General features: G+C 73.7%; 53 protein-coding genes and 1 pseudogene (1 of these 54 running past the window's edge). 25 read left to right on the forward strand and 29 right to left on the reverse strand.

Features of this window, described 5'->3' with window-relative positions; translation table 11 throughout:
- Positions 1-916: 916 nt before the first annotated feature.
- A complete protein-coding gene (locus JN535_RS04950; RefSeq protein ID WP_205203186.1) occupies positions 917-2248 on the forward strand; it encodes a hypothetical protein in 1332 nt (443 codons plus the stop codon).
- Between the two features lie 46 nt (positions 2249-2294).
- Here JN535_RS04950 and JN535_RS04955 read toward each other — a convergent pair whose 3' ends face one another.
- The 3 genes from JN535_RS04955 to lpdA all read right to left on the reverse strand — a co-directional run bounded on the left by JN535_RS04955 (position 2295) and on the right by lpdA (position 6550).
- The gene (locus tag JN535_RS04955) at positions 2295-3188 is read right to left on the reverse strand and encodes a TIGR01777 family oxidoreductase (protein ID WP_205203188.1); all 894 of its coding nucleotides are present in this window, start codon (positions 3186-3188) and stop codon (positions 2295-2297) included.
- A 149-nt stretch (positions 3189-3337) separates the two neighbouring features.
- Positions 3338-5137, reverse strand: coding sequence for a 2-oxoglutarate dehydrogenase, E2 component, dihydrolipoamide succinyltransferase (sucB, locus tag JN535_RS04960; RefSeq protein ID WP_205203190.1), 1800 nt, complete (start codon positions 5135-5137; stop codon positions 3338-3340).
- Between the two features lie 30 nt (positions 5138-5167).
- On the reverse strand, positions 5168-6550 hold the full coding sequence (gene lpdA, locus JN535_RS04965) for a dihydrolipoyl dehydrogenase (RefSeq protein WP_307868247.1): 1383 nt from the start codon (positions 6548-6550) through the stop codon (positions 5168-5170).
- A 224-nt stretch (positions 6551-6774) separates the two neighbouring features.
- Between lpdA and JN535_RS04970 the strand changes: the two genes are divergently transcribed.
- Positions 6775-7128, forward strand: a complete 354-nt coding sequence (locus JN535_RS04970) for an oxidoreductase (protein ID WP_240200685.1) — start codon at positions 6775-6777, stop codon at positions 7126-7128.
- 93 nt (positions 7129-7221) lie between these two features.
- Here JN535_RS04970 and JN535_RS04975 read toward each other — a convergent pair whose 3' ends face one another.
- The gene (locus JN535_RS04975; RefSeq protein WP_205203194.1) at positions 7222-8727 is read right to left on the reverse strand and encodes a leucyl aminopeptidase; all 1506 of its coding nucleotides are present in this window, start codon (positions 8725-8727) and stop codon (positions 7222-7224) included.
- A 103-nt stretch (positions 8728-8830) separates the two neighbouring features.
- Between JN535_RS04975 and JN535_RS04980 the strand changes: the two genes are divergently transcribed.
- The 4 genes from JN535_RS04980 to JN535_RS04995 are packed head-to-tail and all read left to right on the forward strand — an operon-like array spanning position 8831 to position 11004.
- On the forward strand, positions 8831-9187 hold the full coding sequence (locus JN535_RS04980; protein WP_205203196.1) for a hypothetical protein: 357 nt from the start codon (positions 8831-8833) through the stop codon (positions 9185-9187).
- A 16-nt stretch (positions 9188-9203) separates the two neighbouring features.
- Positions 9204-9698, forward strand: coding sequence for a hypothetical protein (locus JN535_RS04985; protein ID WP_205203198.1), 495 nt, complete (start codon positions 9204-9206; stop codon positions 9696-9698).
- Positions 9695-10798, forward strand: coding sequence for a quinone-dependent dihydroorotate dehydrogenase (locus JN535_RS04990; RefSeq protein ID WP_205203200.1), 1104 nt, complete (start codon positions 9695-9697; stop codon positions 10796-10798). The genes JN535_RS04985 and JN535_RS04990 overlap by 4 nt, the downstream gene beginning before the upstream one ends.
- Positions 10795-11004 carry a hypothetical protein gene (locus tag JN535_RS04995; protein WP_205203202.1) on the forward strand — a complete coding sequence of 70 codons (210 nt, stop codon included), beginning with the start codon at positions 10795-10797 and terminating at the stop codon, positions 11002-11004. Before JN535_RS04990 ends, JN535_RS04995 begins: the two co-directional genes overlap by 4 nt.
- Before the next feature lie 33 nt (positions 11005-11037).
- Here JN535_RS04995 and yczR read toward each other — a convergent pair whose 3' ends face one another.
- A complete protein-coding gene (gene yczR, locus JN535_RS05000; RefSeq protein ID WP_205203204.1) occupies positions 11038-12549 on the reverse strand; it encodes a MocR-like transcription factor YczR in 1512 nt (503 codons plus the stop codon).
- A 128-nt stretch (positions 12550-12677) separates the two neighbouring features.
- Between yczR and JN535_RS21735 the strand changes: the two are divergent.
- Positions 12678-13121 (forward strand): annotated as a pseudogene (locus JN535_RS21735) (YczE/YyaS/YitT family protein); the annotation flags it as partial.
- Positions 13122-13386: 265 nt separating this feature from the next.
- Here the strand turns inward: JN535_RS21735 and JN535_RS05010 are convergent.
- The 3 genes from JN535_RS05010 to JN535_RS05020 all read right to left on the reverse strand — a co-directional run bounded on the left by JN535_RS05010 (position 13387) and on the right by JN535_RS05020 (position 17683).
- Positions 13387-14397 carry an aldo/keto reductase family protein gene (locus JN535_RS05010; protein ID WP_205203208.1) on the reverse strand — a complete coding sequence of 337 codons (1011 nt, stop codon included), beginning with the start codon at positions 14395-14397 and terminating at the stop codon, positions 13387-13389.
- Positions 14398-14465: 68 nt separating this feature from the next.
- Complete coding sequence (locus JN535_RS05015; protein WP_205203210.1) at positions 14466-15872, reverse strand: DNA polymerase IV; 1407 nt, start codon at positions 15870-15872, stop codon at positions 14466-14468.
- Between the two features lie 44 nt (positions 15873-15916).
- On the reverse strand, positions 15917-17683 hold the full coding sequence (locus JN535_RS05020; protein WP_205203211.1) for a SpoIIE family protein phosphatase: 1767 nt from the start codon (positions 17681-17683) through the stop codon (positions 15917-15919).
- A 196-nt stretch (positions 17684-17879) separates the two neighbouring features.
- Here JN535_RS05020 and JN535_RS05025 point away from each other — a divergent pair, with 196 nt between their 5' ends.
- On the forward strand, positions 17880-18062 hold the full coding sequence (locus JN535_RS05025; protein ID WP_205203213.1) for an antitoxin: 183 nt from the start codon (positions 17880-17882) through the stop codon (positions 18060-18062).
- A gap of 127 nt (positions 18063-18189) precedes the next feature.
- Here the strand turns inward: JN535_RS05025 and JN535_RS05030 are convergent, their stop codons facing one another.
- From JN535_RS05030 to JN535_RS05040, 3 genes are all read right to left on the reverse strand, one after another.
- Positions 18190-18819 (reverse strand): PAS and ANTAR domain-containing protein, encoded by a 630-nt coding sequence (locus JN535_RS05030; protein WP_205203215.1) that lies wholly within the window; start codon positions 18817-18819, stop codon positions 18190-18192.
- A gap of 195 nt (positions 18820-19014) precedes the next feature.
- A complete protein-coding gene (locus JN535_RS05035; RefSeq protein ID WP_205203217.1) occupies positions 19015-20187 on the reverse strand; it encodes an epoxide hydrolase family protein in 1173 nt (390 codons plus the stop codon).
- A 39-nt stretch (positions 20188-20226) separates the two neighbouring features.
- Positions 20227-20820, reverse strand: a complete 594-nt coding sequence (locus JN535_RS05040; RefSeq protein ID WP_205203219.1) for a DUF3043 domain-containing protein — start codon at positions 20818-20820, stop codon at positions 20227-20229.
- Between the two features lie 119 nt (positions 20821-20939).
- On the opposite strand from JN535_RS05040, the gene JN535_RS05045 reads away from it, so the two are divergent.
- From JN535_RS05045 to JN535_RS05055, 3 genes are all read left to right on the forward strand, one after another.
- Positions 20940-22394: an MFS transporter gene (locus JN535_RS05045; RefSeq protein WP_205203221.1), complete on the forward strand. Its 1455-nt coding sequence runs from the start codon at positions 20940-20942 to the stop codon at positions 22392-22394.
- Positions 22395-22418: 24 nt separating this feature from the next.
- Positions 22419-23102: a TetR/AcrR family transcriptional regulator gene (locus JN535_RS05050; protein WP_205203223.1), complete on the forward strand. Its 684-nt coding sequence runs from the start codon at positions 22419-22421 to the stop codon at positions 23100-23102.
- Positions 23103-23175: 73 nt separating this feature from the next.
- The gene (locus JN535_RS05055) at positions 23176-24594 is read left to right on the forward strand and encodes a dipeptidase (RefSeq protein ID WP_205203225.1); all 1419 of its coding nucleotides are present in this window, start codon (positions 23176-23178) and stop codon (positions 24592-24594) included.
- 26 nt (positions 24595-24620) lie between these two features.
- Here the strand turns inward: JN535_RS05055 and JN535_RS05060 are convergent, their stop codons facing one another.
- A complete protein-coding gene (locus tag JN535_RS05060; protein WP_240200661.1) occupies positions 24621-25433 on the reverse strand; it encodes a hypothetical protein in 813 nt (270 codons plus the stop codon).
- A 48-nt stretch (positions 25434-25481) separates the two neighbouring features.
- Positions 25482-26012, reverse strand: a complete 531-nt coding sequence (locus tag JN535_RS05065; RefSeq protein WP_205203233.1) for an acyl-CoA thioesterase — start codon at positions 26010-26012, stop codon at positions 25482-25484.
- A gap of 95 nt (positions 26013-26107) precedes the next feature.
- On the opposite strand from JN535_RS05065, the gene JN535_RS21175 reads away from it, so the two are divergent.
- Positions 26108-26497 (forward strand): DUF3817 domain-containing protein, encoded by a 390-nt coding sequence (locus tag JN535_RS21175; protein ID WP_307868250.1) that lies wholly within the window; start codon positions 26108-26110, stop codon positions 26495-26497.
- Positions 26498-26525: 28 nt separating this feature from the next.
- On the opposite strand, the gene JN535_RS05075 is transcribed toward JN535_RS21175, so the two are convergent.
- Positions 26526-27125 (reverse strand): DJ-1/PfpI family protein, encoded by a 600-nt coding sequence (locus JN535_RS05075; protein ID WP_205203237.1) that lies wholly within the window; start codon positions 27123-27125, stop codon positions 26526-26528.
- A 57-nt stretch (positions 27126-27182) separates the two neighbouring features.
- Complete coding sequence (gene nadA / locus JN535_RS05080; RefSeq protein ID WP_205204573.1) at positions 27183-28391, reverse strand: quinolinate synthase NadA; 1209 nt, start codon at positions 28389-28391, stop codon at positions 27183-27185.
- Between the two features lie 114 nt (positions 28392-28505).
- Here nadA and JN535_RS05085 point away from each other — a divergent pair, with 114 nt between their 5' ends.
- Entirely contained in the window at positions 28506-29726 is a 1221-nt protein-coding gene (locus tag JN535_RS05085; RefSeq protein ID WP_205203239.1) for a glycerate kinase, read from the forward strand.
- A 13-nt stretch (positions 29727-29739) separates the two neighbouring features.
- On the opposite strand, the gene JN535_RS05090 is transcribed toward JN535_RS05085, so the two are convergent.
- Positions 29740-30168: a VOC family protein gene (locus JN535_RS05090; protein WP_205203248.1), complete on the reverse strand. Its 429-nt coding sequence runs from the start codon at positions 30166-30168 to the stop codon at positions 29740-29742.
- Between the two features lie 191 nt (positions 30169-30359).
- Between JN535_RS05090 and erpA the strand changes: the two genes are divergently transcribed.
- On the forward strand, positions 30360-30710 hold the full coding sequence (erpA, locus tag JN535_RS05095) for an iron-sulfur cluster insertion protein ErpA (protein WP_043658948.1): 351 nt from the start codon (positions 30360-30362) through the stop codon (positions 30708-30710).
- Positions 30711-30811: 101 nt separating this feature from the next.
- Here the strand turns inward: erpA and JN535_RS05100 are convergent, their stop codons facing one another.
- On the reverse strand, positions 30812-31063 hold the full coding sequence (locus JN535_RS05100; protein WP_205203257.1) for a sulfurtransferase TusA family protein: 252 nt from the start codon (positions 31061-31063) through the stop codon (positions 30812-30814).
- Positions 31060-32205: a cysteine desulfurase family protein gene (locus JN535_RS05105; RefSeq protein ID WP_205203260.1), complete on the reverse strand. Its 1146-nt coding sequence runs from the start codon at positions 32203-32205 to the stop codon at positions 31060-31062. Before JN535_RS05105 ends, JN535_RS05100 begins: the two co-directional genes overlap by 4 nt.
- 400 nt (positions 32206-32605) lie before the next feature.
- On the opposite strand from JN535_RS05105, the gene ctaC reads away from it, so the two are divergent.
- Genes ctaC through JN535_RS05120 form a run of 3 tightly spaced genes read left to right on the forward strand, consistent with a single transcriptional unit; the run spans position 32606 to position 35744 of the window.
- Positions 32606-33526, forward strand: a complete 921-nt coding sequence (gene ctaC / locus JN535_RS05110; protein ID WP_205203262.1) for an aa3-type cytochrome oxidase subunit II — start codon at positions 32606-32608, stop codon at positions 33524-33526.
- Positions 33526-35349 (forward strand): aa3-type cytochrome oxidase subunit I, encoded by a 1824-nt coding sequence (ctaD, locus tag JN535_RS05115; RefSeq protein WP_205203264.1) that lies wholly within the window; start codon positions 33526-33528, stop codon positions 35347-35349. The genes ctaC and ctaD overlap by 1 nt, the downstream gene beginning before the upstream one ends.
- Positions 35346-35744 carry a cytochrome c oxidase subunit 4 gene (locus JN535_RS05120; RefSeq protein ID WP_205203266.1) on the forward strand — a complete coding sequence of 133 codons (399 nt, stop codon included), beginning with the start codon at positions 35346-35348 and terminating at the stop codon, positions 35742-35744. The genes ctaD and JN535_RS05120 overlap by 4 nt, the downstream gene beginning before the upstream one ends.
- A 246-nt stretch (positions 35745-35990) precedes the next feature.
- On the opposite strand, the gene JN535_RS05125 is transcribed toward JN535_RS05120, so the two are convergent.
- The 5 genes from JN535_RS05125 to ctaE form a co-directional block, all read right to left on the reverse strand.
- Positions 35991-36584: a superoxide dismutase gene (locus JN535_RS05125; protein ID WP_205203268.1), complete on the reverse strand. Its 594-nt coding sequence runs from the start codon at positions 36582-36584 to the stop codon at positions 35991-35993.
- A 20-nt stretch (positions 36585-36604) separates the two neighbouring features.
- Positions 36605-38368, reverse strand: coding sequence for a cytochrome bc1 complex cytochrome b subunit (qcrB, locus tag JN535_RS05130; protein ID WP_205203270.1), 1764 nt, complete (start codon positions 38366-38368; stop codon positions 36605-36607).
- Positions 38365-39426 (reverse strand): cytochrome bc1 complex Rieske iron-sulfur subunit, encoded by a 1062-nt coding sequence (gene qcrA, locus JN535_RS05135; protein WP_374100479.1) that lies wholly within the window; start codon positions 39424-39426, stop codon positions 38365-38367. Before qcrA ends, qcrB begins: the two co-directional genes overlap by 4 nt.
- Entirely contained in the window at positions 39423-40202 is a 780-nt protein-coding gene (gene qcrC / locus JN535_RS05140; RefSeq protein WP_205203272.1) for a cytochrome bc1 complex diheme cytochrome c subunit, read from the reverse strand. Before qcrC ends, qcrA begins: the two co-directional genes overlap by 4 nt.
- 73 nt (positions 40203-40275) lie before the next feature.
- Positions 40276-40926, reverse strand: coding sequence for an aa3-type cytochrome oxidase subunit III (gene ctaE / locus JN535_RS05145; RefSeq protein ID WP_021481150.1), 651 nt, complete (start codon positions 40924-40926; stop codon positions 40276-40278).
- A gap of 319 nt (positions 40927-41245) precedes the next feature.
- Here ctaE and JN535_RS05150 point away from each other — a divergent pair, with 319 nt between their 5' ends.
- Together JN535_RS05150 and trpD are read left to right on the forward strand one after the other, a co-directional pair.
- Positions 41246-41683 (forward strand): response regulator transcription factor, encoded by a 438-nt coding sequence (locus JN535_RS05150; RefSeq protein WP_205203274.1) that lies wholly within the window; start codon positions 41246-41248, stop codon positions 41681-41683.
- Positions 41684-41716: 33 nt separating this feature from the next.
- Positions 41717-42814, forward strand: a complete 1098-nt coding sequence (gene trpD, locus JN535_RS05155; protein WP_205203276.1) for an anthranilate phosphoribosyltransferase — start codon at positions 41717-41719, stop codon at positions 42812-42814.
- 40 nt (positions 42815-42854) lie between these two features.
- Here the strand turns inward: trpD and JN535_RS05160 are convergent, their stop codons facing one another.
- Complete coding sequence (locus JN535_RS05160; protein WP_024840033.1) at positions 42855-43136, reverse strand: Lrp/AsnC family transcriptional regulator; 282 nt, start codon at positions 43134-43136, stop codon at positions 42855-42857.
- Positions 43130-44974 carry a DEDD exonuclease domain-containing protein gene (locus JN535_RS05165; RefSeq protein ID WP_205203278.1) on the reverse strand — a complete coding sequence of 615 codons (1845 nt, stop codon included), beginning with the start codon at positions 44972-44974 and terminating at the stop codon, positions 43130-43132. Before JN535_RS05165 ends, JN535_RS05160 begins: the two co-directional genes overlap by 7 nt.
- Before the next feature lie 164 nt (positions 44975-45138).
- On the opposite strand from JN535_RS05165, the gene JN535_RS05170 reads away from it, so the two are divergent.
- Complete coding sequence (locus JN535_RS05170) at positions 45139-46542, forward strand: NYN domain-containing protein (RefSeq protein WP_205203281.1); 1404 nt, start codon at positions 45139-45141, stop codon at positions 46540-46542.
- A 67-nt stretch (positions 46543-46609) separates the two neighbouring features.
- On the opposite strand, the gene JN535_RS05175 is transcribed toward JN535_RS05170, so the two are convergent.
- Positions 46610-48427 (reverse strand): AMP-dependent synthetase/ligase, encoded by a 1818-nt coding sequence (locus tag JN535_RS05175; RefSeq protein WP_205203283.1) that lies wholly within the window; start codon positions 48425-48427, stop codon positions 46610-46612.
- 260 nt (positions 48428-48687) lie between these two features.
- Between JN535_RS05175 and JN535_RS05180 the strand changes: the two genes are divergently transcribed.
- Positions 48688-49635: an ROK family glucokinase gene (locus JN535_RS05180; RefSeq protein WP_047233162.1), complete on the forward strand. Its 948-nt coding sequence runs from the start codon at positions 48688-48690 to the stop codon at positions 49633-49635.
- 54 nt (positions 49636-49689) lie between these two features.
- Here the strand turns inward: JN535_RS05180 and JN535_RS05185 are convergent, their stop codons facing one another.
- Positions 49690-50307, reverse strand: a complete 618-nt coding sequence (locus JN535_RS05185) for a hypothetical protein (RefSeq protein ID WP_205203284.1) — start codon at positions 50305-50307, stop codon at positions 49690-49692.
- A 57-nt stretch (positions 50308-50364) separates the two neighbouring features.
- Between JN535_RS05185 and JN535_RS05190 the strand changes: the two genes are divergently transcribed.
- The 3 genes from JN535_RS05190 to JN535_RS05200 all read left to right on the forward strand — a co-directional run bounded on the left by JN535_RS05190 (position 50365) and on the right by JN535_RS05200 (position 53865).
- On the forward strand, positions 50365-51150 hold the full coding sequence (locus JN535_RS05190; RefSeq protein WP_240200662.1) for a lysophospholipid acyltransferase family protein: 786 nt from the start codon (positions 50365-50367) through the stop codon (positions 51148-51150).
- A gap of 125 nt (positions 51151-51275) precedes the next feature.
- A complete protein-coding gene (locus JN535_RS05195) occupies positions 51276-52502 on the forward strand; it encodes a pyrophosphate--fructose-6-phosphate 1-phosphotransferase (RefSeq protein ID WP_205203286.1) in 1227 nt (408 codons plus the stop codon).
- A gap of 13 nt (positions 52503-52515) precedes the next feature.
- Positions 52516-53865, forward strand: coding sequence for a class II 3-deoxy-7-phosphoheptulonate synthase (locus JN535_RS05200; protein ID WP_205203288.1), 1350 nt, complete (start codon positions 52516-52518; stop codon positions 53863-53865).
- Between the two features lie 24 nt (positions 53866-53889).
- Here the strand turns inward: JN535_RS05200 and pknB are convergent, their stop codons facing one another.
- A complete protein-coding gene (gene pknB / locus JN535_RS05205) occupies positions 53890-55917 on the reverse strand; it encodes a Stk1 family PASTA domain-containing Ser/Thr kinase (protein ID WP_205203295.1) in 2028 nt (675 codons plus the stop codon).
- Between the two features lie 92 nt (positions 55918-56009).
- On the opposite strand from pknB, the gene JN535_RS05210 reads away from it, so the two are divergent.
- Positions 56010-56435: an Rv2175c family DNA-binding protein gene (locus tag JN535_RS05210; protein WP_205203297.1), complete on the forward strand. Its 426-nt coding sequence runs from the start codon at positions 56010-56012 to the stop codon at positions 56433-56435.
- Between the two features lie 42 nt (positions 56436-56477).
- On the opposite strand, the gene JN535_RS05215 is transcribed toward JN535_RS05210, so the two are convergent.
- A protein-coding gene (locus JN535_RS05215; protein WP_205203299.1) for a polyprenyl synthetase family protein crosses the window boundary here: on the reverse strand, positions 56478-56507 show its 3' portion. The gene runs 1149 nt beyond the window's last position; 30 of the gene's 1179 nt are visible here — the last part of the coding sequence; its start codon lies off the right edge, out of view — the gene reads right to left on this strand; it ends in the stop codon at positions 56478-56480.

Here is a 56507-nt window from a genome sequence, read left to right on the forward strand (position 1 = left end):
GTGCCGCGTCTACCATCCGCCGCTCGTTCCTCGCGGCTCCCGCCAGGCCCGCCACGACGCGGCACCACCACCCACCCCGCCCTACGTCGTCTCGCCCTGGTCGTCGCACACCCCGGACGACCGCCCGCGGTGCCGGCCTCGCCGGCAGGCTTCCTCTGCCGCATCCGGTCGCCGCACGGCAGCGCCGCGCCGCCGGACCGCCGCGCCGGCGCCGCTGCGCCGCGGCCGTGGGTCGTGGGTCGTGGGTCGCGTCACCGTCGCGACCCGACCCGGCCGTCCTGGAGGCCACGCCGAGTCGTCGCGACGTCAGCCGAGCGGGTGGTCGGGCTGGGCCTGGGTGTCTGACGAGCCGTGGTCACCTGTTCGGCCCGCCGGGACCGCCTGGTCGGCCTGTCAGGCCATGGTGGGCCGACGGCCGAGCGGTGGGGGTGGGCTCGGAGGCGAAGGGGCGTCAGAGCGGCGCTCCACGAACCCACGGCCGAACGACCGAGGTGACGGCGCCGCAGCCCCGAGCTCCGAGCCCACCCCCGCCGCGGGCCTGACCCGCGGGTTTGAGGGCGAGCGCACGCCGCGGACCTGACCCGCGGGTTTGAGGGCGAGCGCATGCCGCGGGCCTGACCCGCGGGTTTGAGGGCGAGCGCATGCCGCCGACCGACCCGCGGGATCGAGAGCGAGCGGGTGCCGCGCAGCGATGACGCGGGCCGGAGCTCGAGCGCGCGCTCGTGACCCAGCACCGGCCCGCGATCCGGCCTGTGGACAACGGCACGTCGGGGTCCTCCGTGCGGTGAGATGAGGTATGCCGTTGTCGACGTCGCGCCGTCTCCGACCGCCCGTGGAGACCGTCGGGGACCTGGTGCCGGTGCTGGGTGCCGCCGGGTGGTCGGTTCGGCGGGAGCCCGGCGCGGCAGGCGGCGTGGTGGCGCACGACGACTCCGGGGCGGTGTGCGAGGTCGCGCGGCTGGACGTTCCCCAAGGACCGGGGGGCCGTGCCGCGCTCGTCGAGCACCTGCATGCTCTCTCCGAGCCCCATGAGCACCTCGTCGCGGTGCACGGCGTCCTAGAGGCGGGGGAGTCGTCGCTCGTGGTCCTCACCGACCACGTGGAGGGCCTACGACTCGACGAGCTCGCGGCGGCTCGGGAACCGTTCCGGGCCGCGGAGGCGATCACGGTGCTGGTCCCGGTGGCCCAGGGCCTGGCGGCGCTCCATCGCGACGGCCGGGTCCACGGGTGCCTGGACGCGGCGTCGGTCGTGGTCGCGTCGAGCGGTCGTGCGGTGCTGCGCGCGCCCTTGACGCCCTCGAGCGGTGCGCCGGCGGACGACGTGCGCGACCTGGCGCGGCTCGTGCTCGACCTCGTCCCGGCTCCGGCGTCGAGCCACCCGTCCTACCGGACGACCGTCGACCCTGAGGAGGCGCGTGATCTCGCCGCGCTGCACGCCGAGCTCGCGGTCGCCCTGCGCGACGACCCTTCCGCGCGTCCTGCCGCGGGGACGTTCGCCGCCCGGTGCTACGACGCCGTCGAGCCGCGCCCGGTCGTGATGCCGGACGCCGCGCGTCTCGTCGCGGGGGCGTTCGGCGGTCGTCGGCCCGGTCGCCCCGGTGCCGGGACGGCCGGATCCGTGGGGGACGGCGCACGCGTCGGCACGAGAACACGTGCGCGTGGTGCCCGTGCCCGACGGCGGCGGGCCGTCCGGGCGGTCGCGACGAGCGGGGGGATCCTCGCCGGGTGCGCGGTGCTTGTGGTCCTGCTGGTCCTCCTCGGCTCGTCCCGCACGACGACGCCCGACGTCGGGGAGCCGGCGCCGAGCGGGGCCACGACCGCCGTCGAGCCGGTCGCGGACGCCGGCGCGGTGCTGGATCCGGACGACCCCGTCGGCGCGGCGCGCGCGCTCACCGTGCGCCGGCTCGCGCTGCTCACCGCCGGCGTGGGCGACCTGTCGTCCGTGGTGGTCGCGGGCTCGTCGGCGCAGGACCGGGACGCCGGGGTGCTCGCCGCGCTCGACGGCGTGGACGTGCTCGACGCGCAGGCCGAGGTCTTCGACGCGCGGCTCGCCGAGGACCGGTCGCCGGTGCCGGACGGGACGGGAGCGTCGCCCGCCGACGCGGTCGTCGAGGTCGACTACGCCGTCAGCGCGCACCGGCAGCGCACGGACGACGGCGAGCTGCAGGTGCCGGCGACGCCACGCACCACCGTCGTGCTCGTGCTCCGCTGGACCGACGACGGGTGGCGGGTCGCCGAGGTGCGATGACGGGGCGCGGTGCGCGGACGGTCGGTCGCGGCCGAGGCACAGCGCGTCAGCGACGCTCCGCGACCCGGCGCGCGGCGTCCTGGAGGAGCGGGTCGGAGTAGGTGAAGCCGCTCGCCTCGAGGACGGTCGGGAGCGCCCGCTGGGAGCCGAGGATGTCCGACGCCATCTCTCCCAGCACCACGCGCAGCGCGAAGGCGGGGACGGCCAGCGCGGCCGGGCGGTGCAGCTCCTGCGCGAGCGCACGCGTGATCTCCGCGTTCGTCGCCGGGTGCGGGGAGCACAGGTTGACCGGGCCGTGCACGGGCGCCGTGAGCAGGTGCCGCAGCGCGTCGACCTCGTCCCGCAGCGTGATCCAGCTCCAGTACTGGGTTCCCGAGCCGAGCCGTCCACCGACGCCGAGCCGCAGCAGGGGCAGGAGCCTGCCGAGGGCGCCGCCCTCGGACGACAGCACGATGCCCGTCCGCGCGTGCACGACGCGGACGCCCGCCTGCTCGGCCGGGGCCGTCGCGGCCTCCCACTCGCGCACCAGCCGGGCCAGGAACCCGTCGCCCGACGCCGACGTCTCCGTGAGCACCTGCGCGCCCCGGTCGCCGTAGTAGCCGATGGCGGAGCCCTGGACCCAGACGGGCGGCGGCACGTCGAGACCGGCCATGGTCCGGGCCAGGAGGCCCGTGGTCCGGGTCCGTGAGGTGACCAGGGTGCGCTTGTACTCCGTGGTCCAGCGGTGGTCGCCGATCCCGGCGCCGGCGAGGTTCACGACGGCGTCGGCGCCCTCGAGCGCGCGGGGGTCCAGGGTGCCCGCGTCGGGGTCCCACTCGTGCTCGTCGGACGTCTGCGGTGCACGACGGACGAGCCGACGCACGTGGTGGCCGTCCTCGCGCAGCCGCTCGAGCAGCTCGGCACCGATGAATCCGTGCGAGCCCGCCACGACGATGTCCATGGGCTCACGCTACGGGCCCAGGACCGTCCCGCGCACCCGTGGCCGGGAACCTCTCGCCGCTCGACGCCCGCACGGCTCGCGGGAGACGACGAGAGGCCCCGACCGTGCTGGTCAGGGCCTCTCGGAGGAGCGTCAGGGAGCGCGGAGCGTCAGAGGCCGACCTCGGCCTCGAACGCGCCCTCCTCGATGCGGTTCTTGATCGTGGTGAGGAAGCGCGCGGCGTCCGCACCGTCGACCAGACGGTGGTCGTAGGACAGGAAGATGAAGCACGTCGAGCGGATGCCGATCGTGTCGTTCCCGTCCGCGTCCGTCACGACGACCGGGCGCTTGGTGATCGTCCCCGTGCCGAGGATCGCGACCTGGCCGACCGGGACGATCGGCGTGTCGAAGACGGCGCCGCCCGAGCCGGTGTTGGTGATCGTGAACGTCGCGCCCGCGAGCTCGTCCGGCCCGACCTTGTTGGCACGCGTGCGCGCGCCGAGGTCGGCGATCTTGCGCGCGATGCCGGCGAGGTTGAGGTCGCCGGCGTCCTTGATCACCGGGACGACGAGGCCGCGCTCGGTGTCGACCGCGATGCCCACGTTCTCCTGGCCGTGGTAGGTGATCTCGTCCTCGCCGAAGGTCGCGTTGATCTTCGGGTAGGCCTTGAGCGCCTCGACCGCGGCGAGCGTGAAGAACGGCAGGAACGTGAGGTTGGCACCCTCGCGTGCCTTGAAGTCGGCCTTGGCGCGGTTGCGCAGGGCGGCGACGCGCGTGACGTCGACCTCGACGGCCGTCGTGAGCTGGGCCTGCGTGCTCAGCGCCTCGACCATGCGGCTCGCGACGAGCTTGCGCAGGCGGCTCGTCTTCTCGGTCGTGCCGCGCAGCGGCGAGACCGCCGGGACCGACGCCTTCTTCGGGGCGCCACCGGCCGCGGGGGCGGCGGGTGCGGCAGCGGCGGGCGCTGCCTTGGCTTCCTCGGCCTTGCGCGCGGCCTCGAGCACGTCCTCCTTGCGGATGCGGCCGCCGACCCCCGTGCCGGTGAGGGTCGAGAGGTCGACACCCTTGTCCGCGGCGAGCTTGCGCACGAGCGGCGTGAGGTACGTGCCGCCGGTCTTGGCGGCCGGGGCCGGGGTCGCGCCCGGGGCCGACGGTGCGGCCGGCTTCTCGGCGGCGGGAGCGGGGGCGCTCGTCGCCGGGGCGGGCGTCTCCTCCTGCGCGGCCTGAGCGGGGACGTCCGCCTCGCTCGCGGGCGTACGCGCCTCGGTCGGCGCCTCGGCCGGAGCGGACTCCTGCTTCGGGGCCTCCTGAGCGGGCTGCTCGGCCGGGGCCGCGGGGGCCGCGGCCGGGGCGGCGCCCGAGCCGACGATCGCGAGCACGGTGCCGACCTCGACCGTCTCGTCCTCCTGGACGAGGATCTGCTGGACGGTGCCGGCCACGGGGGAGGGGACCTCGGTGTCGACCTTGTCCGTCGAGACCTCGAGCAGCGGCTCGTCGACCTCGACGGTGTCGCCGACCGACTTGAGCCACCGGGTCACGGTGCCCTCGGTGACGGACTCGCCGAGCGCGGGCAGCTTGATCTCCTCGCCGTCCCCGGAGGACTGCGGCGCGGGAGCGGCCTGCTCGGCGGGGGCCTCCTGCGCGGCGGGCTGCGCCGGCTCGGGCTCGGGCGCGGCCTGGGGCGCGGGCTCCTCGGCCGCCGCGGGGGCGGGCGCGGCGTCGCCGCCGCCGGAACCGTCGCCGATCACGGCGAGGTCGGTGCCGACCTCCACGGTCTCGTCCTCCTGGACGAGGATCTGCTCGAGCACGCCCGCGACGGGCGACGGGATCTCGGTGTCGACCTTGTCGGTCGAGACCTCGAGCAGCGGCTCGTCGACGGCGACGGTGTCGCCGATCGACTTGAGCCAACGGGTGACGGTGCCTTCGGTGACGGACTCGCCGAGGGCCGGCATCTGCACGTTCTCAGACATGACCTGCCTGGTCTCCTTCGATCGTTGGGGTCAGTTGTGGGCGTGCAGAGGCTTGCCGGCCAGGGCCAGGTGCGCCTCTCCGAGTGCCTCGTTCTGGGTGGGGTGGGCGTGGACCAGGGCGGCGACGTCCTCGGGGTACGCCTCCCAGCCCACGATGAGCTGGCCCTCGCCGACGAGCTCGCCGACGCGGGCGCCGATCATGTGCACGCCGACGACGGGCCCGTCCTTGCGGCGCACGAGCTTGACGAAGCCGCTGGTCGCGAGGATCTTGCTCTTGCCGTTGCCGGCGAGGTTGTACTCGAGGGACTCGACCTGGTCGGCCCCCCACGTCTCGATCGCCGCGGCCTCCGTGACCCCGACGGACGCGATCTCGGGCTCGCAGTAGGTGACGCGCGGGATCGACGACTCGACGATCGGCGTCGGGTCGAGCCCGGCGATCTGCTCCGCGAGGAAGATGCCCTGCGCGAACCCGCGGTGCGCGAGCTGGAGCCCGGGCACGATGTCGCCCGCGGCCCAGATGTTCCCGACGCCCGTGTGCAGGCGCTCGTCGACGACGACGAACCCGCGGTCGAGCGTGATGCCCTGCGCCTCGAACCCGAGGTCCGCGGTGCGCGGGCCGCGCCCCACGGCGACGAGCAGCAGCTCGGCCTCGAAGGTCTTGCCGGACTCGAGCGTGACGGTGACTCCCGAGTCGGTCTCCTTGACGCCGGCGAACCGGTCGCCGAGCGAGAACTTGATGCCGCGCTTGCGGAACGCGCGCTCGAGCGACTTCGAGAGCGCCACGTCCTCGTTGGGCACGAGGTGCGGGAGCGCCTCGACGATCTGGACGTCGGCGCCGAACGACTTCCACACGCTCGCGAACTCGACGCCGATCACCCCGCCGCCGAGCACGACGACCGACGTCGGGACGCGGTCGAGCCGCAGCGCCTGGTCGGACGTGATGACCCGACCGGCGATCTCCAGGCCCGGGAGCGAGCGCGAGGAGGAGCCCGTCGCGAGCACGACGTGGCGGCCGGTGTAGCGGGTGCCGTCGACCTCGACGGTGTCCTGCGACACGAGCCGGCCGTGGCCCTCGACGAACGTGATGCCGCGCGAGGAGACGAGCCCCTGCAGTCCCTTGTAGAGGCCGGCGACGACGCCGTCCTTGTAGCTGTTGACGCCCCCCATGTCGATGCCGTCGAACGTGCTGCGGACGCCGAACTTCACGCCCTCGCGGGCACCGTCGGCGAGCTCGGCCGCGTGGAGCAGCGCCTTGGTGGGGATGCACCCGTTGTGCAGGCACGTACCCCCGAGCTTGCCCGACTCGACGAGCGCGACGGAGAGGCCGAGCTGGGCGGCGCGCAGCGCGGTGGCGTAGCCGGCGCTGCCTCCGCCCAGGACGACGACGTCGAATGGTGTGCCGGGTTCGGCCACGTGCGACTCCTTCAGCGAGGGGAGAGCGAGGGTGGACGCGCACGGCACGTCGACGGGCCGGACGGAACCGCCGGCCCACGGTGCGTGAACGTTCTCCGGGTGCCATCTTGGCACCTCGGGCACGGGCTCCCCAATCGAAACCATGGCCTCTCGGCTGTGACGCTGGAGACAGCGGTGCCCACCGTATGACCAGGGTCACGCTGTACCCTGCCGCTGTGCCTCGGCTGCCCAAGCTGTCCAGCCTGTTCTCACGCCGCCCCGCGACGACCACGTCCGCGACCGGCGGCTCCGCCGCGCCGTCGGACGCCCGCCGCGCGACGCTCGCCCACCTCCAGGACTTCGTGCGTACGCGCGTCGGGGTCGAGGCGTACGTCGAGCCGCCCACGCCGGACACGGGCGCGACGCTCCTGCTCATCGCGACGACGGGGGAGTGGACGCGGCGCCGCGTCCCGGACGAGAAGACGGCGTTCGACGTCGCCGGCTCGCTGGGCGTGCCGGTCTACAACGTCCGCTTCACCGGCTACCCGCAGCGCATGCGGGACTGGAACTCGCGCCAGCGGCAGCGCCGGAGCTCCTGACCCCGACCAGGCGATCTGCCCGGGTCGAGCAGGGGTCCTGGTCCGCCCGGGCGACCGGACGGACCAGGACCCCCCCTGCTCGGCGAGGCCGGGTCAGCGGCGGGCGCGGCCCTCGACCAGGCCGAGCAGGGTGCGGACGGCGACGCCCGTGCCGCCGACCGGCGTGTACCCGTGCGCGGAGCCCTCGTTGAACGCCGGGCCCGCGATGTCGAGGTGCGCCCACGGGGTCTCGCCGACGAACTCCTGGAGGAACAGACCAGCGACCAGCATCCCGCCGAACCGGTCGCCGATGTTCGCGAGGTCCGCGACCTTCGACTTCAGCGACGCGCCGAGCTCCTCGGGCAGCGGCATGGGCCAGAACTGCTCGCCCGCGGCGTCCGCCGCCGCGACGACCTCGGCGCGCACGTCGTCGGCGCCCATGACGGCGGAGACACGGTTGCCGAGCGCGACCATCTGGGCACCGGTGAGCGTCGCGACGTCGAGCACGACGTCCGGCTTCTCCTCGACCGCGGCGACGAGGCCGTCGGCCATGACGAGGCGGCCCTCGGCATCGGTGTTGAGCACCTCGACGGTCTTGCCGCCGCGGATCGTGATGACGTCGGACGGGCGCTGCGCGGTGCCCGACGGCATGTTCTCCGCGAGGCACAACCAGCCCGTCACGGCCACGGGGAGCCCGAGGCGCGCGGCGGCGACGACCGTCTGGAGCACGGCGGCGGCGCCGGCCATGTCGGACTTCATCGCCTCCATGCCCTTGGCGGGCTTGATCGAGATGCCGCCCGAGTCGAACGTGATGCCCTTGCCGACGAGCGCGACCTTCGCGGCGGGACGCGACGGGGCGTACGCGACCTTGACGAGACGTGGTCCGCGTGCCGAACCCTGCCCCACGCCGACCAGACCGCCGTAGCCGCCCGCGACGAGCGCCTTGTCGTCGAGCACCGTGACCTTGAGGCCCTTGGCGCCGGAGTCCTTGACGGCCTGCTTCGCGACGTCGGCGAACGCGGCCGGGAAGAGGTCGTTGGGTGCCGCGTTGACGAGGTCGCGCGTCGCGTTGACGGCGGCGGCGACGACCTTCGCCCGCTCCACGGCGGCCTTGGCCGCGGAGCTGCGCGCGCTCGCGGCGAGGACCTCGACGGTCGCGGGCGGACGGCTCGCGGACGACGCCGCCGCCTCGCCCGTGCGGTAGCGCGCGAACGTGTAGGCGCCGAGGAGGGCGCCCTCGACGACCGCGCCGAGCTCGGCCTCGTCCTCGACAGGGAGCGCGACGGCGACCGACGACGTGCCGGCGAGCGCGCGCAGCGCGGCACCGGCGGCGCGACGCAGCGCCTCGGCGCTGAACGTGCCGTCGGCGCGGCGGGCACCGAGGCCCACCAGCACGAGCACCTGGGCCTTGAGCTCCGGCCCGGCGGGCACCTTGCGGACCTCGTCGGCCGCGCCCGTGATGCCGAGCGTGGGTGCGAGGTCCTCGAGGGCGGCGACCACCGGGCGGGGCAGGTCGCCCCCGACGATCGCGACGCCGTCGGACGTCGTGTGGGTGCCGACGACGAGCGCGTCGACCTTGGCACCGGCGGGATTCTTGCTGGAGACGGTCAGTTCAGCCACCCCGCGATGCTATCTCCGGGCGCGCCGGCCGTGCCCCCGTGAGAGCGACGGGACCTGTGGACCGATTCCGTGGCCGCGGGCCGCCCCCGGTACGCTCGGCCGCGTGGTCCTTCCCCTCCTGCTGCTCGTGGTCGCGGCATGCGTCGCGCTCGCCGGGTGGGCGCTCGTGTTCGTCGCGCGCGACCGCGCGGTGATCCTGCGCCAGCTCTGGGGAGCGGCGGTGATCGAGGGGCTCATCGTCGTGCAGGCGGTGGTCCTGGGCGTGCTCGGCGCCACCGGGACCGCGCCGAGCGACCCCGTGCTGCTGTGGGGCTACCTCGTGACCGCCCTCTTCATCCTGCCCGTCGCCGCGCTGTGGGCCTTCGCGGAGCGTTCGCGCTGGAGCTCCGTCGTGCTCGCGGTCGCCGCGCTCACGGTCGCGTTCCTCGAGTGGCGCCTGTGGCAGATCTGGAACGCCTGACCTGGAGGTCCTCGCCATGAGCGCACCTGCCGCCCCGGACGGGACGCCGCGCGCCCGTCGCACGAACACCGGCTTCGGCCGGGTCCTCGTCGCCGTGTACGGGATCTTCGCCCTCGCGGCCACGGCGCGTGCGGCCGTCCAGCTCCTGCGCGACTGGCACGAGGCGCCGCTCGCCTACGCGTTGTCGGCGCTCGCGGCGGCGGTGTACGTCGTCGCGACGATCGCGCTCGCGCGGGGAGGGGACGTCGCGCGCCGCGTGGCGTGGGTCGCGGTGGGCGTCGAGCTCGTCGGCGTGCTCGCCGTCGGCGCGTTCTCGCTCGCCGACCCCGAGGCCTTCCCGCGCGCGACCGTCTGGTCCGGCTTCGGTCAGGGCTACGGCTACGTGCCGCTCGTCCTGCCCTTCGTGGGGCTGTGGTGGCTCTGGCGCACCCGTCCGGGGACCCCTTCGCAGCCCGCGCCGAGCACCACCAGCACCCGTACCGCCACCGACGCCCCGGAGGACGCCGCATGACCCGCCGCCGACCGTTCCTGTACGGGCTGCTCTTCGACGCCGTCTTTCGCCGCATGGACCCCGAGCGCGCGCACCACGTCGCGTTCGACCTCATCGGCGCCGCCGGCCGCGTGCCCGTCCTGCGCGACGTCGTGCAGGGGGCGCTCGCCCCGTACCTGGGCCGTGGGGCCGGGGGCCGGGGCAGCGTCGAGGTGCTGGGCAAGGTCTTCCCCGCGCCCTTCGGCCTCGCGGGCGGGTTCGACAAGGACGCGCGCGCCGTGCGCGGGCTGACGATGCTCGGGTTCGCGTTCGTCGAGGTCGGCACGGTCACGGCGCACGCGCAGCCGGGCAACGAGAAGCCGCGCCTGTGGCGCGAGCTCGACGTGCTGGGCGTGCGCAACCGCATGGGCTTCAACAACGAGGGCGCCGCGGCGGCCGCCCGTCGTCTCGCAGCGCTGCGCTCGACACGCGCGGGGCGTGCCGTGCTCGTGGGGGCGAACATCGGCAAGACGAAGGTCACGCCCGCGGAGGGGGCCGCGGCGGACTACGCCACGAGCGCGGGGCTGCTCGCACCGTACGCCGACTACCTCGTGGTCAACGTGTCCTCGCCCAACACCCCGGGTCTGCGCGACCTCCAGGAGGTCGAGTCGCTGCGCCCGATCCTCGTCGCGGTGCGCGAGGCCGCCGACGCGGCCGCGGGGGTCGCCCGGGTGCCGCTGCTCGTCAAGATCGCGCCCGACCTCGCGGACGAGGACGTGGACGCGGTCGCCGACCTCGTCGACGAGCTCGACCTGGACGGCGTCGTCGCCGTGAACACGACGATCGGGCACGATCGCGGGCCCGGCGGGCTGTCCGGCCCGCCCGTCCGCGCCCGCGGCCTGGCCGTCGTCGCGCGGTTGCGCGAGCGCCTCGGCGCGCGCCGAGCGATCATCGGCGTCGGGGGCATCACGACCGCGCACGACGCCCGCGACTACCTGCACGCGGGGGCCGACCTCGTCCAGGGCTACACCGGGTTCCTCTACCAGGGCCCGCTCTGGGCGGCACGCATCAACCGGTCGCTCGTGCGCCACCCGGAGCCGGGCGAGCACGTGCGGGGCGCCGAGGCGAGGGAGGCACGATGATCCGGCCGCAGTGGGTCTGGGAGCTCGACGACGCCGAGGGCCGCGTCCTCGCCGCGCCCGTCAGCCCCGTCTTCACGACGCAGTACGACGCCGAGCAGTGGCTCGGCGAGACGTGGCGAACCCTGGCCGCCGAGGGCGCTGCCGTCGCGCGGCTCCTGCACGACGGCGCGCAGGCGACCGCGCCCGTGGAGCTCCGCTCGCGCTGACGGTCCCCGTCGCCGCGGACGGACCGGGCGGCCTCAGCCCGCCACGCGGGCCCACGCGGCCGCGAGTCGGGGCACCGCCCGCTCCAGCTCCTCGGGCGGGCGCGAGAACGTGAGGCGCAACCGGTCCGCGGCACCGCCGTCGGGGGTGAACGTCGGGCCGGCGTTGACCAGGACCCCCTCCGCGGCGGCCGCGGCGGCGAACGCCTGGGCGACCGGCGCGCCGACGTCGACCCACAGGGACAGCCCGCCCTCCGGGACGTGCACGCGCCAGTCGGGGAGCGCCGCGCCCAGGAGCCCGCACAACAGGTCGCGCTGCGCGCGCAGCGTCCGGCGGCGCTCGGCGAGCACGCTGCCCGCGTCGTCGAGCAGCTCGACCACGGCGAGCTGCTCGAGCACCGCGGTCGCGATGTCGGCGGACTGCCGCGTGCGCGCGAGGCGCGCGACGAGGTCCGGGTGGGCGCGGACCCACCCGACGCGCAGGCCTCCCCAGAAGGACTTGGACGCCGAACCCACGGTGACCACGTACGGCGAGGTCCCGTCGCCGGCGAAGGGCTCGGCGACGGGTCCGACGGCATCCGGGTCGCCGTCGAGGTCGAGGTCCGTCAGGGTCTCGTCGCCGACCACGGTGACGCGTTGGCGCGCCGCGGCGTCGCGCACCCCGGCACGCTCTTCGGCCGTCAGCGTGTAGGCGGTCGGGTTGTGGAAGTCGGGCACGAGGTACACCAGCCGCGGCGAGACCTGGCGCAGCGTCGAGCCGAAGAGGTCGACGTCGAACCCGGGTGCGTCCCGGTCGCGGCCGGGCTGCGCCTCCCGGTCGCCGCGACCCACGGGGAGGGGCACGAGCCGTGCCCCGGCGCGCCGCAGCGCCTCCATCGCGTGGTAGTACGTGGGCGACTGCACCACGGCGCGGTCGCCGCCGCCGAGGAGCGTGCCCGCGAGCGTGGTGATCGCGTGCTGGGCGCCGGTCGTGACGAGGACCTCGTCGGGCGTCGTCGGCGTGCCGCGCCGCGTGTGGTGGTCGGCGATCGCCTCGCGGAGGACGCCGACCCCGTACGGCTCGTACCCGCCTCCCGACAGGTACTCGGGAAGGCGTTCGAGCGCGCGCGAGTACGCGCCGTGCAGCCCGCTCGGGGCGGCGGACGTCGCCTGGGAGAGGTCGGCGAGGTCGATCGGTGCGACGTGCGGGTCCCGTGCGGGCGGGGCGTCGCCCCCGTGCACCCGGGGTGCGGTCCGGGGCCGCGTCGCGCGGGGGAGCACGACGACGGTCCCCGACCCCGTGCGCGAGCGCGCGAAGCCCAGCTCGCGCAGCCGCCCGTAGGCGGCCGCCGTGGTGGTCCGGGAGACGCCGAGCGCGACGGCGAGGTCGCGCTCGGACGGGAGCCGCGTGTGCGGGGCGAGCGTGCCGGCGAGCACGGCGGCTCGCAGCGCGTCGGCCAGCGCGGTGTACGCGGGGCCGCCCGCGTGCCAGCGGCCCAGCAGCCGGGCCGCGGCGGCGGGCGAGAGGTGGCGGTGGACGACGACCGACCCGAGCGGGGCGAGGCTCATGGGTCCACTCTCTCGAAATTGGCTATGGATGTCGATGCCACTTCGCCGTGACGATGGCAGGCATGAGCGCCACCCGTCGCACCGTCCAGCTCCTCCTCGGCCTGCTCGCCTACGCGGTCTCGATGGCGATGCTCATCCACGCCGGGCAGGGCGGGATGCCGTGGGACGTGCTGCACCAGGGGGTCGTGCGCCGCACGGGGCTGCCGTTCGGCGTCGTCGTCGGATCGCTCAGCGTGCTCGCCCTGCTCGCGTGGATCCCGTTGCGGCAGCGCCCCGGGATCGGGACGATCGCGAACGTCGTCGTCATCACGGTGACCATCGACCCGGCGATCGCGCTCGTCACGCGGCTCGTGCCCGATCCGGGCGTGGCCGCGAGCGTCGCGCTCGCCGTCGGCGGGATCGTGCTCAACGGGCTCGCGACGTCGGCATACCTCGGGGTGCGCCTCGGCCCGGGACCGCGCGACGGGCTCATGACCGGCCTGGTCGCGCGCACGGGGTGGTCGGTGCGCCTCGTGCGCACGCTCATCGAGGTCGTCGTGGTGTCGCTGGGCTGGGCGCTCGGCGGCACGCTGGGCTGGGCGACGATCGCCTACGCGCTCGGTGTCGGGCCGATCGTCCAGCTCACCGCGCGCTGGTTCGCCCCGCGAGGGCTCGCGGCCCCGCGTCCCGCCCGGGCCCGGGTGCGCCGTCGGGCGCACGCCGGGAGGCGCCGCGGGATCCGGTCGCCGCGACCACAGGCTCCCGGCCGGGCGAGGGAGGCATGCCCGAGCCCGGCCGGTGAGGAGACGGCGACGGCCTCGGCGGAGCACCGCTGGGGCCGTCGCCGCGTGCGGGGACTCAGGCGACGCGCGTCTGCGGCGCGTTCTCCGCCGTCTTGCCCGGGTCCCGCTCGACGACGTCGCCCAGGACGTCGTCGATGCGCGCCAGGAGCTCGGCGGGGATCGTCACGCCGGACGCCTCGACGTTCTCCGCGACCTGCTCGGGCCGGGAGGCGCCGACGAGCGCCGCCGCGACGTTGTCGTTCTGCAGCACCCACGCGACGGCGAGCTGCGGCATGGTCAGGCCCAGCTCGTCCGCGACGGGCCTGAGGCCCTGCACCCTCGTGAGGACGTCGTCGGTCATGAACTGCGAGATCCCGCCGCGGCCCGCCTTCTCGTCGGCCGCGCGCGAGCCCGCCGGGGCGGCCTGGCCGGGCAGGTACTTGCCCGAGAGCACGCCCTGGGCCATCGGCGACCAGACGATCTGCGACAGGCCCAGCTCGCGCGACGTCGGCACGACCTCCTCCTCGATGACGCGCCACAGCATCGAGTACTGCGGCTGGGAGGAGATGAGCTGGAAGCCCAGGTCCTTCGCGAGCGCGGCGCCGGCGCGGATCTGGTCGGCGGTCCACTCGGAGACGCCGATGTACAGAGCCTTGCCCTGCCGGACGATGTCCGCGAACGCCTGCATCGTCTCCTCGAGCGGCGTCCCCGTGTCGTACCGGTGGGCCTGGTAGAGGTCGACGTAGTCGGTGCCGAGGCGCTTCAGCGAGCCGTTGATCGACTCCATGACGTGCTTGCGCGACAGGCCCGTGTCGTTGGGGCCGCCGGGGCCGGTCGGCCAGTAGACCTTCGTGAAGATCTCGAGCGACTCGCGACGCTGACCCTTCAGCGCGTCGCCGAGGACCTGCTCGGCCTTCGTGTTCGCGTAGACGTCCGCGGTGTCGAACGTCGAGATGCCGGCGTCGAGCGCGGCGTGCACGCACGCCGTCGCGACGTCGTTCTCGACCTGGGAGCCGTGGGTGAGCCAGTTGCCGTAGGTGATCTCGGAGATCTTGAGTCCGGAGTTGCCGAGGTATCGGTAGCGCATGCTCGCGAGCCTACGGCGCACGGCGCCGGGCGCTCGTCGGCAGAGGTGGACGTGAGACGTGCACGAGCTCAGCCCTCGTCGTCGGTGGCCGTGGCGCGGACGGGCTTGCCGTCAGGACCGAGCGGCTCCACGAGCGTGAGGTCCTCGGTCTCCGGGTCGACCCAGCGCTGGTAGCCCGGGCCGGACTGCGCGGTCTCGAACCGCACCGCGACGCGACCGTCGTCGCCGATGCGCACGATCCACCCTCGACCGTCGGCCGGGGTCGCGACGTCCAGGCCCGGCGCGAGGAGAGCGCCCGTCGCCCGCACGGGGACGACCACCGACGGCGCGGGAGTCCGCTCGACGGCGTCCGGTGCGACCGCGCGCTCCTGCGCCTCGGTGCCGAGCGGCAGCATGAGCTGGGCGTGCTCGGACAGGGCATGGAACGCGACGCCGAGCAGGCGGACGGGTTCGGTGACGTCGGCGAGGCGGAGCGCTCGGTGCGCCGCGTCGCGCAGGGCTCCCTCGTCGGCCGTGGGACGCGGCAGCGTGACCGAGCGGGTGAGGGTCGTGAACGAGGCGAGGCGCACCTTGACGACGACCGTGCGCGCCGCGACGGCGTGCCGCTCGAGGCGGGCCAGCGCGGCGTCGACCACGGGGTCCAGCGCCGCGGCGACCGCGCCGCGGCCGTGCAGGTCCGTGTCGAAGGTGTGCTCGGCGCCCGCGGACTTGCGCTCACGCACCGGCGTCACGGGTCGGTCGTCCCAGCCGCGCGCGATCCGGTAGAGGTTGGTGCCGCCCGCCTCTCCGGCCACCATGAGCAGCGTGTCGAGCGGCTGGCGGCGCAGGTCTGCGACCGTGCGCACCCCGAGCTCGTCGAGGCGCGCGGCCGAGACCGGCCCCACGCCCCACAACGCCCGCACGGGCAGGTCGAGAAGGAACGCGTCCTCGTCGGCCGACTCGACGACCCGGACGCCGCCGGGCTTGGCGGACTCCGAGGCGAGCTTCGCGACGAGCTTGGACCGGCCGAGCCCGAGCGAGACCGGGAGCCCGCTCAGCTCGCGCGCCCGCTCCTGGATCCGCCGGGCGAGCAGGTCGAGGTCGGTCCTGGGCTCGACGGCCCCGGCGACGTCCGCGAACGCCTCGTCGATGCTCACCGGCTCCACGAGGTCGGTGACCTCGCGCAGAGCCGTCATGATCCGGACCGAGTAGGCGGAGTACGCGGCGAACCGCGGCACCACGACGACGGTCGAGGGCGGGCACAGCCGCCGCGCCTGCTCCATCGGCATCGCGGAGCGCGCGCCGTACTGCCGCGCCTCGTACGACGCCGTCGCGACGACGCTGCGCGGGCCGACACCGCCGACGAGCACCGGGCGCCCCCGCAGCGACGGCCGCTGGTGCTGCTCGACCGCCGCGAAGAACGCGTCCGCGTCGAGGTGGACGATCGTGGGGCGCCCACGCAGCACCGGAGCGTGCGGCGCGCGGTCAGTGCTCACCGACCTACTCTGCCGTGTCCCGGCCGTTCGTTCCGCGACGTCCCTCAGGAGACGGCGGAGTCGGCGGTCGCCGCGGTCGGCACGGGCACCGTGACCGCTGGCGCCCTGGCAGGGCGTTGCGGGCCGGTGCGCAGCGCGACGAGGGCGACGTCGTCCTCCCCGTCGCCGGGGAGCATCCTGACGAGCGCGGTCCGGATGACGTCGTCGAGCGTCGCCTGGTGCGTGCCACGCAGCGCCTCGGCGAGTGCGGCGATGTCGTCGCGGAGGCTGTGGCCCCGTCGTTCGACGAGCCCGTCGGTGTACAGGACGAGGGTGTCGTCGGCGCAGAGCTCGACGGTGTGGTCCCGGCGGGGAGCGTCGGGACGCAGTCCCAGGGGGAGGTCGTTGCGCACGGTCAGGACCTCGGCGGAGCCGTCGGCCCGGACGAGGATCGGGGGCAGGTGCCCCGCGCTGGACCATCGCACCGTGCGCACGCCACGCGCCCGCTCGTCCTCGCTCTGCTCGATGCGCGCGACGACCGCGGTCGCCGTCGCCTGGTGGCCCAGCGCGAGCCCTTCGATGGCGGCGTCGACCCGCTCGAGCAGTCGAGCCGGGGGGTGGTCGCTGTCGAAGCCGATCGCGCGCACGAGGCCGCGCAGCTGGCCCATGGTCGCGGCCGCGATGAGGTCGTGGCCGACGACGTCGCCCACGACGAGCGTCGTGGCCCCGCCGGGCGTCATGAACGCGTCGTACCAGTCGCCGCCGATGTCGCGGTCGAGGGCGGCAGGCTGGTAGTGCACCGCGACCTCGAGGTCGTCGGGCTGCGGCGGGTCCGTCATGACGGCCTGCTGCAGGACGAGAGCGAGCTCACGGGCCTGCGCGGTCTCCTCCTCGGAGCGCTCGGCGCGCTGGCGCAGGGTGTCCAGGGTGGCGCGGAGCCGTACCGCGTCGCGGAGCGCGGCGCCGGTCGTGGTCGCCAGGCCCGTCAGGTAGCGCGCGTAGTCGTCGTCCCAGGGCCGACCCGTGGCGGCCTTGAGGACCATGACGCCGGCGATGCGCCGGCGGCTGGTGTCTCGCAGGGGCTTGACGACGAGCCCGTCACCGACCTCGCGCTGCCCCGTCGCCGCGCCGCGCCGGACGGCGGCGATCTCCACCGCGTCGGGCGCCGCGCCGGTGTGGACCAGCACCCGAGGATGCGCGGTGCTGACGTCGTAGAACGCCGCCCGCGCCACGTCCGCGCTGCCGGCCAGCACCTCGACGAGGGGTTCGGCGAAGGCGCGCAGGGTGGTGAACGTGGTCGGCAGGGCGGCCTGCAGCTCCCCGATCGTGACCAGGCGCCGCTGGTTGACGACCTCGTGGGTCGTCTCCGTCGCGATGTCGAGCACGCCCGCGATGTGACCCTCGTCGTCCCGCAGCGGGCTGTAGGAGAAGGTGAAGTAGGTCTCCTCGGCGAACCCCGACCGGTTCATCAGCAGGGGCAGGTCCTGGCTCCACGTCGCATTTCCGGTCGTCAGCACCGTGTCGAACAGCGGGCCGATGTCGTCCCAGATCTCGGCCCAGACCTCCCGGACCGGCGCGCCGAGAGCCTTCGGGTGCTTGTCGGTGCCGAGCATGTCTCGATAGCCGTCGTTGTAGATCAGGGTCAGCTCCGGCCCCCAGACGAGCATCACCGGGAAGCGTGTCGAGAAGCACAGGCGCACCGCGTGCCGCAGCGCGTGCGGCCAGCCGCTCGGTGGCCCGAGCGGGGTGTCCTCCCACGCGAGCGAGCGTGCGAGCTGGCCGACGTCGCTGTGCGCCGTCGCCTCGACGAGCCAGTCCGGTTCTGCGTTCACCACCGAATCGTAGAGGTCTGCGGTCGATGTCCCGTTCCCGGTGCGTCCGTGGCTCCGGGACGAGGGCGGATCGGTCGCACCCGGTCGAAGCCACGAACCGGGGCGAGAGGTGCACCCGCCGCCAGATGCGACCGAGCGCGCGCGGTGTTCACGATGGGTGCCTTGGCCCGACCGGGCCACGGGATGGAGGTGCATCGTGGGTATCGACGACCTGAAGGGCAAGGCGTCCGACGCGCTGAGCAGCGACAAGGGCGAGAAGGCGTCCGACGCGGCGCTGGACAAGGGTGGTGACGCCGCGTCGAAGGCGACGGGCGGAAAGCACGACGACCAGATCGACAAGGGTGCGTCGAAGGCGGACGACGCGATCGGCACGGAGTAGTCCTCGTGCTGGACGGGCGAGCCCCCGTGGCCCGCTGCTGACGCGCGGGGGCCACGGGGCTCGGTCGTCGTGACGGCCCGCCGGGGCCACGGGGACGTGGCCCGACCGGGCTCCCGCGCTCGGTCGCTCAGCGCAGGAGCGCGTCGACGCGTTCCGCGCAGTCCGCACCGGAGCGCATCGCCTCGTCGACCACCACGCGCGCGAGGTCCCGGAGGCGGACGTTCTTGTCGTTCGAGGCGCGCTTGAGCAGCCCGAACGCCTCCTCCGGACAGATGCCGTAGGCGGTCACGAGGACGCCCTTGGCCTGCTCGATCGGGCCCCTGCCCGCGGCGGCCGCCGCGATGTCTCGGTGCGCCCTTTCCTCCCCGCCGGCCGCGACCGTGGCGGTGATGTCGACGAAGTAGCCCAGGAGCTCGACGACCTCGCCCGTGTCCGGGTCACGACGACCCTGGCCGACGATGACGAGGTAGCGCTCCTTGCCGTGGGCGTCCATGATGCGGTGCACGCTCGAGAAGGGTTCCCCGGTCGCACGGGCCTCGTCGAGTATCCGGCGCACCCGCTCGCGGTCGTCGGGGTGCTTGTGCGCGAGGACGAGCTCGGTGGTCGGCACCACCTCGCCCGGCTCGAAGCCGTGCACCCGGTACGTCTCGGAGGACCACCACCAGCTGCCGGTGGTGAGGTCCAGACGGTACTGACCGATCTGCTGGCTCGCACCGCGGGCCAGGGCGTGCTCGATGGCGTGGTCGTCCACGGACATGTCGCTCTCCGTCTTCTTCAGAGGATGAGGAGCCAGGTCCAGACTCGACCCTTCGACCGTACTCCGGAACCGTCGAGCGCGACAGGTGGCGTGCACCCGGAACCGGTTCTTATCGTGAGGTGCGGCCGAGGTGCCGCAGGGGGCACCGGTCAGTGAAGAAGCCCGCGACCGGTGCGCCTCTTGCCCGGCCGCTCCCTACAGCCGGTCGACGAACGACCGCAGCTCGTGGGCGTAGCTCTCCGGTTGCTCGAAGGGCGCGAAGTGGCCCCCGCGGGGCGGTTCGGCGGCGTACACGGTGTTCGCGACGCGGTCGAGCCAGGCCCGGGGAGGCCGCACGACGTCCCCGGCGAACACCGAGAAGCCGGACGGCACCTCGACGTAGCGAGCGAGCTGTTCGCGCGGGATCGCGGCGTTGGCGCGGTAGGCGCGGACCCCGGCCCCGACGTTGCCGGCCGCCCAGTGCTCGGTGAGGAGGGCGAGGACCTCGTCGCGCGTGTACGCCGACTCGAGGTCGCCGTCGCAGTCGCTCCACGAGCGCAGCTTCTCGACGACCCAGGCAGCGAGCCCGGCGGGGGAGTCCGTGAGCCCGATCGCGAGGGTCTGCGGCTTGGTGCTCTGCACCGCCGCGTAGGCGCCCTCGGCAGCGCGCCACCGCGCGCTCTCCTCGAGCCAGTCGCGCTCCTCCGGCGTGAGCGAGGCGGGGTCGCCCGAGAACACCGGCAGCCCCGCGTCCGTACGGTGCACGGCGATCACGCGGTCGGGGAAGTCGAGCGCGAGGAACCGGGCGACGTGGCTGCCCATGTCCCCGCCCGCCACGAGGAACCGGTCATAGCCGAGCGCGGTCATGAGCTCGGCCCAGAGGGCGGCCACCACGCGGTTGTCGGGCGTCGCGCCCGCGGGGACGTCGGAGAAGCCGAAGCCGGGCATGTCGGGGACGACGAGGTCGAAGGTACGGCGACCCGAGGCGTCCGGGGTCGTGCCGGCGCCCGGGGTGGTCAGGAGCGGCACGACCTTGCGGTATCGCCATGCGGAGTCCGGCCAGCCGTGGGCGAGCAGCAGCGGGAGCGGGGGAGCGTCGTTCGGCCGGGAGGTCGAGCGCGCGTGGAGGAAGTGGACGCGCGTCCCGTCGATCGTCGCGCGCCGGCTCGGGAGCGCGGCGAGCAGTGCCTGGTGCGCAGCGAAGTCGAAGCCGTCGGCCCAGTACGCCACCAGGTCGCGCAGGTACGCGACGTCGGTGCCGGCGGCCCACCCCAGGTCGCCCGGCGCGTCGAGCCACCGGGTCGCCCGCAGGCGCGAGCGCAGGTCGTCGACGACCGCGTCGGGGATCCGGGGCGTGAAGCTCTCGAGGTCGGTCACGGGCTGCGCCATGACGTCGAGGTTAGCCGCACAGGGGCCGAGGGCCGGCGACTACTCCGGGTAGACGCCGTGCTTCTTGTGCGTCGGCTTGGGCAGGCGCGCCCGGCGGAGCTGGAACGCGCGCATCACGGCGTACATGGTCGTGCCCTTGGGGATCTCGCCGAACTTCGCGAGCAGCCGCTTGCGCAGGCGCCGCCACATGATGAAGCCGTCGACGACCGTGAGGAGCACGATGACGTAGAGCGTCATCACCGTGAGGAACGCGAGGTCCTGGTTCTGCGCGGTGAGGAACGAGAAGACGATGAACACCAGCGCGACGGGCAGGAAGAACTCGCCGAGGTTCCAGCGCGCGTCGACGTACTCGCGCACGTAGCGCTTGACCGGGCCCTTGTCGCGCGGCGGCAGGTAGCGCTCGTCGCCTGTCTGCATCGCCTGGTACTGCCGGTCACGCATCTCGCGCTGCTTCTCCCGCGCGGACTTGGCGGCGGCGCGACGGTCGTTCGGCACGAGGGGTCGCTTGTTCGCGGCCTCGGCCACCTTGCGCTTGGGCGTCGGACGGCCCTTGCCGGCCCGCTCGATCTCGGCGGCCTGCTCGACAGGGTCGGGGGCGGCGGGGGTCGCGGCAGGCTTGTTGCGGGAGAACACCCCTCCAGCGTAGTCGAGCCGGACGAGTGCCCGGCATCGAGGTCTTGCGGACAGGGGTGGCGCAGAGCACGGCCGTCCAGTAGCGTTACATGCTGAATCGTAATGCTCTGGAGGGGAACATGAGCCGCACCGCCGAGACCACCGCGACCACGACCGTCCGGGCAGGACCCCACGAGTGGGTGGGGCTGGTCCTGCTCGTGCTCCCGATGCTCATGGTCGCGACCGACCTCACCGTCCTGTTCTTCGCGCTGCCCTCGATCACCGCGGACCTGGACGCCTCGGCCACGCAGGCGCTCTGGATCTCGCACGTCTACGGGTTCCTCATCGCCGGGACGCTCGTCACCGCCGGGCGGCTCGCGGACCGCGTCGGGGCACGTCGCCTCCTGCTCGTCGGCGCGACGGCGTTCGCCGCCCTGTCCGTGGTCGCCGCGACCGCGACGAACGCGGGGACGCTGGTCCTCGCCCGGGCTCTGCTGGGGGTCGCAGGATCGACCCTCATGCCCGCGCTCTTCTCCCTCCTGCGCCAGATGTTCCGTGCCGATGCGCAGCGACGCCTCGCCATCGCGATCCTGTTCAGCGCCTTCTCGGTCGGTGCGGCGGTCGGGCCGGTCCTGGGCGGCGTCCTCCTCGAGCGGTTCTGGTGGGGTTCCGTCTTCCTCGTCAACGTGCCGCCGATGCTCCTGCTCGTGCTCCTGGGGCCATGGCTCCTGCCGACGGCACGCGGGACGGGCGGCGGAGGGCGGCTCGACCTGACGAGCGTCGCGCTGTCCGTCGCGGGCATGCTGGGCGTCGTCTTCGGGCTCCAGGAGCTCGCGGCCGGTCCTTCCACGGGCCCGACGGCGGCGCGCGACGCGGCCGTCCTGGTCGCCGGAGCGATGCTGCTCTGGCTCTTCGTGCGACGCCAGCGCCGGCTCCCCGACCCGCTGCTCGACCTGCGCCTCGTGACCGCGCGCCGGCCGGCCGCCGCCCTCGGCACGCTGCTGCTCACCGGGATCGGCGTCGTCGGTGTGTACTACCTGTTCACCCAGCACCTGCAGCGCGCGTCGGGCCTCGATCCGCTCGAGGCGGGCCTGTGGACGCTGCCGTACGTCGCGGTGAACATCCTCGGCGCCCTGCTCGCTCCGGCCTTCGCCTCCCGGTTCCGTCCCGAGGCTGTCGTGGCCGTCAGTCTCGGGGTGGTCGTCGCCGGGGCCGTGCTGACGGGGTTCGTCGGCTGGGCGCACGTCCCCGTGCCGGCGCTCGCGGTGTCGGTCGCGGCGCTCGGCCTCGGTCACGGTGCCGCGGCAGCGCTCGTGAGCGACCTCGTCATCTCGTCGGCGCCCCCCGCGCAGACGGGCTCGGCGGCTGCCACGCAGGAGGTGTCGGCCGAGCTCGGCACGGCGCTCGGCATCGCGACGGCGGGGATCGTGGCCGTCGTCGTGCAGCGCTCGGCGCTCCGTGACGGCACGCCCCTCGCGGACGGCGGCGCGTCCGCCCAGGCGCTCCCGGCCTACGCGTGCGTCGCGGCGCTGCTCGTGGGTCTCGCGGCGACGCTCGTGGTCCGGGTCCTCGTGCGGCCGGACCGTCGCGGCTGACGGTCCGCCGTTACGATCACGACCATGTCCAGCGCTTCCGGCACTCCGGCCCCCGGGGGCGGCGGTCGTCCGCGCGACCGCCAGATCGACCGCGCGGTGCTCGACGCGGCGTCCGAGCTCCTGGACTCGGGGGGTTATGCGCAGCTGACGCTCGAGAAGGTCGCGCGCCGTGCCGGGACCACGAGGCCGGCGATCTACCGCCGCTGGGCGGGCCGCGCCCCGCTGGCCCTCGCCGCGGTCGCGGCCCGACTGAGCGTGCCTGAGGCGCCGGACACCGGGTGCACCCTGTGCGACCTGGGCGAGAGCCTCGGAGTGTTCCTGGGCGCGTACCGTGCGACCCGGCCGGACGTGCTCGCCGCGCTGTACGCGGAGTGCGCGCCCGACCCGGCGCTGCGCGAGCGCTACCTCGCGGTGGTGGTGGAGCCGTCGCGGCGGGCCGTGGCCGCGACCCTGGCCCGGGCGGCGACCCGCGGCGACCTGCGCGAGGACGTCGACCAGGACCAGGTCGTGGACCTGTTCGCGTCGCTCGTCCAGTACCGCGCGCTCTTCGGCGACACGCACCTGAGCGACGCGGAGGCCGAGGACGCGATCGAGCTCGTCCTGCGCGGCCTCGCCGTCGACTACGACGCACTGCTCGCGCGCAGTGCGGCGCTCGAGCTCGAGCACCGGGGCGGGCCGGGCGCGCCGCACGTCCACCTCCCGGACTGAGGCCCCCTGCGGGGGTACGGCCTCGGGGCGTCCCGGAGGTCCCGGCGGGTCTGGTTGTCGTACCGTGCTCGTCGTGACGAACTCACCCGAACCCTCCGCCCCCGCCCCCGGCCCCGACCTCGCGACGACTCTCCGTGAGACCGTCGCCCGCCTGTTCCCCGCGCTGCGCGCGGACCTCGAGTCCCTGGTGCGCGTGCCGAGCGTCTCGAACGCCGCGTTCGACCAGGCGCACGTCGACGCGAGCGCGGACGCCGTGGCCGCGCTCCTGCGCGACGCCGGCCTGCCGGAGGTCCAGGTGCTGCGCGCCCGGACCGCCGACGGCACCGAGGGCGCGCCCGCCGTCGTCGCACGCCGTCCCGCGCCCGACGGCGCCCCGACCGTCCTGCTGTACGCGCACCACGACGTGCAGCCCCCGGGCGACGCCGCCGCGTGGGAGACCGACCCGTTCGAGCCGACCGAGCGCGACGGGCGGCTCTACGGCCGCGGCGCGGCCGACGACAAGGCGGGTGTCGTGGCGCACCTGGGGGCCCTGCGCGCCCTCACCGAGAGCGGACGGCTGGGCGACCTGCCCGTCGGCGTGACGGTCTTCGTGGAGGGGGAGGAGGAGATCGGCTCGCCGACGTTCCTGCCGTTCCTCACGCAGTACCGCGACCTGCTCGCGGCCGACGTCATCGTCGTGGCGGACTCGTCGAACTGGAAGATCGGCGTCCCCGCGCTCACGACGTCGCTGCGGGGCCTCGTCGACTGCGAGGTCGAGGTCGCGGTGCTCGACCACGCGGTGCACTCGGGCATGTTCGGCGGCCCGGTGCTCGACGCGGTGACCCTGCTCGCGCGCTTGATCGCGACGCTGCACGACGACGCGGGCAACGTCGCCGTCCCCGGGCTGGTCACGGCCGCCGAGCCGACGGTCGACTACGCCGAGGCGGACTTCCGCGCCGACTCCTCGCTGCTCGACGGCACCGTGCTCGCGGGGGAGGGGAGCATCGCCGGGCGGCTGTGGACCAAGCCCGCGATCGCCGTCATCGGCCTCGACGCGCCGAGCGTGGCGCACGCGTCCAACACCCTCGCCCCGCGCGCGACCGCGAAGCTCTCGGTGCGGCTCGCGCCCGGGCAGGACCCGGCCGCCGCGATGGCGGCCCTGCGCACCCACCTGGAGTCGAGCGCGCCGTTCGGCGCGCGCGTCACCGTGCGCGACGGCGAGCAGGGCAAGCCGTTCCTCGCGCCCGGCGACTCGGAGGCCATGCGCGCGGCGCGGTGGGCGTTCGCGACGTCGTGGGGCACCGACCCGGTCGACATCGGCGTGGGCGGGTCGATCCCGTTCATCGCCGACCTGCTCGAGGTGTTCCCCGACGCCGCGATCCTCGTGACGGGCGTGGAGGACCCGGACTCGCGCGCGCACGGCGCGAACGAGTCGGTGCACCTCGGCGAGCTCGAGAAGGTCGTGCTCGCCGAGGCGCTCCTGCTCGCCCGGCTCGGTGGCGCGGTCGCCTGACCGAGCGCGCGGCGGCGCTCGCCCGGTCAGTCGGTGAGCGCCGCCCGCAGGTCGGCCGCCTCGGCGAGCGTCGGCCCGACGGCGTCCCGCACGGCGGTGTCGAGCGCGCCCGTCAGCGCCTCGAGGTCGTCGAGCAGCGTGCGTGCCGCGTCCGTGTCGCCCGTGCGGACCGCGAGCTCGGCGAGATACGCGAGCGCGCGCACACGGTCGGCCGCGTCGACGTCGTCCCCGGCGCGCCGCAGCGCGCCCGTGAGGATCTTGCGCGCCTGCACGGGGTCGCCGTGCGAGTCCGCCTGCACGACGGCGTCGTCCAGCGACCGGGCGAGCCGCCCCTCGGGGCGGGCGGCGTACGCATCGACGGCGGACGCCCCGGCGGCGTCCGTGGCCGGCGCCGCCGCGGCGGGAGACCGGCGCATCACGCGCACCCAGTTTCCTGCGGGGTCCACGAGGCTGAAGCCCGTCGTCCCACCCGCGTTCGCGCGCCGCCGGGGTCGGGTGATCCGGGGGAAGCCCGTGAGCGGCAGCCGCCCGTAGCGGGCGCGCAGGCCCGCCGCGAACGCCTCGAAGACCGGAGCCGTGTCCTCGACGACGACGATGCACGTGCTGTAGCTGTCCTGCGGCTCGATCCCGTCGAGCCCGAAGTAGTGGATGTCGACGCCGCCGCGACGGACCGCGAGGTACGGGTTGGGGCGGAGCTGCCGGTACGTCACGTCGAACCCGAGCGCGGTCCAGAAGTCCCGCAGCTCGTCGATGTCCTGGCAGGGCAGGGCCGGGACCATGGTCGCGTCGAACGGGTCGGGGGCGGGGTCGTCAGGCGAAGGCGCTCGGTCGGCGGTCATCGAACCATCGAAGCACCCGACCCTCGCCGCGACCAGGGCGCCGGGCGGTCAGCCGCGGTGCGCGACGTCGACCGCGCGGGACCACCGGGCGACGTCGTCGGGGAGCTCGGGCGAGGTGACGTCGCCGCCCAGCAGCCCGACGACGTCGGGCGCCGCGATCCGGTCACCGGACCCGCGGGCGAGGAACCGGCCCGCGACGAGGCCGCGTGCGCACAGGTCGCCGCGGCGCGAGAACACCTGCTCCAGGTAGACGATGCGCTCGTCCCACCCGACGACGCGCGTCGTGATCTCGAAGCGGTCCCAGAGCTGGAGCGAACGGCGGTACTTCATGGTCGACGCCGCGACGACGGGGTACCAGCCCTTGCCCTTGAGCAGGGGGAACCCCCCGAGGTCGGCGATGAAGTTGCTGCGCGCGACGTCCATCATCTGCAGGTACACGCCGTTGTTGACGTGCAGGTAGAAGTCGAGGTCGCCCGGGTGCACGCGCATCCGGGTGACGGACGGCTCGAGGACGCCGCGGCCCGGCACGGCCTTGCGCGGCATCGTGCTGGCGACGAGGAGCTGGATCTGGCGGGTCACCCGGGCAGGCTACTACCCCGCACCAGCGGTATCGGGTACTTCTCGCCGTCGACGGCTGGGAAGGCCTGTCATCTCCGTGTGCGAGGATGCGCGCCGTGACGACGACGAGCCCCGCCCCTCGCCCCACCGCCACCGCCGGGTCGCCCACCCCGGCGCACCCGTGGCAGGTCCGCGCCTTCCGGGCGGTCGCGATCGCCGAGGCGTTCTCCTGGGCCGGGCTGCTCGTCGGCATGTACCTCAAGTGGGTCGCCGGCACGACCGAGCGCGGCGTGGAGATCTTCGGACCGATCCACGGCGCCCTCGTGCTGGTCTACGTGGCGCTGGCCGTGCTCGTCGCCGTGCGCGTCCGCTGGTCGCTCTGGACGACGTTCCTCGCGCTCGCCGCGACGGTCCCGCCGTTCTGCACCGTCGCCCTCGACCTCTGGGCGCACCGGACCGGCCGCTACGCGGCCTCGGCCCGCAGGGCCACCGCCGCCGGCGCCTGAGGTCGCGCGTCGGGCCGTCGTCCGCGCGTCAGACCGGCGGGGCAGGGTCGTACTGGATGCCGCGGCGCACGGCGCGCGCGACGTCGTCGCTCTCCAGGCGCGCCACGAGGTGCAGCGCCATGTCGATCCCCGCGGACACGCCCGCGGACGTGACGACGTCGCCGTCGTCGACGAACCGCGCCTCGGTGTCGACCACGACGCTCGGGTCGATCTCCGCGAGCTCGTCGTAGTGCTCCCAGTGCGTGGTCGCGGGCCTCCCCGAGAGCAGCCCCGCCGCCGCGAGCACGAGCGAGCCCGTGCACACGCTCGCGATGACCGGGGTCTGGGCGCGCATCGCGCGCAGCCACTCGAGATGCACGCGGTCGGCGAGGAGCGAGCGCGTACCCCACCCGCCGGGGTAGACCAGCAGGTGCAGCGGGCCGACGTCGTCCGCCGAGCGGTCCGGGAGCAGGCGCAACCCCTTGGCGAGCCGCACGCCGCCGCCGTCCCACGAGAACGTGGACACGTGCGGCTTGAGCGCGGAGTGCTCGGCCCAGGCGGACAGCACCTCGAACGGCCCGGCGACGTCGAGCTCCTCCGCCTCGTCGAAGACGAAGATCCCGACGTTCATCCCGTTCCCGGTGCTCATGCCTACCTCCGCGTGCCCCGGCGTCTCGAGGCTCTCGTCGGCTCCTGCCTCCGAGCCCTAGATGCCCGGCAGGGCGAGCATCTGGTCGAGCGCGACGCGCGCCCAGTGCGCGTCGTCGGCGTCCACGACGATCCGGTTCACCACGCGACCCGCGACGAGCGACTCCATCGCCCACACGAGGTGCGGCAGGTCGATCCGGTTCATCGTCGAGCAGAAGCACACCGTCGAGTCGAGGTAGTGCACCTGCTTGTCCGGGTGCGCCCGCGCGACGCGGCGCACCAGGTTGAGCTCGGTCCCGATGGCCCACGACGAGCCCGGCTCGGCGGCGTCGAGCATCGTGATGATGTACTCCGTCGACCCGACGAAGTCGGCGGCGGTGACGACCTCGTGCTTGCACTCCGGGTGCACGAGCACGTTGACGTCCGGCACCGCGGCGCGGATGTCGCTCACGTTCTTCGCGGAGAACCGCCCGTGCACCGAGCAGTGCCCGCGCCACAGGATCATGCGCGCGTCGCGCAGCTCGGCGTCCGTGAGGCCGCCGTTCGGCTTGCGCGGGTCGAACACCACGCAGTTGTCGAGCGACATCGCGAGCTTGAGCACCGCGGTGTTGCGGCCCAGGTGCTGGTCCGGGAGGAAGAGGACCTTGCCCGTGCCGTCGACGCCGCCCACCTGGTCGAACGCCCAGCGCAGCGCGACCTCCGCGTTGGACGACGTGCACACCGTGCCGCCGTGGCGACCGGTGAACGCCTTGATCGCGGCGGAGGAGTTCATGTACGTCACGGGGATCGTCGAGTCGGCGATGCCGGCCTCCTCGAGCACGTCCCACGCGTCCTCGACCTGGTCGATCGCCGCCATGTCCGCCATCGAGCAGCCGGCCGCCAGATCCGGCAGCACGACCTGCTGCGCGTCCGACGTGAGGATGTCGGCGCTCTCGGCCATGAAGTGCACCCCGCAGAACAGGATGAACTCCGCCTCGGGCCGTGCCGCGGCCTCGCGCGCGAGCTTGAACGAGTCGCCCGTCACGTCGGCGAAGTCGATGACCTCGTCGCGCTGGTAGTGGTGCCCCAGGACGAACGCGCGCTCGCCCAGCGCGGCGCGCGCCACCCGGGCGCGCTCCACGAGGTCGGGGTCGCTCGGCGCGGGCAGGTCGCCCACGCACTCGACCCCGCGCTCGGACGCGAGGTCACGGCCCTGGCCCAGCAGGAGCAGGGCGGAAGGACTGGGTTCGACGAACCCGCCCTGGCGCGAGGTGTTCGGTCCGCTCACGGACGACAGCAAGGTGCTACCGGTGCTCACGGGACCATCGTCGCACAGCGCCGCCGGGGTCGAGCGGGCGTCCCGCGGAGACCGGACGGGCCTGTGCCCTGGCACAATCCGGGCATGCGCGTGCTGCTCACCGGGTCCGCCTCCCGGCCCCTGCCCGACGGCGCCTGGCCGGCCGGGGAGACCTCGTCGCCACCCGCGCTCGCCGGGCCGACGCTCGCCGACGTCGCGGGCTGGTGGTCGCCGTACGCCATGGTCGAGACCGTGGCGCTCGCGGCGTCCGGGCCGGCGTTCCTCGACGCGGTCGCGCCCGTCGCGCCCGAGGTCCTCGCCGGGGTGGTCCCGGGACCGGGCGGGGGCGACGTCCCCGTCGCGGTCCGCCGCCGGGCACCGGTCGACGACGCCGCGGGCGGGCGACGGACCGTCTACGTCGACGCCTCCCAGGTGCCTGCGACCGGCGCGGTCGAGGTGCTCGAGCTCGACGCGGGGCCCGTCGCCGTACCTGCCCGGTCCTCGTCCGCCGTCGGGCACCTCCTGGCGCTCGCCACCGACGCCGCGCAGGGAACGGACGGGGCGCCCGGGCGCGTCGTCCTCGGCACCGGTGGCAGCACGAGCCACGACGGCGGGCTCGGCGCGCTCCTGGCGCTAGCAGGGGCGCCGGAGCACGGTGGAGACCTCCCGGGCGCCGTCACGGCCGACGTCGTGCGCGCCGCACGGGCCGCGCTGGGCGGCACCGACCTCGTGGCAGCCGTCGCGTCCGACGTCCCGCTGCTCGGCCTGCACGGGGCGAGCGCGGCGCTCGACGCCCGCGGCGTGGACCCTGCGGCGGCCCAGCACCTCGAGCGTGCGCTCGGCGCGGTCGCGCACGACGTGTCGTCCGCCGTCGACCGCGTGGCGGGGGACGACAGGGAGCCCGGGGGTGCGCTCGCCGGACGGGACCTCCTCGCCGCGTCGACGGCCGGCCGTCGCCTGGCAGCCCTGCCGGGGGCCGGGAGCGGGGGTGGGCTCGCCCACGCCGTCGTGGCGCTGGGCGGCCGGCTCGTGCCCGCGCTGCGCGTCGTCGCCGACGACCTCGGGTTCGACGCTCGCCTCCCCGGGGTAGACGTCGTCGTCGTGCTCGCGGACGAGCTCGGGGCGCACGAGCTGGGGGAGGGGACGGTCCACGAGGTCGCGGCCCGGGCCGCCCGGCACGCGCTCCCGGTGGTCGTGGTGGCGCGCACCGTCGTCGCCGGCCGCCGCGAGCAGGCCGCGGCGGGGCTCAGCGGCACGTACGCGTGGGGCGACGGCGACCCGCGCGCCCTCGTGGAGCGCGTCGCCCGCACGTGGTCGCGCGGATGACGCGCGGGTCGCCTCAGCCGAGATCGACCGTCCCGTCCGCACGGACGGACCAGGCCGGGTTGTGCGCGACCTCCCACACCAGGCCGTTGGGGTCGGCGACGTGGGCGTGGAAGACGCCGCCGAACTCGCCCTCCTGCGGCTCCTTGCGGACGGTCCCGCCTGCGGCGACCATCGCGTGCACGAGCTCGACGACCGCGGACCGGGACCCCACGTTGTGGGACAGCGTGAGGCCCGTCGTGGCCGGCGTGGCGTCCGGGGTGCCGGCGTCGCGCGTGAAGGCCGACTCCTCGAAGAAGCCGAGGAGCTGGCCCGCCGCGGAGCGGTAGAAGACGATCTCGCCGGGCACGTCGAGCTGCGCGGTCCAGCCGAGGGCCCCGTAGAAGCTCCGCGCGGCGTCCAGGTCGCGCGTCGCGACCGTGACGAAGTGCAACACCTGGTCCATGCGTCTCCCGTCGGCGGGCCGCGCCACCGGTGCGGCGCGGGCTCCGTTCGACCGTACGCCGCCCGGTGGTCGTAGACTCGGGAACACGACCGGCACGAGTGGTGTTGAGGACCTGACGGGATCTCTCTCGAGAGGTCCGTAGAAGCCGGCCACCACCGGGGCAGCACTGCCCCCGACAGCGCGGAGACGAGATGAGCGAGACCACCGACATTGCCACGCACGGCGTCAACCTGACCGACGAGGCCGCGGACAAGGTCCGCACGCTCCTCGAGCAGGAGGGTCGCGACGACCTGCGCCTGCGTGTCGCGGTGCAGCCCGGCGGCTGCTCCGGCCTGATCTACCAGCTCTACTTCGACGAGCGCGTGCTCGACGGCGACGCGCTGCGCGACTACGACGGCGTCGAGGTCGTGGTCGACAAGATGAGCGTCCCCTACCTCGAGGGCGCGACGATCGACTTCGCCGACACGATCGAGAAGCAGGGCTTCACGATCGACAACCCCAACGCAGGCAGCGCCTGCGCGTGCGGCGGCTCCTTCAGCTGACCCGCCCGGCGTGCCGCGCGCACGCCGACCACGACCGCACGAGCCCGGTCGCCCGCGCCGCGGGCGGCCGGGCTCGCGTCGTCGGGCGGGCCACCGGCAGGTCAGGCGCCGAGCTCGACCGTGATGGCCCAGGCGTCGGTGCCTTCGGTGCCGGGGAGCGGCTCCTCCGCGACGACCGTGTGACCGCGCATCCGGGCCCAGGCCGGGACGTCGAGCCGCGCGGCCGGGTCCGTCGACCACACCGTGAGGCGTGTGCCCGGGTCGTGGTCGCGCGCGGCGGCAGCGATCCTGATCACCGGGAGCGGGCAGCGCAGCCCGCGCGCGTCGACGACCTCGGGTGCGTCCCCCGTCACAGGCCCTGCACCCCCAGCGTGGCGCGCACGCGCGCGACCGCCCCGGGCAGCGCGGCGAGCAGGCGATCGACGTCGGCCTCGGTCGTCGACCGGTCGAGCGCGACGCGCACGTTGCCGTGCGTCAGGACGCCCATCGCGGCCAGGACGTGCGACGGCTCGAGCGAGCTCGACGTGCAGGCGGACCCCGACCCGACGGCGATGCCCTCGCGGTCGAGGTCCGTGAGCAGCGCCTCGCCGTCGACGTAGAGGAACGAGAACGTCACCACGTGGGGCAGGCGGTCGATCGGGTCGCCCACCACCTCGACGTCCGGGATCTCGGCGACGCGCGCGCGGACCCGGTCGACGAGCGCGCGGCGGCGCGCGTCCTCGGCCTCACGGTCCGCCAGCACCGCCTGGAGCGCGACGGCGGCCGCGAACGCCGCGGGCACGGACACCCCGCCGGGGGCCCACGGCTCCGGGTCCTCGGGGAACGGGCTGCGACGTCGTACGCGGGACCGGACCGCCAGGACCCCGACGCCGGGACCTCCGCCCCAGTCGGCAGGGTCGGCGGCGAGCGCGTCCCACGCCGCCGGGACCGTGTCGTGGCCGACGCTCGCCCCCGCGTCGACGAGGAGGGGGACGCCGACGGCACGCGCGGCCTCGTGCACGGCCGCGACGGGCTGGCGCGTGCCCACCTCGCCGTTGGCGAGCTGGAGCGCGGCGAGTGCGACGCCCGGGCGTGCGACGGCGTCGGACATCGCCGCCGCGTCGACGCGGCCCGAACGGTCCACGCCCACGACCTCGCGCTCGAGCCCGCCGTGCTCGGCGGCGTGCAGCACCGCGGCGCGCTCGACCGCACCGACCACGACCCGGCGTCCGACGCGCGCACGGCCTCCGGCGAGCGCCGCGACGCCGGTGTGCAGGGACGCCGTGTGGTTCGCGGTGAAGACCACCTCCTCCGTCCGCGCGCCGAGCGCGGCGGCGACGGCCTCGCGCGCGCCGTCGAGCAGCGCGGCGGCGCGGCGGCCCTCCGCGTGCAGGCGGCGCGGGTCGGCCCAGCCGTCGTCGAGCGCGCGGTCGAAGGCCTCGCGCGCGAGCGGGTGCCAGGGAGCGCGCCCGCCGTTGTCGAGGCGGGCCCGGCGATCGGGGGTGGTGTGTGTCACATGGCCTCCAGGGCGCTGACGGTCGGGTCGCGGGGCGCGGCGCGGGCCCGGGGAGCCGGTCGGCCGCGCCCGGGTGGGCGCGTCGGGGCCTCTCGCGGGGCGTCGGATCGTTGCGCTCGCGCGGACCGCGACAGGGTGTCGGCACGCGTCCCGACGCTCCACCGGCACGGTACCGCTCCGCCGGGAGGAGCGTCGGTGTGGCAAGGATCTGACAGACGCGGCGCCGGTGTGGTGAACCCACCGTGACCGGCCAGGACGTGTGCCGCATCTCGCCCGTCCGCAGGGCGTTCCGGGCCACGAAGGGCGGAATCCCGCGCTAGGCTTCGTGTGTCGAGGACGAAGGTCCTGTGCTGGGCTCGTAAAGGCGAGCTCGGGCAGGACGTGACGTGAAAGGCCCCCCTTGCACTCGCAACCCCCTAGCCGCACACGGCGCACCATCCTGCGGGCGACGGCCCTCGCCGTCGCCGTCGCTGCGGTGGCGTCCGGCTGCGCCAGCGACACGGTCCAGCGCGGGTTCCTGCCCGGTTACGAGGACGGGGAGGTGACCAACCAGACCGCCCGGATCACGTCGCTGTGGACCGGCTCGTGGATCGCCGCCCTCATCGTCGGCGTCATCACGTGGGGCCTCATGCTGTGGTGCGTCGCCGCCTACCGCAAGCGCAAGGACGACCACCAGCTCCCGGTCCAGACGCGGTACCACCTGCCGCTCGAGATCATGTACACGGCCGTGCCGATCATCATGGTCCTCGTCCTGTTCTTCTACACGGACCGCGACATGAGCGCCATCGTGGACAAGGACGTGGAGGCCGAGATGACCGTCCAGGTCATCGGCAAGCAGTGGAGCTGGGACTTCAACTACGTGGACGAGGACGTCTACGAGTCCGGCCAGCACCTCGCCGACGTCGGCGGCACCATGACGGAGGGCGCGGAGATCGACGGCGCCCCGGGCACGTCCGAGGCGCTCCCGACCCTGTACCTGCCCGCGGGCGAGAGCATCCGCTTCGTCCTGGACTCGCGCGACGTCATCCACTCCTTCTGGATCCCCGCGTTCCTCTACAAGCTGGACATGATCCCGCACCGCACCAACGAGTTCGTGGTCACCCCGCAGCGCGAGGGCGTCTACGCCGGCAAGTGCGCCGAGCTCTGCGGCGAGCACCACTCCGGGATGCTCTTCAACGTCGAGGTCGTGGACCGCGCCGAGTTCGACGCGCAGATGGAGGCGCTCCGCGAGAAGGGGCAGGAGGGCCAGATCCCGGTGGAGGGCTTCAGCCGCCTCCAGGACCCGAACCCCGTCACTGCTAGCACGGAGGGTGAGCACTGATGGTCGCGCAGGCCGAAGTCATCCCCGGTCTCGCCCCTCGGCGTCAGACCCTCGGTCGGACCGTGATCAAGTGGGTCACGTCCACCGACCACAAGACGATCGGGTACATGTACCTGATCACGTCGTTCATCTTCTTCTGCATCGGCGGCCTCATGGCCCTCGTGATCCGTGCGGAGCTCTTCGAGCCCGGGATCCAGATCGTGCAGAGCAAGGAGCAGTACAACCAGCTCTTCACGATGCACGGCACGATCATGCTGCTGCTGTTCGCGACGCCGCTGTTCGCCGGGTTCGCCAACGTCATCATGCCGCTGCAGATCGGTGCGCCGGACGTCGCGTTCCCGCGACTGAACATGTTCGCGTACTGGCTCTACCTCTTCGGCGGGCTCATCGCCTCGGCCGGGTTCTTCACCCCGCAGGGCGCGGCCTCGTTCGGGTGGTTCGCGTACGCGCCGCTGTCGAACACGACGTTCAGTCCGGGCCTCGGGGGAGACCTGTGGGTGTTCGGCCTCGCGCTCGCCGGCTTCGGCACCATCCTCGGTGCCGTCAACTTCATCACGACGATCATCACGATGCGCGCGCCCGGCATGACGATGTTCCGCATGCCGATCTTCACGTGGAACACCCTCGTGACGAGCCTGCTCGTGCTGATGGCGTTCCCGCCCCTCGCCGCCGCGCTCTTCGCGCTCGGGGCGGACCGGCGCCTCGGTGCCCAGATCTTCAACCCCGAGAACGGGGGCGCGATCCTGTGGCAGCACCTCTTCTGGTTCTTCGGCCACCCCGAGGTGTACATCATCGCGCTGCCGTTCTTCGGCATCGTCACGGAGATCCTGCCGGTCTTCAGCCGCAAGCCGATCTTCGGCTACAAGGGCCTCGTGTACGCGACGATCGCGATCGCGGCCCTCTCCGTGACGGTGTGGGCGCACCACATGTACGTCACCGGTGCGGTCCTGCTGCCGTTCTTCGCCTTCATGACGATGCTCATCGCCGTCCCGACGGGCGTGAAGTTCTTCAACTGGATCGGGACGATGTGGCGCGGCAAGCTCACGTTCGAGACACCGATGCTGTGGTCGATCGGCTTCCTCGTGACGTTCCTCTTCGGTGGCCTGACCGGCATCATCCTGTCGAGCCCGGCGCTGGACTTCCACCTGTCCGACTCGTACTTCGTCGTGGCGCACTTCCACTACGTCGTGTTCGGCACCGTGGTGTTCGCGATGTTCGCGGGCTTCTACTTCTGGTGGCCCAAGTTCACCGGCCGGATGCTCAACGAGCGCCTCGGCAAGCTGCACTTCTGGCTGCTGTTCATCGGTTTCCACACCACGTTCCTCATCCAGCACTGGCTGGGCGTCGAGGGCATGCCGCGTCGCTACGCGGACTACGCGCCGTCGGACGGCTTCACGTGGGAGAACCAGGTCTCGACGGTCGGGGCGTTCATCCTCGCCGCGTCGACGCTGCCGTTCCTCTGGAACGTCTACACGACCTGGCGCAACGCGCCCAAGGTCGCGGTCGACGACCCGTGGGGCTACGGGCGCTCGCTCGAGTGGGCGACCTCCTGCCCGCCGCCGCGCCACAACTTCACGTCGCTGCCTCGTATCCGTTCCGAGTCGCCCGCGTTCGACCTGCACCACCCCGAGGTCGCGGCGATGGACCACGCCGAGCCGAACCCGAACGTGCTCGAGCAGGTGTACGGCGAGGCCGACCGCCGGGGTGAGAAGAGCGTCGCGCTCGACCGCCTGAGCGGTACGGAGGGCGGCAGCGACTCCACGACGACCACCATCGTCGACGAACCGCGCACGGGCACGACGGACGAGGAGGCCGGGAAGTGAAGGTCGAGTACAAGCTGTTCCTCTACGGGACGCCGTTCTTCATCGCCGCGGGGATCGTCTACGGCTTCTGGAGCCACTGGGAGCCCGTCGGATCGGTCGCCATCCTCCTGACCGGTGGACTGGTCGCGATGATCGGCGCCTACCTCATGCTCACGGCGAAGCGCATCGACGCCCGCCCCGAGGACGACCCCGAGGGCCTGATCGAGCAGGGTGCCGGCGACCAGGGCGTCTACGCCCCGTGGAGCTGGTGGCCGCTCGCGATCGCCGGCTCGGCCGCGATCGTGTTCCTGGGTCTCGCCGTCGGCTGGTGGCTCGTCTACGTGGGGATCGCGCTCGCCGCGGTCGCCCTCGTCGGCTGGGTCTTCGAGTTCTCTCGCGGCCAGCACGCCCACTGATCGACCGGGCGTCCTCGCCACGTCCGGACGGCCCGGTCCCCGCCAGGGGACCGGGCCGTCCGTCGTTCATCAGTCGGGTCGGACGACGTCGCGCGCCACCTCTTCGTGACCGCGGACTGACGGCGGGCGCCTGGTAGAGCGCCGAGAACGAGGTCGGTCCCGTCATCCACCGGATGACGGGACCGACCTCGTCGTGGTGGGGGAGCGGGTTCGCGCTCGCCCGGGAGTGTCGTGCTGCGGAGTTCGTCAGGCGGGGACGATGAGCCCGGCGGTCTGGGTCTTGGCGCGCTGGAGGCGGGCCTCGGCGTCGGACCAGTTGACGAGGTTCCACCAGGCGGTGACGTAGTCGGCGCGCACGTTCTGGTAGTCGAGGTAGTAGGCGTGCTCCCAGACGTCGAGCAGGACGATCGGGGTCAGGCCGAGGGTGAGGTTGCCCTGCTGGTCGTAGAGCTGGACGGTGACGAGCTTGGAGCCGATGGAGTCCCAGGCGAGGATGGCCCAGCCCGAGCCCTGGACGCCGGCGGCGACGGCGGCGAACTGCTTCTTGAAGGCGTCGAAGGAGCCGAAGTGCTCGTCGATCGCGGCGCCGATCTCGCCGGTGGGCTCGCCGCCGCCCTCGGGGGAGAGGTTGGTCCAGAAGGCGGAGTGGTTGACGTGGCCGCCGAGGTTGAACGCGAGGTTCTTCTCGTGCAGGTTGATCGCGGCGAAGTCGCCGCTCGCCCGCTGGAGAGTGACCTGACGGAGTCTCAGGCCCTCACGGGCGCGACTGCCTGCGCCCGGCGCCGAGACGACGATGACCCGCGACCAGCCCCTCATCGAGGGTGGCAGGTCGCGGGTCATCGTCCTACTGTGCGGGAACCTCAGCGTCGACGCTCGTCGGCGCCCTTCTCCGGCTCGACGAGGTCGCGCCCGCCACCGACGGTGGCGGCTCCGGCCTCGATCTGCGCGTGGCTCTCGCTCTCGAGCGCGTCGTGCTCGCCGTGCGAGTGCGCGGCCGCGAGCTCGGCGGGCGTCACGGGCTCGATCCGGTCCTCGTAGAAGAACCGCGACAGGCGCTGGAGGCGCTTGTCCTTCTTGTAGCCCTTGCGCCGCACGCCGCGCGAGTCCGTCGCCGGCTCGATCTCGAGGGGCGCGTGAGCCTGGTAGTTGACCCGCAGCCAGCGCTCCTGCTCGTCGAGCGGGCGGTGGACCTCGATGTACTCGCCGTGCGCGAACCGCACGATCCGGCCCGTCTCGTGGCCGTGGAGCACGAGCTCGCGGTCCTTGCGCTGCAGCCCGAGGCAGATGCGCTTGGTGATCCAGAACGCGAACCACGGGCCGACGAAGAACAGGATCCGGAACGCCCACGTGATCGTGTTGATCGACATGTGGAAGTGCGTCGCGATGAGGTCGTTCGACCCGGCGAGCGCCAGGATGATGAACGCCGTGAGGAACGCGACGCCCAGGCCGGTGCGGACGGGCACGTTGCGAGGGCGGTCCAGGACGTGGTGCTCACGCTTGTCCTTCGTCACCGCGGCCTCGAGGAACGGGTAGACGAAGAGGAACGTGAAGAGCAGACCCGGTACCACGACTGCCGGGATGAGCACGTTCAGCGGCACCGTGTAGTCGCCCCAGGTGACGAACTCCGCTCCGCCGGGCATGAGTCGTAGCGAACCCTCGAGGAACAGCATGTACCAGTCGGGTTGGGCTCCCGCGGACACCGGTGACGGGTCGTACGGGCCGTAGTTCCACACGTTGTTGATGGCCATGGTCCCGCCCATGAGGGCGAGGATGCCGAACACGACGAAGAAGAAGCCGCCGGCCTTGGCCACGTACACCGGGAACAGCGGGTAGCCGACCACGTTCGTGTCCGTGCGGCCGCCACCGGGGTACTGCGTGTGCTTGTGCAGCACGACGAAGAACAGGTGGAGCGCGACGAGCGCGAGGATCAGGCCGGGCACGAGCAGGATGTGCACGGTGAAGAGCCTCGGGATGATGTGCTCGCCCGGGAACTCGCCGCCGAAGATGAAGTACGAGAGGTACGACCCGATGAGCGGGATCGACTTCACGACACCGTCGGTGATGCGCAGGCCGTTGCCGGAGAGGACGTCGTCCGGGAGGGAGTAGCCCGAGAAGCCGGCGGCGAGGCCCATGATCATGAGCAGCATGCCGACGAGCCAGTTGATCTCGCGCGGCTTGCGGAACGCGCCCGTGAAGAACACGCGCATCATGTGCGTGACGATCGCCGCGAGGAAGATCAGCGCCGCCCAGTGGTGGATCTGCCGCATGAGCAGACCGCCGCGCACCTCGAACGACATGTGCAGCGTCGAGGCGAACGCGTCGGACATGAGCACGCCGTTCATCGAGGCGGGCTCGCCGTGGTAGGTGACGAGCGACATGCTCGGTACGAAGAACATCGTCAGGAAGATCCCCGTGAGGATCAGGACGACGAACGAGTACAGCGCGATCTCGCCCAGGAGGAACGACCAGTGGTCGGGGAAGACCTTGCGCGCGAACTCCTTGACGGCGACGCCGATGCTCGTGCGCTGGTCCAGGTAGTCGGCGGCCTTGCCGGCGGGGGTCGTCGGTGCGGCGGCCTTCGGTGCGGACGCCTTGGAGGAGGCGGATCCGGTGCTGGTGGTCACTTGAGACGCTCCCAGAAGCTCGGGCCGATGGGCTCGTGGAAGTCGCTCTGGGCGACCAGGTAGCCCTCGTCATCAACGGTGATCGGCAGCTGCGGCAGGGGGCGCTTCGCGGGCCCGAAGACCACCTTCGCGCTGTCGGCCACGTCGAACGTCGACTGGTGGCACGGGCAGAGCAGGTGGTGCGTCTGCTGCTCGTAGAGCGCCACGGGGCAGCCGACGTGCGTGCAGATCTTGGAGAACGCGACGATGCCGTCGTACGACCAGGTCTCACCCTCGGGGGCCTGCTCGGACACGATGTCGCGCGGGTCGAGACGGACCAGCAGGACGACGGCCTTGGCCTTCTCCGTGATCCACTCGTGGGACTGCATCTCCTCCTGGGAGGCCTCGGGGATGACGTGCACGACCGAGCCGATCGTGACGTCCGCCGCCTTGATGGGTCGACCGGACGGATCGATCGCCAGGCGGGTGCCGTTCTTCCAGAGGGTGTGCTTGAACTTCGAGACGTTCCAGTCGCCACCGACGCTGCCGACGAGCGGGACGGCGATGGTGAGGGGGAACAGCGCGAGCGCGGAGATGACCGCGCCCTTGAGGACGCCGCGGCGGGCGATCCCCGAGTCCTTGGCGCCGGCCTCGAGCTCGGCGATCGCGTCGGCGCGCGTCTCGGCGTCGCTCGCGACGGGGTGGCGCTCGTCGACCTTCTCGTGGTCGGACATGAGGACCTTCGCCCAGTGCACGGCGCCGAGGCCGATACCGAGCAGCGCGAACGCGATGGCCACGCCGAGCGAGAGGGTCGACAGGCGCACGCCTGCGGTCGTCCCGTCCGGCGGGATGACGAAGTACACGACGAGGGCGGCGATCGTGCCGATCACCGAGATGCCGAAGAGCGTGGCGACCTGGCGCTCGGCACGCTTCGCGGCCTTCGGGTCGCGGTCGGCCATGCGGCTCTTGTGCTCGGGCAGCCCCGGGTCCGGGAACGTGTCGAGGGTGCCGTGCTCCTCACGGTGCCCGACCTCGCGGTGCGAGGACTCGGGCGACCGGGGGTTCTGGTAGTCGCTCACGAGGACTTCGCTCCGATCCACACTGCGGCCCCGATGAGGAGGCCCATTCCGACGATCCAGGCCCACAGACCCTCGCTGACCGGGCCGAGGGAGCCGAGCGACAGGCCACCGGCCGAGCCCTCGCGCTGGTCGACGAGGAAGGCGATGACGTCGCGCTTCTCGTCGGGCGTGATGGTCGCGTCGTTGAACACGGGCATCGACTGCGGTCCGGTGAGCATCGCCTGGTAGATGTTGCGCTCCGACGTGTCCCACAGCGGCGGCGCGAACTTGCCCTCGGAGAGGGCGCCTCCCGCGCCGACGGCGTTGTGGCACATCGCGCAGTTGGTCCGGAAGATCGCGGCCCCGTTCGCGACGTCACCGAGCGAGGCGTCGACCTGCTCGTCGGTCGGGATCGCCGGGCCGGCGCCCAGGGAGGCGACGTAGGCGGCGAGTTGCGCCGTCTGCTCCTCGTCGAACTGACGAGGCTTCTGGATGGCCTGCGGACCGTCCATCTGCATGGGCATGCGGCCGGTGGACACCTGGAAGTCGACCGACGCGGCACCGACACCGACGAGCGACGGAGCCGTGCTCGTGCCCTCGGCGTTCGGGCCGTGGCACGTGGCGCAGTTGGCCTGGAACAGCTTCTGGCCGGTCTCGATGTCCTCGGTGCTGGCGGTCTCGGCGTTGGCCGGATTCGGTGCAAAGGCGGCGTAGACGCCGCCGGTGACCAGCAGCGCCAGCAGCAGCAGCACGACCGGCGCGAGGCGGTGGTGTCTGCGGGCGGCGAGTGCCTTCACGAAATGATCCTCGTCTCGCAGGTGGGGGAGCAGGGGGCGGGTGGGCGGGCCGGGGCGGACCCCGGGAGCGTCGTCAGCGCAAGATGTAGATCACGAAGAACAGCGCGATCCACACGACGTCGACGAAGTGCCAGTAGTAGGACGTCACGATGGCCGTCGTGGCCTCGTGGTGCCCGAAGTTCTTGGCCGAGAACGAGCGGCCGAGAAGGAACAGGAAGGCGATCAGGCCACCGACGACGTGGAGGCCGTGGAAGCCGGTCGTGATGTAGAAGACGGAGCCGTAGGGCGTCGAGGAGATCGAGACGCCGTGCTCGACGAGCTCCGCGTACTCGAAGATCTGACCACCGATGAAGAACGCACCCATGAGGAACGTGAGGGTCATCCACTCGTTCATCCCCCAGCGGTTCACCTGGAAGATCGAGCCGGTGCGCACGGGCTGGAAGCGCTCGGCGGCCCACACGCCCATCTGGCACGTCACCGACGACAGCACCAGGACGGTCGTGTTGATCGCCGCGAAGGTCAGGTTGAGCTTGTCCGCTTCGAGCGCCCACTCGTCGGCGGGCATCACGGCGCGGACCGTGAAGTACATGGCGAAGAGGCCGGCGAAGAACATGAGCTCGCTGGCCAGCCACACGATCGTCCCGACCGAGACGGGGTTCGGTCGGTTGACGCTCACGTGCTGATGGGCGTGGGGGGCAGCCGTTGCGGTCGACACAGGAGCCATTATGGCCGACGAACGGCGCCTCCGCGGCACGCAGACGGCCGCCCCGAGGCGGTGAATCTCACAATGTCTCCAGATCTTCCGGCGGAGACCTGCACTTGGTGACGGATCGCTGCCAAGTGCCATGAAACCGGCGGGGTCCCGGGCCCCGCCAGGGCCCTTGGTCCCAGGTCCCGCGCCGGTCGGCGGGGACGCCCCGTGAGGGGGTGCTGCGAGCCCCCCCGACGTGCCAAGATGCCAGTCGGGACGCGCGCACCCCAGGTGCTGGGGGCGCGCCCGCCCGGGCCCACCCGAGGGAACGACGAAGGCGACGGTGACGACGATGACGACGACCGTGACGACGACGCACGGGGACACGAGCGTGTCCGCGCGCGCGCCGCGCATCCTCCTCTACAGCGACGACGTGACGGTGCGCGAGCAGGTGCGGCTCGCGGTCGGGCGACGCCTGGGTGCGGGTCAGCCGGACATCGAGTGGCTCGAGGTCGCGACCCCGGCGGCCGTCGTGACCGCCGCGGACGCGGGCGGCTGGGACCTGCTCGTCCTCGACGGGGAGGCCGACAAGGCCGGGGGCATGGGCCTGTGCCGCCAGCTCAAGAACGAGGTCTACCGCTGCCCGCCGGTCCTGGTCCTCACCGGCAGGCCGCAGGACGGTTGGCTAGCATCGTGGTCGCTCGCCGACGACGCGGTGCCCCGGCCGTTCGACGCGGTCGCCCTCCAGCGCGCCGTCGCCGACCTGCTGCGTGCCGCCGGCGCGCGGTAGCCGACAGGAGACCGACCAGCCGAAGGGCCACCCGTGACCGCGACCCCGCACCCCGCCGCCTCGACCACGAGCGACACGACGGGCACGGGGCTCACGTGGCCCGGCCTGCTGACGGAGCTCGTCGCGGGCCACGACCTGGACGCCGACGCCACCGCGTGGGCGATGGACCAGGTGATGTCCGGCGAGGTGTCGCCCGTGCGGCTCGCGAGCTTCCTCGTGGCGCTGCGCGCGAAGGGCGAGACCGTCGCGGAGCTCACCGGGCTCGCCGACGCGATGCTCGCCCACGCGAGCCGGTTCACGGTCGACGGACCGGCGGTCGACATCGTGGGCACGGGCGGGGACCGTGCGCACACGGTCAACATCTCGACGATGGCCTCGCTCGTCATCGCGGGTGCAGGCGTGCGCGTGGTCAAGCACGGCAACCGGGCCGCGACCTCGTCCTCGGGCGCCGCGGACGTGCTCGAGGAGCTGGGCATCCGGCTCGACCACGGGCCCGAGCGTGTCGCTCGGATCGTGCAGGAGGCGGGCATCACGTTCTGCTTCGCCATGGTCTTCCACCCGTCCATGCGCCACGCGGGCGTCGCACGCAAGGAGCTCGGCATCCCGACGGCGTTCAACGTCCTCGGCCCGCTGACGAACCCCGCCCAGCCGCGCGCCGCCGCGATCGGTGTCGCGGACGCGCGCATGGCGCCGCTCATCGCCGGGGTGCTCGCCGGACGGGGCACCTCGGCGCTCGTGTTCCGCGGCGACGACGGGCTCGACGAGCTCGCGGCGACGGGCGGGGCGACGGTGTGGGAGGTGCGCGACGGCGTCGTCACCGAGCACCGGCTCGACCCGGTCGCCGACCTGGGTCTCGCGCCGGTGACGGTCGCCGACCTGCGGGGCGGGGAGGCCGTGCACAACGCCGAGGTGGCGCGCCGGTTCCTCGCGGGCGAGACCGGCCCGGTGCGCGAGACGGTGCTGCTCAACGCGGCGGCCGGGCTCGTCGCCGACGGCACGCTGCCCGGGACGTCGGACGGCTCGCTCGTCGAGCGGCTCCGGGCCGCCTACGACCTCGCCGCCCGCAGCGTGGACACGGGTGCCGCGCGCGACGCCCTCGCGCGCTGGGCCGAGGCCTCGGGGCGGGACTGAACCGTCCGCGAGGACGGGCCGCCCGACGTGGGCCGGTCCGTCAGTCATCGAGGCCGAGCGCGAACGCCTGCTCGAGGTCGACGTTGGAGTAGGCCCGGAACGCGATGAACGTCTCGGTGCGCACGACTCCCGGGACCTTGCTGATGCGGTCCGCGATGACGTCGGCGAGCTGGTCGTGCTCCTGGACCCTGACCATGGCGACCAGGTCCGCCTTGCCCGTGACCGAGTAGACCTCGCTGACGCCCTTGAGGTCCGCGACCTCGGACGCGACCTCGGGGATGCGGGCGGGGTCGGTGTCGATCAGGACGATGGCGGTCAGCATGGTTCCTCCGGGGTCGGGTCGTCGACTGGCGACCACTCTACGGTCACCCCGGGCGGAGCGTGCGTCGGGTCGAGGCCCTCGTGGGGGCCCGCGCGGCGCGCGACGTCGCGGGCCGTGGCCGCGAGGTCCACGTGCGACCCGGCCGAGCGGACGGGGCACGCCCACGGGTCGGTGACGTCGACGATCCGCACTCCCGGCTCCTGGAGCCAGGACAGCAGGATCTCGGCCTCGTGAGGGTGGCTCGCCGGCGCGGGCGGCACGGGCGGGGGGACGGTCTCCGCCGTCGCGACGAGCGCGTCCACGAGGGGCCACGGGTCCGCGCCGGGGTCGCTCACCCCGGTCGCGGCCAGGCGCGCGTGGCGCACCACGACGATCTCCCATCCGCCCGCGTCCGTCGGGCGGGCGGCGACGAGCTCGGCGCACGCGGCGAGCGGGCTGAGGCGCTGGGCGCGTGCAGCACCCGTGAGGAATGCCCGCAGCCGGTGCGTGAGCTCGCCGGCCTGCTCGAACCGCTCGTCGCGCGAGAGCGCGCGGATCCGGCGCCCGAGCTCCGCGACGACGTGCGACGGGTCGCCCTCGAACGCCTGGCGGACGTCGTCGGCGACGGCCCCGTACCCCAGGTCGCGCTCCGTCGTCGTGCAGGGGGCCGAGCATCGTCCCATCTCGGCGAGGACGCACGCCGTGGCCCCGGGGGAGGCGACCACCGGCAGGCGTCGTGTGCACTGGCGCAGGGGGAAGGCGTCGTGGAGCGCGTCGACGGCGGCCTGGGCCTGCTGCTTGGACGGGAAGGGCCCGATGTGCGACGCGGACGCTCGCACGTCCCGCACGACGGACAGGCGGGGGTAGGTCTCGTCCGTGAGCCGGACCCACGTCATGCGCTCGGGGTGGCGCGACCGCCGGTTGTAGCGCGGCGCGTGCTCCGCGATGAGGCGCAGCTCGCGCACCTGCGCCTCCAGCGGCGTCGCGCACACGACCGGGGTGACGGCGTGCGCGATGCGTACCATCTCGGTGATCCGGCTGCGCTTCTCGGAGCGGGTGAAGTAGGAGCGGACGCGGCGCCGGATGGACGTCGACGTGCCGACGTAGAGGACCTCGTCGCCGGGCCCGCGGAAGAGGTAGACGCCCGGGGCGTCCGGGAGGCCGTCCGCGAGGTGCCGCTTGCGCCGCACGTCCTGCGGGACCGGGTCCGTCGCGCCGGCGAGGTCCTCGAGGTGCGTGACGCCGAGGGGCCCGAGCCGGGCGAGCAGTGCGTGCAGGACGTCGACGGTGGCGCGCGCGTCGGCGAGCGCCCGGTGCTCCGGCGTCACGGTCGCGCGGAACAGGGCGGCGAGGGTCGAGAGCTTGTGGTTCGGCGCCTCGTCCCGGGTGACGACGCGGCGTGCGAGCGGGACGGTGTCGAGGACCTGGTTCCCGGGCCACTCGTAGTCCGCGGCCCGGCACGCGGCCTTGAGGAACGAGATGTCGAAGGGCGCGTTGTGCGCGACGAGCACGGCACCGCGCGCGAACTCCAGGAAGCTCGGCAGCACGGCCTCGATGCGCGGGGCCGTGGCGACCATGGACGAGGTGATCCCCGTCAGGCGGGCCACGAAGGCGGGGACCGGGACTCCGGGGTCGACGAGCGTCTGGAACTCCCCGAGCACCTCGCCGCCGCGCACCTTCACGGCGCCGATCTCGGTGATCCCGGCCCCCGCGGGCGACCCGCCCGTCGTCTCCAGGTCGACGACGACGAACGTCACGTCACGCAGCGGGGTCCCGAGGTCGTCGAGCGTGCCCTGGACGGGCGCACCCCGTGGCGCGGACCCCTCGCGCGGGGAGGCGAGGAGTGGTCCGGACGGCATGGCGGCGAGGCTAGCGACGGCCACCGACACGGCCGCGGCAGGGCGCGGCGACGTCCTCGGTGGGGCACGGGCACGGCATAGGGTGGTGACCGGGGAATCGGGACGATCGGGGACGAAGCTCCTGGCGGCACTCCCGACAGCAGAGACGCAGGAGGGGTCAGCGGATGGTGGCCGAGAGGTCGGACGAGGACGGGCCCGCGGGCAGCGTCCCGCCCGCGGTGCGCGCGCTCCTCGTCGACGCAGCCGCGGACGTGCTCGGCACGCTCGACCCGCTCCTCGTCCCCGCCGCCCTGCAACGGGTCAAGGCGTTCGCACCCCGCAGGCGAGCGTCGGCGGGCGCGGCGCCGCTGTGGCGTGCGCTGGTCGACGACGCCGGGTTCCGCCACGCCGTCGGCGCCGCCTGGTCGCGTGAGCACGCGACAGCGGCGGGTGCGTCACCGGACCCCTCGGTCCCGGCCGGCCAGGGGCTGCCCGACGACCGCACGGCGGCGCCGCGAGACAAGAGCGTGACGGAACCGGGCGCCGAGGAGCCCGCCACGCCCGCTCTCGTCCGCGAGCACGCCGCCGGTGCCTTCCTGCTGCGCCCGGACGGTTGGGAAGCGGTCGTGGAGCGCGCTCGTGCGCTCGACGCGACGCTGCGTACCGAACGCTCGGAGCGCGGCGAGGTCGCCCGCCTGCGTCGTGAGCGCGACAGGCTGGCCGAGCAGGTCGAGGAGCTGAGGGCGCAGGTGAGCGACGCCGTCGCCCGTGCGGACGCCGCGACGGCGGAGCTCGCGGGCGCGCGTCGCGCCGAGCGGCGGCTGCGGGCCGACGCCGACCGGGCGCGGGCCGAGGCCCGAGCGGTCCTCGAGGCGGCGTCGGCCGAGCGGGCGGAGGCAGAGGGGGTACTGCGCGACGCGCGCGAGGAGCGCCGCGCCGCGGGCGTCGAGCTCGCCCGGGCGCGTGCGGAGCGGGACGAGGCGCGCCGCGCGCGGACCTCGGCGACCGACGTCGCGACCGCACGTGCGCGGCTCCTGCTCGACACGGTGGTCGACGCGGCCACCGGGCTGCGGCGCGAGCTCGCGCTCGGGCCCGCCACGACGACACCGGCGGACGACGTCGCCGCGGCCCTGCCGGCCGCGGTCGCGCGACCGCGGCCCGGGTCGCGCGGGCGCGCGGCGGACGACCCCGCGCTGCTCGGCGACCTTCTCTCCGTCCCGCGCACCCATCTCGTCGTCGACGGCTACAACGTCACCAAGACCGGCTTCGGGGACCTCACGCTCGCCGAGCAGCGCGACCGGCTCCTCAACGGACTCCTGCGCGTCGCGGCGGGAGGCACCGAGGTCACGGTGTGCTTCGACGGCGCGGACGTCGCTGCCCGACCGGTGCACGCCCCGCGCGGCGTGCGCGTGCTCTTCTCGTCGGGGGAGATCGCCGACGACCTCATCCGCCGCCTGGTCGCCGCCGAGCCCGCGGGCCGACCGGTCGTCGTGGTGACGAGCGACCGTGCGGTGTCGGACGACGTGCAGGCCATGGGCGCGGTGTGCGTCCCGGCGCAGGCGCTCCTGGCGCGGCTCGCGCGCCGCTGAACGCCGGCGGCCCTCCCCGGCGGGTGCCGTGGAGGGCCGTCCGGGCGTCGTCGACGACCGTCGCGCGTCAGCGGACCGGGGCGGGACCGTCCACGTAGATCGCCTCCACGTCGGCCGCGAAGTCCTTGAGCACCTCGCTGCGCTTCACCTTGAGCGACGGCGTGAGGTACCCGTTCTCGACCGTGAAGTCGGTGGTGAGCACGGTGAACTTGCGGATGGACTCGGCCCGCGACACGGCCTGGTTGGCGCGCGTCACGGCGGCGTCGAGGGCGGCGAGGACGTCGGGGTCCTTGGCCGCGTCCTCGATCGACATCGGCTCCTTGCCGTGCATGCTCGCCCAGCCCGGCAGACCCTCGGGGTCGAGCGTGACGAGCGCGCCGATGAACGGCTTCTGGTCGCCGACGACGACGCACTGCGACACGAGCGCGTGGGCACGGATGCGGTCCTCGAGGACGGCGGGGGCGACGTTCTTGCCGCCCGCGGTCACGATGATCTCCTTCTTGCGCCCGGTGATGCGCAGGAACCCGTCCTCGTCGAGCGAGCCGAGGTCGCCCGTGCGGAACCAGCCGTCGACGAACGCGTCGGCCGTGGCCTGCTCGTTGTTGTGGTAGCCGCGGAAGATGTGGTCGCCCTTGAGCAGGATCTCGCCGTCCTCGGCGATGCGCGCCGCGCAGCCCGGTAGCTGCTCGCCGACCGTACCGATCTTGGTGGTCGCGGGCCGGTTGACGCACGTCGGCGCCGTGGACTCGGTGAGCCCGTAGCCCTCGAGGATGCGCACGCCGATGCCGCGGTAGAAGTGCCCCAGCCGCTCGCCGAGCGGCGCGCCGCCGGAGACCGCGTACCTCGCGCGGCCGCCGAGCGCGTGGCGCAGCTTCTTGAACACGAGGGCGTCCGCGACCTTGTGCTGCAGACGCAGCCCGATGCCGGGGCCGGACGGCTCGTCGAGCGCGCGGGAGTACGCGATCGCCGTGGCCGCCGCCCAGTGGAAGATCTTGAGCTTGCCGCCCGCGGCGGCCTTCTGCTCGGACGAGTTGTAGACCTTCTCGAACACGCGCGGCACCGAGAGGATGTACGTCGGCTTGAAGGTGCCGAGGTCGTCGAGCAGCGTCTTGGTGTCGGGCGTGTGCCCCAGCACCGTGCCGCCGGCGACGACGAGCACGCCGATGAAGCGCGCGAACACGTGCGCGAGCGGCATGAACAGCAGCGTGCGACCGCCGGGCTCGCCGAACACCTCGGGCACCGCCTTCACGGCGTTGACCGTGAGCGAGTAGAAGTTCTCGTGCGTGAGCTCCGCGCCCTTGGGGCGCCCGGTCGTGCCCGAGGTGTAGATGATCGTGGCCACGTCGGCGAGGTTCGCCAGGCCGCGCCGACGCGCGATCTCGGCGTCGTCCACCTCGGCACCGTCGGCGGTGAGGGTCGCGATCGCGCCCGAGTCGATGGCGAGGACGTCGCCGAGCGCGGGGACCTGGTCGCGCACCTCGCCGACGGTCGCCGCGTGCGCCTCGGTCTCGACGACCAGGAGCCGGACGTCGGCGTCCGACAGGATCCACTGCACCTGCTCCGCGCTGGAGGTCTCGTACAGGGGCACCGGCACCGCGCCGGCCGCCCACGTGGCCCAGTCGAGGAGCGTCCACTCGTAGCGCGTGCGCGACATGATGCCGACGTGGTCGCCGGGCTGGATGCCGCGCGCGACGAGGCCCTTCGCCACGGCGACGACCTGGGCGTCGAACTCGCGGGCGCTGAGCGCCTGCCACGCGCCGTCGCTGCCGGTGCGGCGCTCGACCATCGGCGCGGTCGGGTCGGCAGCGACGCGGCTCGCGAGCAGGTCGTTGAGGTTCTTCGAGGGATCGACTTCGACGATCCGTGGGGCGCTGATCTCGTCCATTCTGGCTCCAGTGGCAGTAGTCGACGGTGGGAGAACCCTACCCAGTGGCGGTGTGTGCCCGGGACCTGCCGATGTCGGTAGGCTTCAGGTGCTGTGCGCTGCTTGCGCAACGTTTCGCGCGGGCGCGGAGTTCCGGCGGGACGACCCGGGCGCGGGGTCGCGAGCCGTCGTCGTGCGTGGCCCGTGCGCGGGCAGCACCCGCAGCGTGAGGCATCCAGCCAGCGGTTAGTCAGCGGTTACCGAGCGAGTGAGGACGGGACATGCACGCCATCGGTGTGGACATCGGCGGGACGAAGATCGCGGCCGGCGTCGTCGACGAGAAGGGCGAGATCCTCGTCCAGACCCGCCGCGACACCGAGCCCGACGACGTCGCGAGCATCGACCGTGCCATCGCCGACGTGTACGCCGAGCTGACGGCCGAGCACGAGGTGGGCGCGATGGGCCTGGCCGCGGCCGGCTTCGTCAGCCCCGACCGCACCTCGGTGCTCTTCGCCCCGAACATCGCCTGGCGCGAGTACCCGCTCGCCCGCAACGTGCGCGAGCTCATCGGCGACACCGACGTGCCGATCGTCGTCGAGAACGACGCGAACGCCGCAGGCTGGGCCGAGTTCCAGTTCGGTGTCGGGCGCGACGCGACCGACATGCTCATGCTCACGGTCGGGACCGGCCTCGGCGGCGCGATCGTCGTCGACCGCGAGCTCGTGCGCGGCAAGTGGGGCGTCGCCGCCGAGGTGGGGCACATGCGCGTCGTCCCGGGCGGGCACTACTGCGGCTGCGGCCACGAGGGCTGCTGGGAGCAGTACGCGTCCGGGCGCGCGCTGGTGCGCGACGGGCAGAACGCGCTCATCGCCCAGCCCGACCGCGCGACGCGCCTCCTGGAGATCTGCGGCGGCGACCCGGACAAGCTCAACGGCCCGCAGATCACGCAGGCCGCGCAGGAGGGCGACGACCTCGCGGTCGAGCTGCTCGCGAACCTCGGCCGCTGGATCGGCGAGGGCGCGGCCTCCGTGACGGCGCTGCTCGACCCGGAGCTCATCGTCATCGGCGGCGGCGTCGGCGCGGCCGGCGACCTGCTGCTCCAGCCGGTGCGCCGCGCGTTCGCGGACCAGCTCTCCGCGCGCGGGCACCGGCCCGAGGCGCGGATCGAGCTCGCCGAGCACGGCAACGAGGCCGGGATCGTCGGCGCGGCCGACCTCGCCCGCCGCTGACGACCCGCGCACGGGCGGGGACCGGCGAGCGACCGGTCCGGACGGGCCCGGGTGTCAGACGACGGCGCCCGGGCCCTCGTCGTCGTCGTCGCGGCGGTGGGGCATGCGCCACAGCAGGATCGCGAGCCCGGCGAGGAACGCGCCGCCGCCCACCTGCGCGACGATCACCGGGTACGGGCGCACCACGACGAGCACGACCAGCAGCAGGATCGGCACGCCGACGACCAAGGCCCACGCCATGGTGAGGAGCGGGTCGCGGCCGAGCACGAGCGGCGGGTCCGGCGGCACGAAGTGGCTCTCGGCCTCCTCGAGGTCCTCCACCTCCGGCGTCGTCGGCCAGTCGCGGGGACCGCTGGCGCGGACCCACGGCGCGACCGGCACGGACCCGAGCACGTCGCGTCCGTCGCGCGGCGCGGGCGAGGGCCCGTCGGCGCCGCCCGGAGCGGCCTCGGGGCCGCGCGCGGCGTCGCGCTCGAGGTCGGACAGCTCGGCCACGATGCCGGCCCACTGCGCCTCGACGTCGAGCGCCGGCTCGCCCGGCGCGTCGTCCTGCCGCGCACCGTCGTCGTCGTCGGGACCGGGGTCCTCGGGGCCTCGCGACGCGTCGTCGGGCGTGGGCTCGGGGGCGTCGTCGGGCTGCGGGGAGTCCGGCTGGGCGTTCGGTGCGGCCATAGGAATCACTCTAGAGTCGGATGCACGTCCCGCGCCGGGACCCCGCGAGGAGGAACGTTGTTCTACTGGTTCATGAAGCAGGTGATGGTCGGCCCGATCCTGCGGGTCCTGTACCGTCCCTGGACGCGGGGCGTCGAGCACGTGCCGGCCGAGGGCGGCGCGATCCTCGCGAGCAACCACCTCGCCGTGATCGACTCGTTCATCCTGCCGCTCGTGCTCGACCGCAAGGTCCAGTTCCTCGGCAAGTCCGACTACTTCACGGGCACGGGGGTCAAGGGGCGCCTGACGGCCGGCTTCATGCGCGGGGTCGGCACGATCCCCGTCGACCGGGCCGGCGGGAAGGCGAGCGAGGCCGCGCTCGAGACGGGTCTGCGCGTGCTGCGCGAGGGGGACCTGTTCGGCATCTATCCCGAGGGCACGCGCAGCCCGGACGGGCGGCTGTACCGCGGCAAGACGGGCGTCGCGCGCCTCGCGCTCGAGTCGGGCGCTCCCGTGGTCCCGGTGGCGATGGTGGGCACCAACATCGCCCAGCCGATCGGCAAGGTCATCCCCAAGCCCATGCGCATCGGGGTCGTCATCGGCGAGCCGCTCGACTTCACGCGGTACCGCGGCATGGAGAACGACCGCTTCATCCTGCGCGCGGTCGCGGACGAGATCCAGTACGCGATCATGCGGCTCTCCGGCCAGGAGTACGTCGACATCTACGCCGCGACGGCCAAGGCGCGCCTCGCCGCGGGGCACACCGAGACCGAGGAGGCGGGCGGGGCGCCCGGCGGCCGCCCGGCCCCCGACGTCCAGGTCCCGGAACCCCCGCCGGAGCCCGGCGCGGCGTCAGTAGACTGAGCGACGGCCGGCCGCGCGGTGCTCCCGGTGCCCTCCGTGGGGCACGCGCCCGTCGCCGTCGCCGCCACCCCGCCGGACCCCGTCCGTCCGGCCAGGATCCGTCCTACGAGAGGTTCTGAGTTCACATGTCGGTTCGTCGCGTCGCCCTCCTCACCGCGGGCGGTTTCGCCCCGTGCCTGTCCTCCGCGGTCGGGGGTCTCATCGAGCGGTACACGGAGCTCGACCCGGAGATCGAGATCATCGCCTACCAGTACGGCTACCACGGCCTGCTGACGGGCACGAAGATCGTCGTGGACTCCGAGGGCCGCAAGCAGGCCGGCATCCTGCACCGCTTCGGCGGCTCGCCGATCGGCAACTCGCGCGTCAAGCTGACCAACGCGGCCGACTGCGTCAAGCGCGGCCTGGTCCAGGAGGGACAGAACCCCCTGGAGGTCGCGGCCGAGCAGCTCAAGGCCGACGGCGTCGACGTGCTGCACACCATCGGCGGGGACGACACCAACACGACCGCGGCCGACCTGGCGGCGTACCTGCACGACAACGGCTACGAGCTCACCGTCGTGGGCCTGCCGAAGACGATCGACAACGACGTGATCCCGATCCGTCAGTCGCTCGGCGCCTGGACCGCGGCCGAGGAGGCCGCCGGCTTCGCGGCGAACGTCATCGGCGAGCACCGCTCGGGCCCGCGCATGCTCATCGTGCACGAGGTCATGGGCCGTCACTGCGGGTGGCTCACCGCCGCGTCCGCGGCCGAGTACCGCAAGTGGCTCGACGCGCAGGAGTGGGCCCCGGCCCTCGGCCTGACGCGCGAGCGCTGGGACGTGCACGCGGTGTTCCTGCCGGAGCTCGCGCTCGACATCGACGCCGAGGCCGAGCGTCTCAAGGCGATCATGGACGAGCAGGGGAACGTCAACATCTTCCTGTCCGAGGGCGCCGGCATGCACGAGATCGTCGCGCAGCTCGAGGCGGCCGGCGAGGAGGTCCAGCGCGACCCGTTCGGCCACGTGAAGCTCGACACCGTCAACCCCGGCCAGTGGTTCGCCAAGCAGTTCGCCGAGAAGCTCGGCGCCGAGAAGGTCATGGTCCAGAAGTCCGGCTACTTCTCGCGCGCCGCGGCAGCGAACGCCGAGGACCTGCGCCTCATCAAGTCGATGACCGACCTCGCGGTCGAGTGCGCGCTGCGCGGCGAGTCCGGCGTCATCGGGCACGACGAGGAGAACGGTGACCGCCTGCGCGCGATCGAGTTCCCGCGCATCGCCGGTGGCAAGGCGTTCGACGTCACGCAGCAGTGGTTCGGCGAGCTCCTCGAGGGCATCGGCCAGCCGCTCGTCGCCGCTGCACCCGCCGCGCACTGATCCGGGCAGCGGGATGACCACCACGAGCGAGCCGGGGACCGACGCCGGGCTCGACCACTTCCGCACGCTCGTCGCGCTCCAGCAGCCGACGTGGCCGGACGAGGCGGCGCTCGACGCCGTCCGGGACCGGCTGGCGGCCTCCGCGCCGCTCGTGGTGCCCGCCGCCGCCGACACGCTGCGCTCCCGCCTGGCGGCGGCGGGGCGGGGCGAGGCGTTCCTCCTCCAGGGGGGAGACTGCGCGGAGACGTTCGCCGAGGCGAACGCCGACCGCATCCGCAACAAGATCCGCACCATCCTCCAGATGGCGGTCATCCTCACGCACGGTGCGAGCATGCCCGTCGTGAAGATGGGCCGGATGGCCGGGCAGTACGCCAAGCCGCGCAGCTCCGACTCGGAGACGCGCGACGGCGTGACGCTGCCCGCGTACCGCGGTGACATGATCAACGGCCACGCGTTCACACCCGAGGCGCGCGTGCCCGACCCGGAGCGCCTCGTCCAGGCGTACCAGATCTCGGCGGCCACGTGGAACGTCGTGCGGGCCTTCACGACGGGCGGTTTCGCCGACCTGCGCCAGGTCCACGAGTGGAACCGGGGCTTCATGCGCAACCCCGCCTACGCGCGCTACGAGCGGACGGCGTCGGAGATCGACCGCGCGATCCGCTTCATGGACGCGTGCGGCGCCGACTTCGACGCCCTGCGCACGGTCGAGTTCTTCGTCAGCCACGAGGCGCTCGTCCTGGACTACGAGCGCGCGCTCACACGGCGCGACACCCGTACGGGCGACGCGTACGACACCTCGGCGCACTTCCTCTGGATCGGCGAGCGCACGCGCCAGCTCGACGGCGCGCACGTCGACTTCCTGTCGCGCGTGGCGAACCCGATCGGCGTGAAGCTCGGCCCGACCACGACGCCCGACGTCGCGCTCGAGCTCGCGCGCCGGCTCAACCCCGACGACGTCGAGGGTCGCCTGACGTTCATCACGCGCATGGGGGCCGGGCACGTCCGCGACGCGCTGCCCCCGCTCGTGGAGGCCGTCGCACGCGCGGGCGTGCCCGTCACGTGGGTCACCGACCCCATGCACGGGAACACCATCACGTCCGCGAGCGGCTACAAGACGCGCCGCTTCGACGACGTGCTCGACGAGGTCCGCGGGTTCTTCGAGGTGCACCGCGCGGCCGGCACCGTCCCCGGCGGGCTGCACGTCGAGCTCACGGGCGACGACGTCACCGAGGTGCTGGGTGGCAGCGAGGAGATCGACGACGCGGGCCTGGCCCTGCGCTACGAGACCCTGGTCGACCCGCGACTCAACCACCAGCAGTCGCTGGAGATGGCGTTCCAGGTCGCGGAGATGCTGCGCCGCTGACCGCAGCAGACGGTCTCCGTCGCGTCAGAAGACGTTGATGACGATCGTCGAGCCCTTGGGTGCGGTCCGGCCCTCACCGCCCGGCGGGTCCTGGGCGTAGACGATGTTGAGCGGGCTGATGCCCTGCGGGTGCCGGACCTCGACCTCGAAGCCCGCGTCGCGCAGGGCCTTCTCGGCCGCCTTGACGTTGGTGCCGTAGGTGTTGGGCACCTCGACGAGCGGAGGGCCGAGGGACACGACGACGTTCACCGTGTCGGTCCGGTGCGCGTCGCTGCCCTGCTCGGGGTCCTGACGGATCACGAGGCCCGCGGCGACGGACTCGGAGTACTCCTCGGTGACCGCGGGGACGAGGCCCTGGTCCTCCAGCGCCTTGACCGCGGCGTCCTTCGTGGACCCGGTGACCTGCGGGACGACGACGGGCGCCGGGCCGGACGAGACCGTGAGCACGACGGGGAGGTCGTGCCGGATCGTGGCGCCCTCCTCGATCGCGTTGCCGTCGGGGTCCTTCACCGCCATGACCTGGCCGGACGGCACCTCGTCGTGCGCCTCGGCGACGGGGTCGCCCAGCGTGAGGTCGGCGCCCTCGAGCGCGGCCGTCGCCTCCTCCTGCGTGGCGCCCACGAGACCGGTCGGCACCGTGAGCATGCGCACGCCCTTGGACACGACGAGCTGGACGCTGCCGTCCTTGCGCACGTCCTCTCCGGACGCCGGGTCGGTCGCCACGACGGCTCCCTCGGGCACGGTGTCGTCGTAGCGCTCCTCGACGGTGTGGTCGAGGCCCGCGCCGTCGAGGATCGCGACGGCCTCCGGACGCGACGCCTCCACGAGGCCGTCCGGGACCTGGGTGTACGCGCCCGGCCCGGAGGAGAACCACCACGCGGCGCCGCCGCCGACGCCCGCGAGGACGAGGAGGACGACGAGCGACCAGACGACCACCCGGCCGTGGCCGCGCCGCCGTGCCGTGGCCGGAGGAGCCGGGGGCGGCGGGCCGGGCCGCGTCGTCGGCGCGACGACGTGCCCGACCGCGAGCGGCTCGGTGAGGCCGGCGGCCTCGCGGTCGCGGAGGCTGAGCGCCGCGAGGGAAGCGGTCGCGGCGACGGACGGGTCGTCCGGCTCGGCACGGGAGCCCGGGCCCGGCGGCGGCACGACGGCGGTCGCCCCCGCGGGCGGGTCGACGCGCCGCTCGAGGTCGGCCGGGTCGAGCGCGGCGCGGGTCGAGCGCACGAGCGCGAGCGCGGCACCCGCGTCGGCCGGGCGGTCGGCGGGGTCGCGCGCGGCGAGCGCGCACAGGAGGTCGTCGACCTCGGGCGGGATCCACGGCGCGACGTCCGACGGCGGGGGGACGTCGTTGTTGACGTGCTGGAACGCGACCTGGATGGGGGTCGTGCCGGTGTGCGGGACGGTGCCCAGCAGCATCTCGTAGGCGAGGATCCCCACGGCGTAGACGTCGGTGCGCGCGTCGCACGTGCCCGTCGCGATGAGCTCGGGGGAGAGGTAGGCCACGGTCCCGAGGATCGTGCCCGTCGTCGTCGCCGTGACCTCGTTGACGGCGCGCGCCAGCCCGAAGTCGGTGACCTTGAGCCGTCCCTCGGTGTCCACGAGCACGTTCTCCGGCTTGATGTCGCGGTGCACGAGCCCGGCCCGGTGGGCGGTGGCGAGCGCGTCGAGGACGTCCTCGAGGACGTCGAGCGTGCGGCCGAGCGGCAGCGTGCGCTCGGTGAGCATCGTGCGGCGCAGGTTCGAGCCCGCCACGTACTCCATCGTGAGGTAGCTCGTGTCGCCGTCGAGCCCCTGGTCGTACACGGCGACGAGACCGGGGTGCGTGAGCCGGGCCGCCGCGCGCGCCTCGCGGCGGAAGCGCGAGACGAAGTCCGCGCCGGAGGCGCCCTCGGCGAGGTGGGCGTGCATGACCTTGAGCGCGACCTCGCGCTCGAGCCGGCGGTCGACGGCCAGGTAGACCGTCGCCATGCCGCCTCGCGCGATGCGCGAGACGACCTCGTACCGCCCGTCGACCAGGCGGCCGACGAGGGGATCGGTCGTCACGGTGGCCACGGGGAGAGTCTAGGTGGCCGGGTGTCGCGATCCGGTGAGCGCGCGCACGCACGGCGTGGGTGTCGTGTGGAGGCACGCCGTAGGCTTGCCCGGTGACCGACCGTGACCCCAGCACCCGCCCGACCCTCGACGACCTGGTCGGCGAGTGGCTGACCCTTCCCGACGTCGCCGAGGCGCTCGGCACCGACGTCGGCAAGGTGCGCCGGATCGTCCAGGAGCGCCGCGTCGTCGGCGTGAAGCGCGGCGAGCGCACGACGTTCCAGATCCCGGCCCGGTTCCTCGTGCCGTTGCACCTCGTCGACCCGGCGAACGCCGGTCGCCCGGACGAGAGCGGCCGCGTGGGCGTCCTGTCGAGCCTCCAGGGCACGATCGTCGTGCTCACCGACGCCGGCTTCGACGACGCCGAGATCCTCGAGTGGCTGTTCAGCCCGCACGACGAGCTGGGCGAGCCCCCGTTCGACACGCTGCTCAGCGGCCACAAGGCGCGCGTGCGTCGCGTCGCGCAGTCCGAGCTCTGACGCCCGGCTGACCCGGCCGTCTAGCCCGAGCCTCGCTCTGCGTCAGGCGGTGCGCTCCACGGCGGCCCGCGC

It is taken from the genome of Cellulosimicrobium cellulans (genome assembly GCF_016921195.1).
Lineage (GTDB): Bacteria > Actinomycetota > Actinomycetes > Actinomycetales > Cellulomonadaceae > Cellulosimicrobium > Cellulosimicrobium cellulans_F.

What these genes read in the sequence shown, in the direction of transcription:
- JN535_RS05160 (WP_024840033.1), bottom strand. Translation starts at nt 43,136, where the DNA reads ATGCTGACCGCCATCGTCCTGATCGACACCGACCCCGCCCGCATCCCC.
- JN535_RS05045 (WP_205203221.1), top strand. Translation starts at nt 20,940, where the DNA reads ATGAGCCGCACCGCCGAGACCACCGCGACCACGACCGTCCGGGCAGGA.
- ctaD (WP_205203264.1), top strand. Translation starts at nt 33,526, where the DNA reads ATGGTCGCGCAGGCCGAAGTCATCCCCGGTCTCGCCCCTCGGCGTCAG.
- JN535_RS05075 (WP_205203237.1), bottom strand. Translation starts at nt 27,125, where the DNA reads ATGAGCACCGGGAACGGGATGAACGTCGGGATCTTCGTCTTCGACGAG.
- JN535_RS05085 (WP_205203239.1), top strand. Translation starts at nt 28,506, where the DNA reads ATGCGCGTGCTGCTCACCGGGTCCGCCTCCCGGCCCCTGCCCGACGGC.
- erpA (WP_043658948.1), top strand. Translation starts at nt 30,360, where the DNA reads ATGAGCGAGACCACCGACATTGCCACGCACGGCGTCAACCTGACCGAC.
- JN535_RS05170 (WP_205203281.1), top strand. Translation starts at nt 45,139, where the DNA reads ATGGTGGCCGAGAGGTCGGACGAGGACGGGCCCGCGGGCAGCGTCCCG.
- JN535_RS05150 (WP_205203274.1), top strand. Translation starts at nt 41,246, where the DNA reads ATGACGACGACCGTGACGACGACGCACGGGGACACGAGCGTGTCCGCG.
- JN535_RS05180 (WP_047233162.1), top strand. Translation starts at nt 48,688, where the DNA reads ATGCACGCCATCGGTGTGGACATCGGCGGGACGAAGATCGCGGCCGGC.
- sucB (WP_205203190.1), bottom strand. Translation starts at nt 5,137, where the DNA reads ATGTCTGAGAACGTGCAGATGCCGGCCCTCGGCGAGTCCGTCACCGAA.
- JN535_RS05125 (WP_205203268.1), bottom strand. Translation starts at nt 36,584, where the DNA reads ATGACCCGCGACCTGCCACCCTCGATGAGGGGCTGGTCGCGGGTCATC.
- JN535_RS05200 (WP_205203288.1), top strand. Translation starts at nt 52,516, where the DNA reads ATGACCACCACGAGCGAGCCGGGGACCGACGCCGGGCTCGACCACTTC.
- JN535_RS05035 (WP_205203217.1), bottom strand. Translation starts at nt 20,187, where the DNA reads ATGGCGCAGCCCGTGACCGACCTCGAGAGCTTCACGCCCCGGATCCCC.
- JN535_RS05195 (WP_205203286.1), top strand. Translation starts at nt 51,276, where the DNA reads ATGTCGGTTCGTCGCGTCGCCCTCCTCACCGCGGGCGGTTTCGCCCCG.
- yczR (WP_205203204.1), bottom strand. Translation starts at nt 12,549, where the DNA reads ATGAGCCTCGCCCCGCTCGGGTCGGTCGTCGTCCACCGCCACCTCTCG.
- JN535_RS05185 (WP_205203284.1), bottom strand. Translation starts at nt 50,307, where the DNA reads ATGGCCGCACCGAACGCCCAGCCGGACTCCCCGCAGCCCGACGACGCC.
- JN535_RS05030 (WP_205203215.1), bottom strand. Translation starts at nt 18,819, where the DNA reads ATGTCCGTGGACGACCACGCCATCGAGCACGCCCTGGCCCGCGGTGCG.
- JN535_RS05090 (WP_205203248.1), bottom strand. Translation starts at nt 30,168, where the DNA reads ATGGACCAGGTGTTGCACTTCGTCACGGTCGCGACGCGCGACCTGGAC.
- ctaE (WP_021481150.1), bottom strand. Translation starts at nt 40,926, where the DNA reads ATGGCTCCTGTGTCGACCGCAACGGCTGCCCCCCACGCCCATCAGCAC.
- JN535_RS04985 (WP_205203198.1), top strand. Translation starts at nt 9,204, where the DNA reads ATGAGCGCACCTGCCGCCCCGGACGGGACGCCGCGCGCCCGTCGCACG.
- JN535_RS05050 (WP_205203223.1), top strand. Translation starts at nt 22,419, where the DNA reads ATGTCCAGCGCTTCCGGCACTCCGGCCCCCGGGGGCGGCGGTCGTCCG.
- JN535_RS05010 (WP_205203208.1), bottom strand. Translation starts at nt 14,397, where the DNA reads ATGCGCTACCGATACCTCGGCAACTCCGGACTCAAGATCTCCGAGATC.
- JN535_RS05165 (WP_205203278.1), bottom strand. Translation starts at nt 44,974, where the DNA reads ATGCCGTCCGGACCACTCCTCGCCTCCCCGCGCGAGGGGTCCGCGCCA.
- JN535_RS04955 (WP_205203188.1), bottom strand. Translation starts at nt 3,188, where the DNA reads ATGGACATCGTCGTGGCGGGCTCGCACGGATTCATCGGTGCCGAGCTG.
- JN535_RS04995 (WP_205203202.1), top strand. Translation starts at nt 10,795, where the DNA reads ATGATCCGGCCGCAGTGGGTCTGGGAGCTCGACGACGCCGAGGGCCGC.
- JN535_RS04990 (WP_205203200.1), top strand. Translation starts at nt 9,695, where the DNA reads ATGACCCGCCGCCGACCGTTCCTGTACGGGCTGCTCTTCGACGCCGTC.
- JN535_RS05175 (WP_205203283.1), bottom strand. Translation starts at nt 48,427, where the DNA reads ATGGACGAGATCAGCGCCCCACGGATCGTCGAAGTCGATCCCTCGAAG.
- JN535_RS05060 (WP_240200661.1), bottom strand. Translation starts at nt 25,433, where the DNA reads ATGACCGCCGACCGAGCGCCTTCGCCTGACGACCCCGCCCCCGACCCG.